Below are 52813 nucleotides of genomic sequence, written 5' to 3'. Positions count from 1 at the left end.
TGCCCTGGCCGTTGGTGACGCTGGCGGTCACCGTCAGGCTGCCGTTGCCCATCGCAGTGAGCGCCGACGACGGTACATTCACACTCCATACCAGACCGGTCTGTACCGTTGTGGTGTACGTATTGCCGCCCATCGTCACGGTGACGGTATTGCCCACTGTTGCCGACGCCGCTGGTGACGCTGGCGGTCACGGTGTAGGTTGCTTCACCCAGTGCGCTGACCGCCGATGCGGGCACGGTGACGCTCCAGTTGCCCAGCGCATCAATGCTCGCGCTGTAATTTTTACCGTTCAGGGTGACGGTGACGCCGGTTCCCGCGGGCTGGTTGCTGGTGCCGGAGATCAGCACATCCGCCCCCTTCTCAACCGCATTAATCAGGTCGTCGCCCGCAATAGTGTTTATGGTAATGACCGGTGCGGTGACGTTCACCACCACATCCCGCGTTTCAGTACCGGTGTTGCCGGAACGGTCAGTCACACTCACGCTGACGGTATACGTCCCGTTGTTCAGGCCGCTCACTACCGACGCAGGCAGCCCCAGACTCCAGTGGCCTGCACTGTCCACCACGGTGGTGTAATCGACGCTGTTGATAGTGACCGTGACCAGCGCCCCGGCCTCCGCGCCGGTGACCGTGCCGTTGATGATCTGCGCCTGGGCGTGTTCCGGGCGGTTAATAACGTCATCACCCGCGATAGCGTTGATGGTCACCACCGGCAGTGACGCATCCACCAGACCGATGCGATCGACGCTGCGGGAGTTGCCTGCCGGATCGCTGACGCTGGCGGTGACCGTGACGTTGCCATCCGCCAGCGCGCCGACGTCATTCGCCGGGACGTTAACGCTCCAGCTGCCGTCTGCCTGCACTGTCGTCTGGTAGGTTTTGCCGTTCAGCGTCACGGTGACCGTCTGGCCCTGCGGTGCGTTCGACGTACCGCTGAGCGTCAGATCCTGCTGCGCTTCCGCCGCGCTGATGATGTTATCAGCGGTCAGGTTTTCAATCGTCAGTGTGGGTGCCTGGGTATCCACGGTGACCACGCGCACGCTGTCGGCGCTGTTGCCATTACCACTGGTCACGCTGGCGCTGATCTGCTCGCGCCCGTCGGCCAGCGTCTCCATGGCACTCGCCGGAACGCTGACGCTCCATGTTCCGTTGTTTTGTACCTGCGCGGTAAAGGTCTGATCGGCAAATTTAATGACGACCGTTCGCCCCGCTTCCACGCCTTGTGTCTGCCCGGAAATGGTCAGCGCCGCGCCTTTTTCGGCGGCATTGAGTATGTCATCGCCGGAGACCGTATTGATGGCGATCGCTACCGCGCTGACTTCAACGGTAACCGGGTGATCCACCGACACCGGGTTGCCAAAGCTGTCTTCTGCGCTGGCGGTGACGGTCACCGATCCCGTCGGCCAGCTTTGTAGTTCACTCGCCTGCAGGCCAATTTGCCAGTTGCCGCTGCTGTTGATGACGGCCTGATAATCCACGTTATTAATCGTGACCGTGACCACCGTCCCCTGCGGCAGATGGGTGCTGGTGCCCGTGATAGTCAAATCCTGGCGCTGTTCGAGCGAGTTAATCACGTCATCGCCAGAAATCGTATTGATACGCAGCCCCGGCAGGCCGGTGTTGATGCTGACATCCAGATCGCCTGAACCGGTATTGCCCCGGCTGTTGGTCACCGTGGCGGTGAAAGTCAACGGCCCGTCGCCAAAAGCGGTCAGATCGCCGGACGGGATAGTGACGTTCCAGGTGAGATCGCTTCCCACGGTGGCGGTATAGCTGTTACCGCCTGCGGTAATAGTGACCGTATCGCCCTCGGCGGCGTTAGTCACCCGCCCGCTGAGGGTCTGATCGATGCCCGCTTCGGCGTTATTGACCAGGTTGTTGCCTGCAAAGGTGTCGATAATCACCTGCGGTAAAAGGGTATCCACCTGCAAAGGCGCCTGCGCTGTGCCAGTGTTGCCCGCCGCATTGGTGCCGCTCGCGGTCACCGTATACGTTGTGCTGACCAGATCGACAACATCCGCCACCGGCACCTGCACCGACCAGACGCCGCTGGCGACGGTCGCCGTATATTGCACGCCGTTCAACGTGACGGTGACGGTGCTGTCATCGGGCAGATTGGTGGTGCCGCTCAGCGTCAGCGGCTGGGTCGCCTCCTGCGCGTTGAGTACATTGTCCTGACTGATGGGATCCAGTGTCACCACGGGCGCGTCCCTGACCAGGACAATGCTGTGGTTGGCAATGCCTGCGTTGCCTGCGGCGTCCGTGACGTTGGCCGTTATGATGTGGCTGCCCTGGCCGAGTGAAGAGAAAACGGTCGCCGGAACGCCCAGACTCCAGTTGCCGTCCGCCTGAACAACGCCTGTGTAAGTATGCGTGCCGACGGTCACTGTGACGACATCTCCCGCCTCCGCACCGCTGGCGTGCCCGGTGATGATCTGCGCAACGCCCTGCTCGTTGCCGTTGAGCACATCGTCCCCGGCAATGGGGTTAATGGTCACCACCGGAACGCTGATATCTACCTGAAAACTCGCCGTAGTGGCACCGTTGTTGCCTGCTTTGTCGTTGACGCTGGCGGTTAAACTGTGATTGCCGTTCGCCAGCGCGTTGACCTCGCTGGCACTGAGCGTCACCTGCCAGGTGCCGTCGCTGGCGACCGTGGCGGTATGAGACTGACCATTCAGGTTCAGCGTGACGGTCTGCCCCGCTTCAGCGGTGGTTTTCCCGCTCACCACCAGTGGCGCGTTGTGCTCGGCGATGTTGATGATATCGTCCTGAGCAATCGGATTAACGGTGATGGTTGGCGGCTGGCTGTCGATTTTCAGCAACTGGCTGCCGGTGACGGTATTACCTGCGGCATCATGCCCGGTGGCGGTGACTGTCCAGTTGCCGTCTGACAACGCGTTCGCGTCGGCAGCAGGCACCCTGGTGCTCCACGCCCCACCCGCGCCCACGCTGGCGGTATAGGTTTTGCCATTCAGGGTGATGCTCAGCGCAGACCCGGCGGCAAGATGCTCACTGACGCCGGAGAGGGTAAATCCCGCGGCCTGNGGTCACCGTTATGTTACCTGCAGGCGTGACCTCGTTGCCGTCGATTTGCACTACTGACCAGGTGTGTTTGCCGTCGGCCTGCGTCGGCAGTTTGACCGTCCAGACACCGTTGCTGCCCACCATCGCGCTGGCGATCGTGTTGCCGCTGCTGTCCCTGACCTGGATCGTCGCGCCCGGCTCCCCGGTGCCGCTGAAGGTGGGTGTGCTGTCATCGGTCACGGCGTTATTGCTCAACACGCCCTGCGAATCGCCCTGTTTGTCGGTGACCAGAAACGTCGGCGTGGCCGTGCCGTCGCCTGGCGACGGGTTACCCGACGAATCCGATCCGCCACCGCCACCGCCGCCACTGTTTGCCAGCACCGCACCTATTGCACCACCGGCCAGCACGCCCACCGCGGCCCATCCCCACGCGGGATCAATGCCTACGCCGCCAGTGTCGCCAACCAGATCGAGAAACGGATCAATGCTGGAAATGGTTTCAAACTGCGGAACCAGCGGCGTCGCCGCCATGGTCGCGGCTTCGCCGGTACCGGTAAACGTGACATGGGTTAATGCGCCCGCGTCATTAAATACCAGCTCAGACTCTTTTATCGCCTCAGTACCCTGAACAAAATAACCTGAGCAACGAACCACGCTGCCATCTTTCATGTAAATAAGAAGATCGTTCCCTTCGCGAGCATAACGTACGACATCCGTTGCAGGAGCATGCACCTGAACCACTGACGGCTCATATAAGACGACCGTAGAATCCCCCTGATTAATTACGCTCTGTTTCACGGAGGTCTTACGGGAAATAATGTCAATAATCATGCTCATAGCTGTTATCCTGTTTAACAAGGTTTTGCATACAGCAGGATATACACCCCAGTGAGGCCACAATGGCGTCGGGCGTTATTCCAGTCGTGTCGTTAAGCACTGATAAAATTAAGGGCGATTATCTATTTTAGATCGGGTAAATCGTTATAGACGCCCTCTTTGATACCCGCTAAGGGAATCAGATTATTTACCGCGGCGGCATAATTCACCGCTGCGTTCCAGCCATCGTAATTCGCATTAATTTCGGCGGACTGCGCCTGAAACACATCCTGTTCAACGGTTAATAGATCACTCAGGCTGCGTTTACCCAGTTTATATTCATCCCGGTACACGTCTCTTGAGCGCTTCGCGCTGGTCGCCTGGGCGCTGCCCGCCAGTTCACGCCCGCGTGCGCCATTCCAGTTAGCAAACGCAACGGAAGCTTTTTGCAGCACATCCAGCTTTGCCTGTTCCACCTGTGACGCCGAGATTTTGTGTTTACCTTCGGCCTGTTCGACCTGCGCCGAGACCGCGCCGCCCTGATACAGCGGCGCATTGACGTTAAGCTGTAATTGGTCATTCCAGTAGTTGCGGTCGCTGGTCTGATAGCGGGTTTTCGCCCCCTGAATACTCAGGGTTGGCAGATATTCGGCTTTGCTTTTTTCCACGCCATATTCAGCCGACTGACGCAAATTTTCCGCCGCCAGCACCTCGGGGATTTTTCCATAATCTATGTTATCGAGAGAGACCGGTTGCTCGGTAAGTCCGTTGGGCGGCGCGGCAAGCGAGAGGGATTTCACGCCGGTCAGCACGGCAAGCTGCGCCAGCGTACTTTGCAGTTGCGCCTGATACTGTTCCAGATTCGAGCGCATACCTTCGATGCGGGTCTGCGCCTGCAGCTCGTCAGACGAAGAATTCAACCCCGCCGAGGCGCGCAGATTCGCAAGTTTATAGACGCTTTCGAGGGAATGAATATTATTTTGCGCGGCTTCGCTTAATGCCTGATAACGCCGGGCTTCCATATAAGTCAGTGCAGTTTTCTCGGCAACCTCCGAGAGTGTGGACATCAGTTTAAAGCGATAGCTGTCGCGGGCTGCGGTTTGCTGTTTCACGTTATTGCTGGTTTTACCGAAGTCATAAACGAGCTGGGTAATCGTGATGCCATACGACGTGGAATTATCCAGACTGCCGCTGGAATCATACTGACGCGACGGGCCGGCATTGCCGTTCAGCCCTATTTGCGGATACCAGGCGCTTTGCGCTTCATCAATTTGTGCCTGACCAATACCAATCTGTGCCGCCTGCTGCGTGACATCCGGATTACGGCTGAAGGCGCGCAAAATACATTCTTTCAATGTCAGCGCATTCACCGTTGTTACCGCAGGTGCGCTTGCCCACTGCGGAAGTGGTGCCGCCTTAACGTCTGAAAAGAAAGCAACAGCAGACACAACAATAAACAGACCGCTGCCGAATCGTCTGGATAAATTTAATATCGCCATGTATCAGTAACTTCCTTTTAGCCCTTTGAAAGGTCGTTATTCAAAAGCCAACGGCGCCCTTTATTCAAATATCCATAATCCTGATATTTGACAGAGCCATTTTCAGCCCGGACACACAGATTTCGCTTTCCGTTTTTACTGATAAAAACAGAAAGGAAGTCATTTTTTAATAGGAGAGATATACGATATAAATTGTAGTCTACGCCCACGCTTTTTTGCCATTTCAGCGCATATCAAATTTCACTCTGGCAATACCAGTAATAATCGTGCGGTTGAAGCACCGTTTATCTGTCAGTGATTTTCCTTTCGCACCGTAATCATCCGGTTGCGAAACAAAAGGATACGACGTAGTTCACAAAATGAATGACATACTGGTAAAGCACTACCCGGTCATGCTCGCGAAGTGATAATTTGTCTGGCGACGCCGATGGTCTTTATGTGTAAGACGCAAAAGGCATACTACGAGTCTGGATGAGAAAAAAGAGGTCATTCAGTGAGGTAAAGGAAAGTGGCGGAGAGAGGGGGATTTGAACCCCCGGTAGAGTTGCCCCTACTCCGGTTTTCGAGACCGGTCCGTTCAGCCGCTCCGGCATCTCTCCGTTTTATGGTTGCCATCATGCCAGGATCTTTGGCATTTTAACAGCCCCGGTACCTCCAATTCTGTTCAAGTGACGAGTTTGCGAGCAAAGCGATGATTAAGTGGCCCTGGAAAACACATGACACGAGCCCCGATCCCCAGATCAAATGGGAGCAGGCGCTTGCCATTCCTGTTTTAGCTAANCTTTGCATTGCTCTTCTGCCTGCCGGTACTGGAACTGGGCCTCGAGTGGCTGGATGGTTTTCACGAAATCCTCATCTACCCCGCACCGTTCGTGGTAGACGATGAGTGGGAAGACGACATTGGGCTGGTGCACAATCAGCGGGTCGTGCAGTCGGGGCAAAGCTGGCAACAGGGGCCGATCGTGCTTAACTGGCTCGATATTCTGGATTCTTTCGACGCCTCCGGTTTCAACCTGATTGTTCATGAAGTGGCGCATAAGCTCGACACCCGCAACGGCGATCGCGCCAGCGGCGTGCCATTGATCCCGTTGCGCGAAGTGGCTGGCTGGGAACATGACCTGCACGCGGCGATGAATAACATTCAGGATGAAATCGACATGGTGGGCGAAAGCGCTGCCAGCATTGACGCCTATGCGGCGAGCGATCCGGCGGAGTGTTTTGCCGTGTTGTCAGAATACTTTTTCAGCGCGCCTGAGTTCTTTGCACCCCGCTTCCCGGCGCTCTGGCAGCGTTTCTGCCAGTTTTATCAACAGGACCCGCTGGCACGCTTACGCGAGAATGGTGCCTGTGTCGACGATAACGCACCGGTAGTTCACTAAAACAACAGCTTGCATTAAATTCATTCAATTGAATCAGCAGGTTAAATTTAGTGTTGACACAAAAATAGCGAGCTATTAGTATTCGCCCCGTTCACACGATTCCTCTGTAGTTCAGTCGGTAGAACGGCGGACTGTTAATCCGTATGTCACTGGTTCGAGTCCAGTCAGAGGAGCCAGATTTCTGAAAAGCCTGCTTTCGAGCAGGCTTTTTGCTTTTCATTACACGGCGCACATTTCTCCTTGTTTTGAAGAAAGCTCATTTTTGAACTCTTTCTCTCGTTTCCTCTGTTATTCTGCCAATATGCCTAATACATGCTTATAAAAGTGTCATTAATGACCCTTTTTCATACGTATGGTCTGTTTCAAACCAGAAATTGTACGATATAAAACAGTAAAGGTTCAAAAATGAACTTTTTTGCCCTATAGTCGAGTTATATCGCCGCAAAGAGGCGCTAAAACATTCGGAGGTGTCAAAAGTGAACCTTGATGAAACGAAATCTTTGATGAAAAATGCCTCTGAGACTGACGGCACACCGAGGCTGAGCGTTTTAGAACTTACATCACTGCCGCAGATCCTGATCAGTGAACTCAAACGGCAGAGCATCACTTATGAAGAGATGGCAATTCAAATTGGCGTTTCTCTCTCAACATTTAAACGATTGGTTGCTAAGCCATCCTCTGCGAAGGCTATCAACCTTCATGCATTGCTTAAAGAACTTGGGATAACCGTATGGCTCGAAAAGTAGCAGTGTGGCTATACGACAAGCCTGCAGGTACGTTGAGTGAAGAAAAAACAGGCTTTGCGTTCTGTTATCTGGCCGATTATACCGGCCGTGCGATATCGCTTAGCATGCCAGTCAGGTCTGAACCTTATTTAAGTGAAGAGCTTCATCCTTTCTTCAAAGGCCTGGCCCCGGAGGGGTGGCTACGTAAGCGATACGCTGAAATTCAAAAAATTGACGATAAAGATTTGTTCGGTTTACTGATGCAAAATGGTAACGACTTGCTCGGCGCAGTCGTACTCAAAGAGATAACGTAATGAATCCAGAACGCTGCCTGATAAATTTAAGCAAGCTCAATGAATCCGGGTTAAAAACGGGTTATTCAACAAAAGGCATTAAACACCTGCTGGGTAGCTTAAATGTGTCCCTTAGCTTGCCTTTCACGCGTAGCCAGTTTATTCAGGAACTCCCCGAGCGCCAGAAAGGGATGAGCATTTCAGGCTATCAACCCAAGCTTTCTCTCCGCCTGGAGAATGGAGAATTGATGGTCGTCAGCAACGACGGAACCTATATCCTGAAACCCTCTCCCGAAGAGTATCCATACCTGGCAGAAAATGAGCATGCCACGATGAGCGTCATGCAACGGCTAAAATTTGAAGTCCCTCCCTTTGGACTTATGCCATTTAAGCATGAAGACCACCGCTCCGACGAACTGGCTTTTATCATCAAGAGATATGACCGCCTGGGTGCAGATAACGCCAGATTACATCAGGAACAACTGGATGGCGCGATGGGACTCGGCGATAAATACGGCAATATTGATAATAAGAAAACCGTCAGTTACGAAAAAGCCGCTAAGTTTCTGAATAATTCAGTGAGCCACCGTTTAACGAGTAAGCGAGACCTCTTTTTACGCATCGTTTATGCCTGGGTACTGGGCAATAACGATTTTCATCTGCGGAATATTGGCATCATACATCCAGAAACGGGATCACCCTCGCTGGCGCCGGTCTATGACTTTATCAGCGTGGTGCCCTATCCGGCAGCGTTTCGGGAATATTTAGCGCTGCCGTTGCTTGAATGCGAAGAAAATGATGCAGCGAACGCGCCGGGAATAGATTCCCCCTACGGCGAATATCTGGGTGCAGACTTTATCCTTCTGGCGCAGGGTATGGATATTAACCCCAGCCTTGCCAAAAAATGGCTTGCAGACGTTGTTAAAAGCCATCCGATCATTATTGATACTTATACGGAAAGTCATCTGCCCGAAGGGCAACGAGAAGCGATTCTTGAATACGTTGCACGACGAATAACGCTACTCACCGTGACCGCGCTGTAACAAAAAGCCTGCTTTCGAGCAGGCTTTTTGCTTTTTAGATCTGATAATCGATAGCCACCTCTTCCGGCTCCATCGCCTGCTGCTTAATTTCCTCCAGCGACAGCCCGGCATTACATAATTCAATAAACCGCCAGACATAGTTACGTTGTAACTGACCACGTTTTAAGCCCAACCAGACGGTATTTGCATCGAAAAGATGACGGGTTTCGAGACGTGTGAGTGTGTCAGATTCCTGATTGTCACCTGACTGCTCCGCCACCAGGCCAATCCCCAGCCCTAACTCAACATACGTTTTGATGACGTCGGAATCCTGGGCGCTGAGCACCACGTCCGGCACCAGCCCGCGGCGGTTAAACGCTTCGTCAATACGCGAACGACCGGTAATGCCCTGGCGGTAGGTAATCAGCGGCCAACGGGCAATCTCATCGAGCGTCAGCGGCGAGACCTGCGTCAGCGGATGATCTTTGGGCACCAGCAGGCTGTGATACCAGCGAAACCACGGAAACGCGGCAAGCGTCGGATCGTTGCTCAATCGCTCGCTGGCAATGCCAATATCCGCCCCGCCGTTATGCAGCAGCGCGTCGATTTCCTGCGGCGTGCCCTGGATCAGCTCCAGCCGTACGTCGCTGTACAATTCGCGGAACGCCTTAATCACTGGCGGCAGACTGTAGCGCGCCTGGGTGTGCGTCGTTGCGATGGTCAACACACCCGACGCGTCATTGGTGAACAGGTCGGCGAGACGACGGACGTTGCTCGCCTCATTCAGAATGCGCTCGGCAATCACCAGCAGCGCTTTGCCCGGCTCCGTCATCCCCAGCAGGCGCTTTCCGCGGCGGATGAAAATCTCGATCCCCAGCTCTTCTTCCAGCTCGCGGATATGGCGGCTCACGCCGGATTGCGACGTGTAGAGCATGTTGGCGACTTCTGTCAGGTTGTAATCCTGCCGCGCTGCCTCACGGATTATTTTAAGTTGCTGGAAATTCACCCTTCCCTCCGGGACCATCAGACATACTGCTATTGTTAGAGTCTGCGCTTCCGGCGAACAAATAATAAAAACCAGCATCTTATTCCAGACTGGAATATAGCTTAGCTAACCAGCTGCAATTCCCGGTTCTCCACACGGTGACGCCCATTCCGCTGGCGATAGCGGCGGTCAGCGTGGTGATAGAATCGATTTCGCCGACGACTTTCGCCGTCAGACGCCGCAGTGAGAAGGCTTCATCCACCCGCGCCCGCACAGCGCTGTAGTCGCGCGGCAAAAAGAGGTTCATCTCCGCCACGACGCTCAGGTCAACGCTNACCACATAGAGTTCTTCTTTCAATAACGGCTGGCTGTTCACCCCCGCAACCGGCGCGCGATCGTACAGCACCGCCATATCGAGCTGGCCGTTCAGCAGTTTGTCGTTAAGAATGCCGCCGCTGTTTTCATGCAGATAGACCAGCACGTCCGGCAACTCGTTGCGTACTGTCTGCAATAACGGCATCGTCACCGCAGACGCCGCCGTGCCCGCTCAGCGTCTGCCCGACGTGAGTCACCGCCATGTGCGCCTGCTCGCACTGCCGCAAAATGGTCCGCGCGTGGGTGTACAAAATTTTCCCGGCTTCCGTCGGCGTGACGCCCCGCTTGGTACGAATTAACAGTTGCTGATCCAGTTCCCCTTCCAGAGTGGCGACCTGTTGACTCAGCGCGGGCTGCGCGATGTGCAACACCTCTGCGGCCTGCGTCAGGCTACCGATGTCGACGATTTTCACAAAGTACTTCAGTCGTCTTAAATTCATATTGCCCCCTGTCCGGAATGCCATGCCCTTTTGGGCGGTCTTGTAGCCGAAGTTGTTGCAATATGCTTGCCAGCTTTTAACAACGGCCCGCCAGCACCGATGAATAAGCGTTTCTGATGTATTTTCCACTTTTTGCGCAACAGCCAGCAGAAGCCGCTATGCCCCATCAGGGGTATTTTTGCACCGTCACAGTGCAGCATTGGTCAATAAAACGGCAACCCGGCTGATTTTGCTGAAATTGTCAGCAGTCAGCGCCTGAGAGGGCATCCTGGCTTTGACAAAGCCGGAGTGCGCCGTTACTATTCCGCCCGTTCACACGATTCCTCTGTAGTTCAGTCGGTAGAACGGCGGACTGTTAATCCGTATGTCACTGGTTCGAGTCCAGTCAGAGGAGCCAGATTTTGAAAAGCCTGCTTTCGAGCGGGCTTTTTGCTTTTCTGCGCCCCACCTCATTCACCACTCCGCAAAAATGCGTACCTGACCGCATTTATCGATACAATATCCTTATTATTTATAGTGGTTTGCTATTTCCTTCTTTATACTTTTCCCGGCTCTATGACTTTTTGTGAGGTTATAGGTTTACCTTCCTGAAAAATAAACTCTTTCCGGCATTTCAGGTGCTGAATGAGGCAAGAGGCTTACATTATGTTCATTACGCTCGCGTATGTTGTTCTGTTTCTGGTCTGCTGTTACGGACTCTTCAGAATCGACCAGAAAAGCTCCTCCCTGTCTAAACCCGTTTTTATCGCCCTCTTCACCGGCGGTCTCATCGGGCTCTCCCTGCATCTCGTAGATAGTGATACCAGCAAACAGATCATCGACTGGTTTGATATGGTCGGTAATGGTTATGTGAATTTGCTCAAGCTGGTGGCGATTCCGCTTATCTTTATTTCCATCCTGTCGGCCATTAATAAGCTGGAAAACAGCGCTGGGATGGGGAAAATGTCGTTAACTATTGTCGGTTGCATGCTGTTTCTGGTGATGACGGCGGGCTTTATTGGCCTGTTAACCGCGAAAACACTGGGGCTGGACGCCAGCGCGTTTAGTCATCTGCAAACGACGCTGACAGACGACGATGTCACCCGCACCGCCGCCGTCTCCTTGCCAAAACTCATCACCTCGCTCATTCCGACCAATCTCTTTCTTGATCTGACCGGCGCACGCAGCGTGTCGGTGATTGGGATCGTGATATTCACGCTGCTGGCGGGCGTGGCGCTGCTGAAAGTGAAAAAAGAAGCGCCTGAAGAGGGTAAAAAATTAAGCGCCGGGATCAACGCAATGCAGATCTGGGTGATGAAGATGGTGCGCATTGTTATTGCGCTGACGCCTTACGGCGTGATGGCGTTAATGGCGAAAGTGTTCTCAACCTATCGCCTCGAACAGTTTGCCAGCCTGCTCGGCTTTATTACCGCCTGCTATCTGGCAGTGCTGATGATGTTTATTGTGCATGGCCTTCTGCTGTTACTGGCGGGTAAAAATCCCGTTCAGTATTACAAAACCGTCTGGCCTGCGCTGACGTTCGCCTTTGTGTCGCGCAGCAGCGCAGCCTCTATTCCGCTGGCAATCACCGCGCAGGAAAAATGTGGCGTACCAAATACTGTCGCTAATATTGCCGCCTCGTTCGGATCCAGCATGGGGCAAAACGGCTGTGCGGGCATTTACCCCGCCATTATGGTGGCGATGATTGCCCCAACCGTGGGCATCGACCCGCTGTCACTTCCGTCCCGCCATCGCGCTCGGGTCGATCGGCGTCGCCGGGGTTGGCGGTGGCGGCACGTTTGCCGCACTTATCGTGCTCTCAACGCTGAATTTCCCTGTCGCGCTGGTCGGTATTTTTATCGCCATTGAGCCTGTGGTCGACATGGCCAGAACCGCACTGAACGTGAATGGCTCCATGATGTCGGGCGTGCTGACTTCCCGCCTGTTGGACCGCGAAGACGCGCAGTCGCAGGAACGGGTCTCCCTCAATTAATTTTTTCTGGCCCCGCGACGGGGCCTTGTTTTTGTTCTGCCTGCATAAATCTTCACCACTCTGTTGATTCAGCCTTTTGCCACCTTTTGTTTCACAATCCTGTGACATACTATCCGTAAATCCAGAATCGCTGAGACAGGGAGTAAATGATGAACACTACAGGTAATGGGCTGACGCCGGAGCAGGCGCTGACGCAGCTTGAAGCACTGTATGAAGAGTCAGTCAGTGCGTTGCGTGGCGCGATTGCTGATTACATCAGTGACAATACGCTACCGGATACCGACGCCCGTGCCAGGGGTCTGTTCGTGTATCCTGAGTTGTCCGTATCATGGAACGGGATTGCGCCGGATGCGCCTAACACCCGCGCCTACGCCCGCTTTACCCACGCCGGTTGCTACACCACCACGATTACGCATCCTGAACTGTTCCGTCACTATCTGCTGGAACAACTGACGCTGCTGTATGAGAACTACGGCGCACATATTTCCGTTGCCCGTTCGCAACATGAAATCCCCTATCCTTATGTGATTGATGGCTCCACGCTGACGCTGGACCGCTCGATGAGCGCCGGGCTGACCCGCCATTTCCCGACCACCGAGCTGTCGCAGATTGGCGATGAAACGGCGGATGGCCTGTTCCACCCAGGCGAGTTTTACCCGCTGTCGCATTTTGACGCCCGCCGTGTTGATTTCTCACTGGCACGCCTGCGCCACTACACCGGCACGCCGGTCGAGCATTTCCAGCCGTTCGTGCTATTCACCAACTACACACGCTATGTCGATGAGTTTGTCCGCTGGGGATGCAGCCAGATCCTCGACCCGGAAAGCCCGTACATTGCCCTCTCCTGCGCAGGCGGGATCTGGATCACTGCCGAGACCGACGCGCCGGAACAGGCGATTTCCGATCTGGCGTGGAAAAAGCATCAGATGCCGGCCTGGCACCTGATCACTAAAGACGGCCAGGGCATTACGTTGATTAACATCGGCGTCGGCCCGGCTAATGCGAAAAATATTTGCGATCATCTGGCAGTGCTGCGCCCGGATGTCTGGCTGATGATTGGTCACTGCGGCGGCCTGCGTGAAAGCCAGGCGATTGGCGACTATGTGCTTGCCCATGCTTACCTGCGTGACGACCACGTGCTGGATGCTGTGCTGCCGCCGGACATTCCTATTCCGAGCATCGCAGAGGTGCAGCGCGCACTGTACGACGCCACCAAGCAGGTCAGCGGTATGCCGGGTGAAGAGGTTAAACAACGCCTGCGCACCGGGACGGTGGTCACTACCGACGACCGTAACTGGGAGCTGCGCTATTCTGCCTCGGCGCTGCGTTTTAATCTCAGCCGCGCGGTCGCCATCGATATGGAAAGCGCCACCATCGCCGCACAGGGTTACCGTTTCCGTGTACCGTACGGCACGTTGCTGTGTGTGTCCGACAAACCGCTGCATGGCGAAATCAAACTGCCCGGGCAGGCTAACCGGTTTTATGAAGGGGCGATTTCCGAACATTTGCAGATTGGCATCCGCGCGATTGATTTGCTGCGTGCCGAGGGCGAACGCCTGCATTCACGCAAACTGCGCACCTTCAACGAACCTCCGTTCCGTTAATTATCAGGTGAACTCATGACAACAACATCGCCTCTCAATGCCCTACGTAACGTGCTGCAGGCACAAGGCCTGGACGGAATATTTGTTCCCCGCGCCGACCCGTTTCAGAGCGAGTACGCCGCGCCTCACGACGACAAACTGGCCTGGCTGACCGGGTTTACCGGCTCGGCCGGGCATGCGCTGGTATTGCACGATCGGGCGATTATTTTCGTCGACGGGCGCTATCAGGTACAGGTGCGCCAGGAAGTGGATTTGAACGAATGGGAAATCCGCCATCTGCATGACGATCCGCTGGCGGAGGTNCCACCAGCCAGTATGAGAGCCTGCAGGCCACCCACTGCAAGATGGTTGCGCTGCCCGACGATCCGTTTACTGCCATCTGGGCCGATCGCCCTGCCGCCCCGCACGGCATGATCCGCGTTATGCCGGACGACGTGAGCGGTGAAAGCAGCAACAGCAAGCGTGAACGTATCGCCGCGCTGTTGGCGGAAAAAGGCGTGGATTACCTGGCAATTTCCCAGCCGGATAACATCGCCTGGCTGCTCAACGTGCGCGGGGCGGATATCGCCATGAGCCCGGTGGTACTGTCGTTTGCCCTGCTGAGTCATACCGGCGAACTGGAGTGGTTTGTCGACAGTGAAAAAACCGCGCAACTGCCGTCTGAATTACTCGACGCGCTTAATCTCTCGCCGATGGACGCTTTTATTCCGCGCTGCCAGCAGATTGCCATTGGCAAACGCGTGATGCTGGACAACGACACCTCACCGGTGGCCGTCCGTTTTGCTGTAGAAAAACACGGCGGCGAAGTGGTCTGGCAACCGGATCCCGTCACCTTTATCAAAGCGAAGAAAAACCCGGTTGAGCTGGAAGGCTACCGCGACAGTCACCGCAAGGACGGCGCGGCATGGGTGAATTTTCTCGCCTGGCTGTCGCATGAAGTTCCGGTGCGTGAAGCGGCAGGCAACCCGCTCACTGAGCTGGAGGCGCAGGCGCAGCAACTGGTGTTTCGTCAGCAGCAGGACGGTTTTATCGAGCAGAGTTTTGGCACCATTTCCGCCTCTGCCAGCAATGCGGCGATGTGCCACTATCACGCCAGCGAAGCGACCAACGCAGCCATCACCAGCGAAAACTTTTACCTCAACGACTCCGGCGGCCAGTACAGCAACGGCACCACTGACGCCACGCGCACGCTGGCGTTTGCGCAACTGGGGCCGCAACAGCGCCTGCATTACACTGCGGTGCTGAAAGGGTTTTTATCGCTGATCACGCTGCAGTTTCCACAGGGCTCGCACGGGCACCAGCTCGACGCTTTCGCCCGCCGCCCGCTGTGGGAACTGGGGCTCGATTTTGACCACGGCACCGGTCACGGCGTGGGGCATCAGTTGATGATCCACGAAGGGCCGCAGCGCATCGCCAAAAAGGTTAACCCGTGGCCGCTGACGGCGGGCAATATCATGACCATCGAACCCGGTTATTATCTGGCAGACCAGTACGGCATTCGCATTGAAAACCAGGTGGAAATTATCGATGCGCAGCCCGGTTTCTGCCGTTTCAACTCTCTGACGCTGATACCGATTGATTTAAGCCAGGTGGACTGGAATCTGTTGAGCGATCAGGACGTTGAATGGATCGACAACTACCATCAGCACGTTCGCGAAACCCTGTCGCCACTGGTGAACAGCGACGCACGCCCGTGGCCCCGCCGAACGCTACGGGTGAATTGTTGTTCCATCATGGTGTTTCCCCACTGGTCGCCCTGCCATTCTTTCGTCAATGTGAAACCGAATGACTCATACAGGTGCCTCGCTGCCGTGAGTTTATTGAACGTCCAGAGCTGAACGGCGGAAAACGCATTTTCATCGCAAAACGTCATCGCTTCAGCCATCAGCTTTCTGCCCACACCGCTGCCACGGCAGCCGTCGTCAAGAATAAACCAGCGCAAATGGGCTTCATTGTTTCCCAGGTCTTCACCGTCAATAGCGACAGAGCCGACGATGCGCCCGCTCTGCACCGCCAGCCAGATCTGATTACACGCCTTATCCAGACGGCCCGCAAAATCCGCCAGCCCCACGGCGACCTTACGTTCAAAAAAACTGCCGAAATGGTGCTCTCTTGCGTAATAGCTGCCATGCATTTCCGTTATGCGACCAATCATGCCCGGCTGATAGCCGGTGACGATGTTGATGCTGCTTTGCGCATTCAGGGAGGCGTTATCACGGCAGGCTTTCAGGGCGCTGGCATAGGCGCGAAGGCCTTGCGAGACGACATGTTGCTGGCTGGGTTCCATTTTTTCTAATGCAGCGATGACCCGCGCATTACTGTAATGGTTTATCTTCCGTACCGTTTCCCTGCCCTGGGCGGTAAGACGAAGCAGCCTGACCCTTGCATCTTCCGCAGAGGGGTTTTCTTCCAGTTCACCGACGGTGACGAGTTTGGCCAGCATGCGGCTGACACTGGACTTCTCAAGCCCCAGGAGCTGTACCAACTGAGCCGCGGTGATCGCCCCTCGCGCTTCCACTTCAAGCAACGTATGCACCATGGACGGGGAATACTCCGTTGCCGCCAGAGTACGATTCATAAAACCGAGTTCGCGCACCATCAGACGTGATGATGCGCGAATGTCTTCAACCAGTGGCGATTCGGCTGTCATTGACTTTTACCTTGTGGAATATGGTTGTATTATACAACCATATTTTTAAAATGGGTGTCAATGGGTGCTAACCCGCTCCACAAGCCACATCGTTATGACTCATCTACTACCGATACGATGATTGCTTTTGGGTTTGGTACTACACCTACTGAAACAGATACCTTAGGATCGTTGCCTTGCCAGCACTCGCCCGCAATGTCACAAGCATCGAGTCGCTTATATCCATTTTCCTGAAGGTAAGTGTTAATTTTGCTGGCATCAGTGGTCCCTGAAAATCGGATGTCATAGATAAGAAGCGCCTGGCCGGAGACGTTGGAATAGCCGAATCGATAGTCGTCGGAGATGCGGGGTATATTCTTAAGAACATCAGGGGTAAAAAATTCGTACTCTCTTTTATCCTGCTCCGTATAGCTGGCACTTTCAGCGAAATCCATTTTGACATATGGCCATACATACACCAGACCAGCAAACACAATAGCAATCGCAGCCAGTGAAACTTTGGTAGAGGTTTTCATATGCTCGGTGCATCCTTTCCCGATTGAATAAAACTTCCATCAGCCAATACTATACTGACGTTCCCGGAATGCCAGTCAGAGCAAGGATAATTTCATTATCATTGCAAGCGCAATGCTTTGCCGTTCTGAATATGAGAGTCCTTCTTATGCACCATTTTATGTATTTACCCATTCGTACAAAACGCCGGCCATCGGCCATTGACTGGGAATAAGTCACGTAGTAGTACGGCACACCTGGTGTTTCTCCACGTTGAAACTGGGTCCACAATTTCTGTACGTCTGAGCCCTGGGCATGGCCAGGATCAATCCAACCTTCTGCAGGATATCATCGACGGTTTTCGTCGTGCCCCTGCGGATTTAAGCACTTCCATTCTCGCCAATCGCCAGGGTAGTCGCTCCTCGCATTATCCCCGCTATGAGGGTTCGCTTTTTCTAAACTAAAGCCTCGGATTATGTTGTTTTACGTGCTATTCATGGAAAAGGTATACCTACAGGAAGTTCCTTTAACAGGCAGGCAAACATGAGCACACATACCCGCATACGCAAATTCAATACGAAAGACACCTACCCGAATCAGTCGCTGGATAACGATCTCTGCCAGGCCGTTCGTGCAGGCAACACCGTTTACGTTCGCGGTCAAATTGGTACTGACTTCGACGGTAATCTGGTAGGCCTGGGCGACCCGGCAGCGCAGGCGGAACAGGCGATGAAAAACGTTAAGCAGTTGCTCGAAGAGGCGGGCAGCGATCTGTCACACATCGTTAAAACGACCACCTATATTATCGATCCCCGCTATCGCGAACCCGTTTATCAGGTTGTTGGCAAATGGCTGAAAGGCGTGTATCCGATCTCAACCGGACTGGTGATTTCCGGGCTTGGTCAGCCGGAATGGCTGATGGAAATTGATGTTATCGCTGTGATCCCGGACGACTGGCAATCGTAAGCAGGAGTATAAAATCATGACGTTATCGATTGTCGGGCGCTGCGCGCAGACCGGCCAGATGGGTATTGCTATCAGTTCTTCCAGTATCGCGGTGGGCGCGCGCTGCCCCTGGCTGCGTAGCAACGTCGGTGCGGTATCGACGCAGAACATCACTTTACCCGCGCTGGGGCCGCGCATTCTTGATCGGTTGCAGCAAGGGGACACCGCCGAGACCGCGCTGAAGAATGGGCTGAGCACGGATGACTATTACATGTACCGGCAGGTCACTGTACTCACGGCCGAGGGAGAGAGCGCGTTCTTCAGCGGGGAAAAGACGCTGGGGGTCAACCACGCACTGTCTGGGGAAAACTGCGTGGCGGCGGGTAATCTGCTGGCGAATCAGGATGTGATTACCGCGATGGTTCANATGGTTCACGCCTTTGAACACCACTCAGGGCATCTTGCTGACAGGCTGATTGCCGCGATGCAGGCGGGTCTGAGGACAGGCGGTGAAGCGGGCCCGGTGCATTCTGCCGCGCTGTCGATTGTCGATTCTCCCGTCTGGCCGATTGTGGATTTGCGCGTCGACTGGACTGACGCCGATCCCGTTGAGGAACTCAACACACTCTGGCAAGCCTATAAACCGCAGATGCAGGACTATTTAACCCGGGCATTCGATCCCCGTAGTGCGCCTGGTTACGGTGTGCCGGGCGACGAGTAACCGCAAGGAGTTCCGATGATGACCAGCCGCAAACTGCTGGAACAGCTGGTGGCCTTCGACACCACCAGCCGCGAATCCAACCTGGCATTGATCGATTTTGTCTGCCGCTACTTAACTGAGCTTGGCGTCAGTTACGAACTGATTCATAACACCGAACGCAGCAAAGCCAATCTGTATGCCCGGCTTGGCCCTGCAGGTCGCGGTGGCGTGATGCTTTCAGGCCACAGCGATGTGGTACCGGTTGACGGGCAGAACTGGAGCGTCCCCCCTTTTGCGCTGACTGAGCGTGAGGGCAAACTCTACGGGCGTGGCACGGCGGACATGAAAGGTTTTATCGCCTGCGTCCTGGCGGCAGTGCCGCATTTTCTTGCACAACCGTTGGCGCAACCGCTGCATCTGGCGATCTCTTATGATGAAGAAGTGGGCTGCCTGGGCGTGCGTACCTTGCTGGACGTGCTGTCCGCTCGCCCGGAAAAGCCCGATATCTGCATCATTGGCGAACCCACCGAATTGCAGCCAGTGCTCGGCCACAAAGGCAAGCTTGGCGTTCGTTGTGAAGTCCAGGGCGCGGCCTGCCATTCGGCCTGGGCGCCGCAGGGTGTTAATGCCATCGAATATGCCGCGAAGCTTATTCATCATCTTACGCTAACAGGCCAGCGACTGGCTGCGCCCCAGTATCAGGATGCACGTTTTGATCCGCCCTTTACTACCGTGCAAACAGGCGTGATCCGGGGCGGCCTGGCGCTGAATATCGTGCCTGCCGACTGTTCGTTTGATTTCGAAGTACGCACCCTGCCGCAGGATGACGCACAGGAAGTGGTTCGGGACCTGGAACGTTACGCGCAACACGAGTTGCTGCCGCAAATGCATGCAGTGAATCGCGACACGACAATCCGCTTTCATCCCCTCAGCAGTTATCCCGGTTTGTATACCGCTGAACAGAGCGCCGCCGCACGGCTGATTGCCCACCTCACCGGTTCTGAAGCCTTCAGCACCGTCGCATTCGGTACAGAAGGTGGATTGTTCAATCAGATTGGCATTCCCAGCGTGGTGTGTGGGCCGGGCAGCATGGCGCAGGGCCATAAACCCGATGAGTACATCACTCTCGAACAACTGAGCGCCTGCGATGCCCTGCTCCGCCGTCTGGCCGCGTGGATGTGCCAGCCAGCGTGAAATTGTCACAAGGTGCCCGGGGCAAGCCCGGGCTGCCCTTCATCTCTGCTTTAACTTTTCCAAACGCCAGCTTCAGGAAGCACTAACCGCGTGAAACGTGCTCAGGCAGTATGCTGGAGACACGCACTTGATAGCCCGTTTCTGGAGATTCCATGGTAAATGCAGAAGTGACCCCATTCCCGCAGCCCAAAACGCTGCATCCCGTCGCGAACCACGCTAACGTTGCCGTCCGGCTCGATGGCGTACTGAAACGCTTTGGCGATGCCATCGCATTACACAAAATCTCCCTGATGATTGAGGAAGGGGAATTTATTACTCTCCTCGGCCCGTCAGGCTGTGGCAAGACCACGCTGCTGAATCTGATAGCGGGTTTCGCCGAAGCGGACGGCGGCGAGATTTTTATTGATGGTGATCTGGTTACGGATATTCCCCCCTGGCAGCGTGAAATCGGCATTGTGTTTCAGAACTATGCGCTGTTTCCCCATATGACCGTCGAAAAGAACGTGGGCTACGGCCTGCGCATGCGCGGTGTGCCAAAAGCCGAGATCGCCGACCGCGTTGCACAAGCGCTGGCGCTGGTGAAGCTTGCCGGTTACGGCCATCGCAAGCCACGTGAACTTTCTGGCGGTCAACAGCAGCGTGTGGCGCTGGCACGTGCCCTGGTGATCCGCCCCAAAGTGTTGCTGCTGGACGAGCCGTTCTCCGCACTGGATAAAAATCTGCGCCTTTCAATGCAGGTTGAGTTGAAAGCGATACAACGCAAACTTGGCGTCACCACCGTGTTTGTGACGCACGATCAGGGTGAAGCCCTGAGCATGAGCGATCGCGTGGTGGTGATGTCGGCAGGACATGTGCGTCAGATTGGCACGCCGGACGAGATCTATCGTCATCCGAAGGATCCGTTTGTTGCGGGTTTTGTGGGTGATGTGAACATTCTGCCGGGGCGCTACGCGGGTCGCGACGGCGCGGCGATACTGGCGTTGGGCGGCAATGTGCTGCGTCTGCCCGCGGAACGGGTACAGGCCACGATTGGCGAACGTCTTCATGTTTACGTCCGTCCGGAAAACGTTCAACTGGCGCCGCTTGGCCCGCACTCGCTGTTCAGCGCCACGGTTATCGCTCATGTATTTCAGGGCGATCACGTCGATGTGCATCTTGATGCGCCCGCACTTGGCAGCGCCTCGCTGTTTGCGCGCCAGTCCGGTCTGGATTCACTGACGCGCTGGCCAGTCGGCAGTCTGGTTGGCGTGAACGTTGATGACGAAGGCGTGTGCGCGTTTAGCGCGGCGACACAGGAATAAGCGCCGATGATACCTGAAACAATGAATGCGGTCATTGCGCGCCAACCGGGCGGCCCCGACGTCTTAGAACAGGTTCAGCGCAGGGTACCCACCCCTGAAGCGGGAGAAGTACTGATTCGCGTCACCTGCGCGGGTGTAAATCGCCCCGATATCCTGCAGCGCANGGCGTGCCGAAAACCCTGCCGCTCGCGCAGGCTGCGGGCGTGCCGGAAGCGGCATTTACCGTGTGGCATAACCTGTTTGAACTGGGGCATTTGCAACCGGGCGAAACCGTGCTGATTCACGGGGCGGCCAGCGGCGTGGGGACATTCGCTATTCAATGCGCACAGGCCTGCGGGGCGCGCGTGANNCCCCACCACCCGCCACAGCGAAGATTTTGTCACGGTTATTCTCGAGGAAACCCAGGGACGCGGTGTGGATGTGGTACTCGATAACGTCGGTGGCGATTACGTGGCGCGCAATCTGAGCGTGCTGGCGCCGGGTGGCCGTCATGTCAGCCTTTCATTTATGCAGGGCGCGAAGATCGAACTCGATCTGCAACTGGTGATGCGTAAAGGCCTGAGCCTGACCTCATCAACGCTGCGCCCGAAAAACGCAATGGAGAAAATGCGGCTCGCGCAGTGCATCAACAAACATCTGCTGCCGCTGATCGCCGCTGGCAAAATCGCCCCTACCCTTTATCAAACGTTACCGTTAGCACAAGCCGCAGAGGCGCATCGTCTCCTTGAAGCCAACGCCAACATCGGCAAAGTCCTGCTGCGGGTGATGTCATGATGCAGCTCTTTTTTGCCAGTACATCTGCATACGTACGTAAAGTGATGGTGTGCGCGACAATACTTGGTCTTGCTGATGAGATAGAACGGCTGGATTCTGCCGCGCATCCGATCGATCGTGACGAACGTATCGCTGCGTTTAATCCGCTGGCAAAAGTGCCAGCGCTGCGTACCCCAGGCGGACTGTGTCTCTACGACAGCCGGGTCATCTGCGAGTATCTCAACGCCCTCGCACAAGGCGATTTATTTCCGGAAACAGGGGATGCGCGCTGGAGAAGTCTGGCACGACAGGCGCTGGGCGATGGGATCATTGATGCAGCCTTGCTGGCGCGCTACGAATTCAGCGCGCGTCCGCCCGGGAAACAATGGCAGGGCTGGGCTGATGCGCAACTGAAAAAAGTCGCCGCCGCGCTGTCAGACATTGAGGGTCAGGTAAGCAGTTTTAGCCGACAACCCGACGATATCGGGCTCATTGCCATCGGTTGTGCGCTCGGTTATCTCGATTTTCGCTTTGCCGAACTTAACTGGCGTGCCCGTTACCCGCTTACCGCCGCCTGGTTCGCCCTCTTTGCGGCGCATCCGGCCATGGCGACCACGCAGCCACACGTTTAGTCAGGAGTGCGCATGTCACAACAGATCTATTTTCTTAATGGGCCAAACGCGAATTTGTATGGGCTGGATAAAAATGGCCTGTACGGCAGCGAAAGTTTTGTCAGTATCGGGGAGCGCTGTCAGCGTCGCGCCGAATCGCACGGTGTGATGTTGCTTTTCCGCCAGAGCAACCACGAAGGCGTACTGGTCGACTGGATCCAGGAAGCGCGTCAGCACGCCGCGGGACTGATTATCAACGCCGCGGGTCTGACCTACAGTTCGGTGCCAATCCTTGATGCGTTACTGATGTTTGATGGCCCGATTATCGAAACGCATATGAGCAACATCTGGAAGCGTGAGCCGTTTCGCCACCACTCCATGGTGTCGAAAGCCGCCACCGGCGTGATTGCCGGACTGGGTGTGGCAGGTTATGAACTGGCGATTGATGCCGTCGTCAACCTGCTGGGAATGCGCGCCGTATGAGCACATTAGTCTTTTACAGCGAATTCGACAGCTTCGAAGAATGGTCGGCTTTACTTGCACCGTATTTGCCCGGCGTAACGATTTGCCGCGCCGAAACGGTGCAAAACGCGGATGAGGTGCACTATGCGCTGGCATGGAAACCACCGCAGGGGTTCTTTGCGCCATACCGCAATCTCAGGCTGCTGGTGAATCTCGGTGCGGGTGTCGATGCCCTCGTCGGGCGCGATGACCTGCCGGATATCCCGATTATTCGTCTGTCCGACCCGGATATGGCGCGCATGATGGCCGGTTATGTGCTTTTTGCCGTGCTGCGCTATGCGCGCGATATTCCGGCATTCGAACGTGCGCAGCGCGAACAGCGCTGGCATTACCTGCATCCACGCTCGCCCTCCGACATCCGTGTCGGTGTGCTGGGGCTGGGAGAGCTAGGGGCGTATACAGCGCAGGAGCTGGCGCGACAGGGTTTCGACGTGCGCGGCTGGTCACGTTCGCAAAAAGAGATCAGGGGGATTCGCTGCAGCAGCGGACTCGATTCGCTGGATCATTTTCTCAGCCAGAGCGACATTCTGGTGACGATGCTGCCACTCACGCCAGACACGACAGGCCTGCTCAGTGCAGCACGACTGGCGCGGCTCCCGCCTGGCGCAGCGTTCATCAATGTCTCGCGCGGTGCGATTGTCGATCAGGCGGCGCTGACTGACGCGTTGCGTTCAGGACAGATTGCGCACGCCACGCTGGATGTGTTTGACCGCGAACCGCTGCCGCCGCACGATCCGTTGTGGCGTATGGACAATGTGCTGATCACGCCGCATCTGGCTTCCGTCGCTATTCCTGCCAGCGCCGCACAGCAGGTTGCTGAAAATATTCACCGCGCCGCACGCGGTGAATCGGTTACCCATCAGGTGTTTCCGGCGCGCGGGTATTAAAGCCTGCGCCATGCATCACGCCACTCGCACCACCTGCGGGTCAAAATAGCTCGGTGCCGCCATGCCAGGAATATACTGGTCGGAAATAAAAATGCGGCAGCGCTCGGCGAAGGCGTTCACCACCATTGAGTGCTGCGTATGGGCGACGGTCGCATAACCGAGGTGCATCGGCCGGTTCACCCCGGCCAGCCGCACGCGAATCAGGCGTTTGCCATCCTGAGACAGATGCGCTTTTGGCCGCACGTTGGCGATACCAAATCCCACGCCGTTTGCCACCATGGCGCGCACCACCTCCATATTGCCGGAGCGCATGACCACATTCGGCGTGACGCCCGCTTCGCTGAAGAGTCCAAGGAAATATTCGCGGCTCCACGGCATATCCAGCAAGACCATCGGCATCGTCGCCAGCTCCTGAATCGTCACCGCCGATTGTGTCGCAAGCGGGTGATGTTCACCTACCATCACATAAGGCGGCAACTGCGCCAGCGAGGTAAATGCGATGTCGTTGGCCGGGACTAAATCGTAGGTCAGGGCAATGTCGATATCGGCTGAACGCAGTTGCTTCAGCAACTGTTCATGGTTGCCCTCCACAAGCGTAATGCGCACGCCCGGGAACGCGCGACCAAAGCCAAAAACCAGCTCTGGCGTCAGCATGGGGGCCAGCGTATCCAGACAGCCCACACGCAGCGGGCCGCGCACATTGTTCATCGATTCTGACGCAATCGTATAAAGGTTCATCATTTGTTCCAGAATGAGCTTCGCCTCTTTCAGAACCTGATGACCGATAGCCGTCAGCGACACGCCCTGCGCGTGATGGCGCACAAACAGCTGCACGCCAAGTTCAGATTCGATATGGGTGATGGCAGCAGAGATCGACGGCGATGAAACGTGGATACGTTCTGATGCGCCAATGATGCTTCCGGCCTCGCCGGACGCGACAAAGTACTCCAGCTGACGCTGGGTGATGCGACTGAGCATGCAGGTTCTCCTGAGATCGCCGGCGCGATCATGTCGCGCCAGTCATTCTAATAGTGCAGATCCTGCTGCATTTATCATGCCAGTTTTCAAATAGCAGCATAATCGCCTGGTCTGATGGCCACGACTCTCCTGCGTCAGAAATCCTGATGCAACGACGAGGAAAAGCCTGTTTTACGGAATCAACTCATCGCGCCATTATCGGTTTCACACCAGGGAACACCGTTTGCACCCTTCTGGCGCGCCGGGTTTCGATTATTACAACAGGCAATTCCAATATGGGGATAAGAATATGTCGCGTAAGATTTGTGCTTTAGCGTTGTTGACTACGACTGTGTTGAACGCAGGAAATGTCATGGCCGCAGACAAGCTGATTGTCAGCACCTGGGGCGGCGGTTTTAAAGATCTGATCGATGAAACCATTGCGAAAGCGTTCACCAAAGAAACCGGCGTAGAAGTGCAGTTTGTTACGGGTGGCACCATCGATCGTCTCAACAAAGCCAAACTGGCTGGCGGAACACCTGAAACTGACGTGACGTTTACCACGTCGCATGTGGGTTATCTGTACGCCAACTCGGGTCTGTTTGAAAAACTCGATATGAGCAAAATCCCGAACGCCGTAAATCTGGTGCAACAGGCGAAAGTCAGCCCGTGGCACCTCGGCGTCTGGGGCTACGTTTACACCATCGGCTACCGTCCGGATCTGGTGCCAAAGGGCGAAACGTTTGAGAGCTGGAACGATCTGTGGAAGCCAGAACTGAAAGGCATGCTGGCTTTGCCTGACTGGGATCCGAGTCATATCATCGCGGTTTCCGCCAGACTCTCCGGCACCGATGCCGCGCACTGGCAGCAAGGCCAGGCGAAGATGAAAGCGCTGATCCCGAATATCAAATCTTTCTATACCGATGATGCCAACAGCCAGCAACTGATCTCCACGGGTGAAACACCGGTGCAGGTGATGCTGTCGATGAACGCCTACAACATGCTTGCTGAAGGGGTAAACATCAAACTGGCGATACCGAAAGAAGGCGCGATTTTGGGCGTCGATACCATTGGTATCAACAAGGGCACCAAACGTGTGGATCTTGCGTATAAATTTATCAATATCGCCCTTAAGCCTGAGATTCAGCAGCAGGTGGCAAAGATTTATCACGGCAGTCCAACCGTCACCAACGCGCATATCGACCCGGAAGTGGCAAAACTGCCGGGCATGCTGACCACACCTGAGCAGTGGAATGCCACCATCAATACCGATCCGCAACTGCGTGCTGAAAAAACGGCGGAGTGGCGTCAATGGTTCTCTGAAAACATCATGTCTCATTGATTTACCGGGCGGCCTGCGGGTCGCCACAGGTCTACCGGCATCCTATTACTCAGGCAACACGTATGACGAGAAAACCGACATTTTTACCCTGGTTTATTATTCCCGCCACGCTGACCGCAACAGGGCTGTTTTTCGCGATGTTCGCGGTGATGCAATTCAGCGTACGCGCCTATATTCCCGGTTCGCTCGACGTGGGCGGGTTTACGCTGGCGAACTTCAACGGTCTGCTCAAAAGCATCTATGCCGATGCTTTTATTAACACCGTCATGCTGAGCGCCAAAACCGCTATTTTTGGCCTGCTGATGAGTTATCCGCTGGCGTATGCCCTGGTACGCACCCGCACGACCTGGATCAAATCCAATATTTTGATTATCGCGATTACACCGCTGTTTCTCGGTGAAGTCGTGCGCACCTATTCATGGATTATCGTACTGGGAAACAGCGGCTTCCTTAATAGCCTGCTGCTGGCGTTGGGCATCATCTCAACCCCGGTTCAGTTTATGTTTACGCAGACGGGCGTGGTGTTGGCGCTGGTCCATGTCACCATGCCGATCATGGTGCTGATGCTCGCGACCGCGTTGTCACACATCAACCCGGATTACGAGAAAGCCGCCATCAGCCTCGGTGCAGGGCCGATCCGCACCTTACTGACCGTGACAATTCCGCTATCTTTCCCCGGCATTATCGCCAGTCTGACCACCGCGTTTGCCTGGACCTTTAGCGCCTTCGCCACCCCGCAACTCATTGGCGGCGGACGCGTCAGCACCGTGGCAACGATGGTTTATCAACTTGGTTTTTCGTCGATGAACTTTCCCTTTGCCGCTGCGCTCAGCATTGCCGGTCTAATTCTGACCATCCTGTTGTTGATGGCGCTGAAACGCATGACACGATTCCTGCACACGATGGGAGATCATTGATATGACCCGTTCGATGAACGATAAACTGACGACGCTGGCGGGTCGCCTGCTGGTCGCCGCGATTCTGATCTTTGTGATGCTGCCGACTGTCGTGGTGTTTATCTCCTCGTTCAGCAGCACCGCCGTGCTGTTCTTCCCGCCGAAAGGCTGGTCGTTACGCTGGTTCGAGCGGGCGGTGAATTACGATGATTTTCGTCACGGCTTCTATTCCGGGCTGATTGTTACCGCATGGGCATCGTCGCTGGCGGTGATCATCGGTACTACGCTGGCGATTGCCATTGAGCGCTATTCATTCCCGTACAAGCAGGTACTGGAAGGGGTCCTGATGTCGCCGCTGTTCATACCACACTTCACAATTGGCCTGGGTCTGCTGATGCTGGTATCGCAACTCAATCTGGGGCGCGGTTATCCGCTGGTGATTTTCTGCCACATCGTTCTGGTCCTGCCGTTTGTGTTGCGCAGTGTTTATGTGTCGCTAAAAAACCTTGAACAGCGCATAGAGCTGGCGGCGGCAAGTCTCGGCGCTTCGCCTCTGCGCGTGGTGTGGACCATCACTGTACCGCTGATTTTGCCGGGCCTTTTTGGCGGCTGGCTGTTTGCGGCGATCCTCTCCTTTAACGAATTTACCGCATCGTTGTTTATTACGACTCAGGCAACACAGACTTTACCGGTAGCGATGTACAACTATGTACGTGAATTTGCAGATCCAACACTGGCCGCCCTGTCGGTAATTTACATTGCCGTCACGGCAGTGATGTTAATTATTGCCAATACGTTTTTAGGTCTGGGGAAAATATTAAACGTTGAAGCCAGACATTAAGAAAAAATGAAATCCTGATCATCATTAATACCACGCCCGATTACGCTTAGCGATAAACATATCGAGGGTCGTTTATATTTAGAGGTTCAACATGTCAGCAGAGAAAATAAATACTGTTATTGTCGGCGCAGGTCAGGCCGGTATTGCTATGAGTGAACATCTGGCGCAAATGGGGGTGCCTCACGTCGTACTGGAGCGCAGCCGCATCGCTGAACGCTGGCGTTCTGAGCGCTGGGATTCGCTGGTGGCGAACGGCCCGGCCTGGCACGATCGCTTTCCGTCGTTGAAATTCGATAATATTTCCCAGGAAGCCTTTCCGCCGAAAGAGCGTATGGCTCAATATTTTGAAGACTATGCGAAGATGCTTAATGCGCCCGTGCGCACCGGCGTTGACGTGCATCAGGTTACGCGTCTGGCAGGACGAAGCGGGTTTAAAGTGGTGACCTCTGCCGGTGAGTTTGAGGCCGACAATGTCGTGGCTGCCACCGGTCCATTCCAGAAACCGTCATTTCCCCGGATCGTGCCGGAAAGCGCCGGGTTGCATCAGATTCACTCTTCCGTCTACAAAAATCCGCAGCAACTGCCCGCTGGCGGTGTGCTGGTGGTGGGTGCGGGGGCGTCCGGGACGCAAATTGCTGAGGAATTGCGTCAATCAGGTCGTGACGTTTATCTGTCAGTTGGCGAGCATTATCGTCCGCCGCGCGCTTACCGCAATCGTGATTACTGCTGGTGGCTCGGTGCGCTCGGCCTGTGGGACGAGGTTAAAATAAAGCCGAAGAAAGAGCATGTGGCGTTTGCGGTGAGCGGTTATGAAGGCGGTAAAACCGTGGATTTCCGTCGCCTGGCGCATATGGGTATTACGCTGGTGGGCATCACCAGAAGCTGGGATAACGGTGTGCTGAGCTTTGCCGACGGTCTGGTTGAAAATATCGCTGAGGGTGACAAAGCCTATTTTGACGTACTGCGCGATGCGGATGCTTATATTGAACGCAACGGTCTGGATTTGCCCCCGGAGCCGCTGGCATGGGAGCTACTGCCAGATCCCGAATGTCTGCTCAATCCGCTGACGCAATTAGATATTGCGGCGGCGGGCATTACCACTATTATCTGGGCGACCGGTTTTAAATTTGATTTTAGCTGGCTGCAGGTTGATGCGTTCGATGAAAACGGCCTGCCGTTTCATAAACGCGGTATTTCCGCAGAACGTGGCATTTATTTTCTCGGCCTGCCGAATCTGGTAAACCGCGCATCATCCTTTATTTATGGCGTATGGCATGACGCTAAATACATTGCCGATCATATTGTTTTGCAGAATGCTTACACCGACTACGAAAAAATATAATTACCCGTGTGAGGCTTGTTATCACCACGCATGGCTAAATAAACGTTTATTTAGCCATCGTGTGCTGGTGAATCTGTTTCTGCAGGTGCCGGCAAGGATTTCTCTGGCACTGGAGATCGATCCTGTGGTGATATGAGTATTCATTCATTAGCAGGGCGAAAACAATGCGTCATCTTCCACCCACTGCCACGCTGCGCACGTTTGAAGTCGCCACGCGCCACGCTACCTTCACCGCCGCCGCCGAAGAGCTGTTTATTACCCAAAGCGCCGTCAGCCATCAACTAAAGAACCTTGAGGCGCTCTGGGGTCTGCAACTTTTTCAGCGCGGTAAATCCCTGAGCCTGACACCCGCCGGAGCAGCGCTTGCGCCGCTGGTACGAGAATTTTTCAGCAAACTTGATACAACCCTTTCGGATCTGCGTGAACAAAATGGCCGGGTACGATTGCGCGTTAACACCACGTACTCTTTTGCGCTCAAGTGGTTGTTACCTCGCCTGCCGGACCTGGCGTGTTTACATCCGGAGATCCTGGTGTCGCTGGACAGCTCGGATAAAATCATCAACTTTGCAGGAACAGAGTCCGATGTGGCAATTCGGTTTGGTCATGGTAACTACCCTGCACTTTTCACCGAGTTTTTATTTCGCGAGCAGATATTTCCGGTAGCCAGCCCGTCGCTTTTGCAGCGTTTTGGCATGCCAGCAGAACCAGCCGAACTGCTGCGCTACCCGTTGCTGACGCGTGATGGTGCCGATCTGGTGCCTAAATGGGATGCCTGGTTTGAGCAAACCGGCGTCAATATCAACGTGCTGCATGAGAGTGTGCGCTTCGCCGATACCAACATGACAATTGAAGCCGCGCTTCTCGGCCAGGGTATCGCGCTGGCGCGCAGCGGGCACGTTGAGAAAGAGCTGGCTGAAGGTACGTTGACGCGTCTTTTTGACATCCGGTGTCCTTCACCGGCCGCGTATTACTTTGTCTGCCCGCAGGGGATAGAAACCCAGCCGCACGTGTTGAAATTCCGGCAGTGGCTGCTGGATGCGTCACAGCAGGCGCAGCAGCGTTACCGTTAAACTATGAGTATTCTTTCATACTCTAATGACAACACTTCATTGTTCATCATCGCGGGGGCTGTTTAGTATCACTGCATGTCCGGAACCCTTATTTCACTGACGTTATTTGCGGCCTTGCTGCATGCCACCTGGAATACGCTACTGCGCGGCGGCAAAGATAAGCTGTGGTCGATGACCATCATGTGTGTGGCGATTGCCTTTACCAGCGTTATTATGGCGCTGTTTTTGCCGATCCCGGCTCGTGCCAGCTGGAAATACGCGCTGCTGTCGGCCCTGTTGCACGTGGGTTATAACCTGTTTTTGATACGCAGCTATCAGAGTGGAGAACTCAGTCAAACCTACCCGGTTGCACGAGGATCTTCGCCGCTCCTGATAACCTGCGCGGCAGCGCTGTTCGCCGGGGAGAAAATCGCCTTTCATACCCTTGGCGGCATCGTGCTGGTTTCGTCGGGGATCCTGATGCTGGCGGTCAGACAGCGTCGCCTGGCGATGCCGGGAGTGAAACATGCCCTGGGAACCGGGGCTTTTATCGCGGCTTACAGCGTGGTCGATGGGATGGGCGTGCGAGTCTCTGGCCATGCGCTCGCTTATACGGTGTGGATGAGCGCCCTCTGGGGGGTGATGATGCCAGCGCTTTATATCATCCTGCGCGACAGCAAAAGTTTACTGTGCTGGCGGCCGGAACTGCTGAGTGCCGCGGCGGGTGGGCTGGTTTCTCTGCTGGCTTACGGCATTATTATTTACGCCATGGCGTCGGCGCCCATGGGTGCCGTTTCAGCGCTACGTGAAACCAGCGTGTTGTTTGTGGCGGTACTCGGTTACTGGTTTTTCGGCGAAGCATTGACGTTCAGAAAAATACTGGCGTGTACGGTGATCGTCACTGGCACACTGCTGATAGGTTAAGTGAATCTGAATCAGGAGAACTTACGATGTCAGACCATCCGACAATTGCATTGATTGGGCCTGGTGCGATTGGTACGACCATCGCCGCGATGCTGCACGAAGTGGGTCGCACGCCGTTACTGTGCGGGCGCTCCGCGCATCCGGAATTACGTTTACGCCACGATGCGGGTGAGATTGTCGTACCCGGCCCGGTATTAACCGATCCGACGGCGATCTCCCGTCCCTGCGATCTGGTTTTCGTCGCGGTGAAAACCACCCAGAACGCCGACAGCGCCGGGTGGTTAAACGCGTTGTGCGATAAGAATACGGTGGTCTGTGCGCTGCAAAACGGCATCGAACAGAAAAGCCAGCTCGCTCCCTGGGTCAATGGCGCGACGGTGCTGCCTTCCGTGGTCTGGTTCCCGGCGCAGCGCGAGCCGGATGCCTCGGTCTGGCTGCGTGCCAGACCGCGTCTGACGTTGCCGGATGTCCCGCAGGCCAAACGTGTAACGGATGCGCTCAGCGGCTCAGGCTGCGCGGTTGAGCTGTCTGCGGATTTTGCCTCCGTCGCATGGCGCAAGCTGCTGCAAAATGCAGTCGCGGGACTGATGGTGCTGGCGAATCGCCGTGCCGGAATGTTCTCCCGCGAGGATATTAGCGAACTGGCTCAGGCCTATCTGCGTGAGTGTCTTACCGTTGCTCGTGCCGAGGGTGCAGTGCTGGACGATGGGGTGGTGCTTGACATCGTCGAAAATTTGCAGCGCGCGCCCGCTGACTTAGGCACGTCGATTCTCGCCGACCGACAGGCCAACCGTCCTTTAGAGTGGGATATTCGAAACGGTGTAATACAGCGCTTAGGCCAGGCGCACGGCATCCCCGTTCCCATCAGCGATGTGCTGGTTCCGCTGCTGGCGGCTGGCAGTGAAGGCCCCGGTTAAAGACGGCGAAGTTGGCCTGTCAGAGGTCGACGCCACATTTATCCGAGGGCATTATGCTGGTCGTCGGATGACTTGCGCTGCCTCAGGACGCTTAACCACGTTGGTGTCGGTTATTCAACCAGGCCAGACTGACCCGGTAAAACAGGAATGACCGCTTTGTACCATAGGCGGACGTTGCAATGTTTGTTCAGTTAACACAAGTTGAGCGTTTCATAATGATATCTCTCTGGGGATCTGACCCAACCTGGAAGATATGTTCACCCACCTCGGTAAACCCAAGCTTACGGTAAAAAGAGATTGCCCTTGGATTATGTTCCCAGACACCTAACCAGACAACATCCGATCCCTTTGCCTCAAATTCAGTAAAGCACTTCCGTATAAGTGCTTGTGCAAATCCTTTGCCATGATAAGGTTCATCGACATACAGACACAGGATTTCCCCGGCGTGAATGCTATTTACACAGGGAGGAAACTCTTCCCACCTCAGTTGAGCGTACCCTATCAGTTTGCTGTCGTATTCGCAGACTAATGTAATCCAGTCTTGTCTGAGGATTTCTTTCATTTGAATTTCCGTTGAATAGCTTGCCTGGCAGTGAAGTTCCATATCCTCCTGAGTATTACCATCCTCAAAAGTTTTTCTGAAGGTTCGTTCGGCTAAAATGGCAAGTTCTTCTGCATCAGAAGGACTGGCTCTACGGATTAACATTTATCATTACTCTCTGAAAAGTAATCTAATTTTTGTCCGGGTTTACGATAAATATCGGGTCGATTGATTTGCCAGACAAAATCTGGCCGGTTCAATGGGTTATACCCCAGCTTCTGGTATAACCAGGGCGCGCTGTCGGTTACCAGCATTATCCGTCGCAGACGTGACATCACTGGATGGGCGTGACAGCATTCAATCAGCCAACGACCAAGACCACTTTTCTGATAATCGTTCAGCACGTAGACGTCGCACAAATAACCAAAAGTGGCATAGTCTGTGACCAGACGGGTGAAGCCGATTTGTCTTGTTCCATCCAAAAGCGCAAAACAAAGGCTGTTCTGGATTGATATTCTTACCGTTTCAGCATCAATACCAGGAGCCCAGGACGATTGCGAGAGGTAATCGTGAATGGCTTCCAGCTGAAAAAACGCGGGATCGGTTGTGACAGTAAATTTGCCTTTGGTAAAACGCAGGTGCTGATTATTCACCGAACTTCTCCTTCTGGGCTACTTGTGATGAGGCACAGGGCTGTCCTCTATACCGGGGAATGCTCAGGATGCTTTTTCATGTACTGTCATGATAAATACCAGCGGGCTCTCCCCCTGGTTTTCATAGAAATGAGGAACGTCCGTTCTGGCTGTTGCCGAACAGCCAGTTTTTACCAGATACACGTGATCCTGTACGCCCAGTGTGAGCGTGCCCAACTGAACATAAAACAGTTCAAGCGTTTCTTCCGTGTGGCCGGGTGAAGCAAACTTTTCCCCAGGCTGCATTTCCCACATCCAGAGCTCGGTCATATCAGGGCCACCCGACCCTGCGAGCAATCTTGCTCTCCCGCCTTTTTCACCTTTCCACAATTCTGGGATCTCATCTTCAGCAATAAGATGCACGGTCGGTTTGGAACTGACATCTACAAAATCAGCCACCGAAACCCCCATCGCGGCAGCCAGGCGGCATAACAGGGCAATGCTGGGATTCGCCCGGCATCCCTCTATCTCAACCAGCGCTCCCTTGCTGACGCCTGCCCGACGGGAGAGTTCATCGAGGGATATTTTCTTTTGCTTACGATACAGTTTAATTCGCTGAGATACGGCTTCATTCACAGTGTTGACGATAGCATTTGCATCGGTCATTAAATTGACTTTTTTGGTCATCGGTCATTATCATGGAATAAATTGGTCATTACAGGATTATCACGTGTTAACAGTATCTCCGTCAATTGCCCCTGAAATTTATCGTATTGCTCCAGGTTTTCGGGCACTCAGTATCTGCGTAAAAGCTGCGCCAGTGCTTAATCCCGACACTGGAGAAACGGCGCTGCGGGAAGCCTGTGAAGCAGTTCTGGCCGGTGAACCTGAATGGGCGGAATCTCATCTGGCCGCATGGGCCGACGTTTTTCAAAAGTTTGGTGCTAAACCGAAACGCACCCCTTGCTCAGCTGATGCGTTACGTAAGCGTCTATTACGTGATGGAACGATGCCAGCGCTCGATCCCATCGTTGATCTTTATAATGCCGTTAGTCTCCGCTACGCCGTTCCGGTTGGTGGAGAGAATATCTCTGCTTATCAGGGGGCGCCGCGTCTGGCTGTGGCAAAAGGAACAGAGCCTTTTGATACCGTCAAAGAGGGTGAAACCGCCGTTGAATATCCTTCACAAGGCGAGGTTATCTGGTGTGATGATATCGGCGTGACCTGCCGTCGCTGGAACTGGCGACAGGGGATCAGAACCCGCTTAGGCGTGGAAGCTCAACAAATGTGGTTTATTCTGGAAAGCCTGCCGCAGATGCCGTTGGAGAGGCTTCATGAAGCCGGGAAGATGCTGACCGATGGCCTGGAAAAAATGATGCCCGGTCTGCGGTTTGAAGTTGCTCTCATCGGAGAACAACACCAGTAATATCATTCAGGAGAAACATTTATGTTTACCGGCTTGTCGGCGTTTCCATTAACCCCAGTCACCGCCAGCGGCGTGGATGAAAAGGGCTTTAGCCATATTCTTTCCCGCCTGACAGAAGCCCGTGTTGATTCTATGGGCATCCTGGGGTCAACCGGAAGCTATGCCTATCTGACCCGGGAGCAGCGCAAGCGCGTAGCAACTCTGGCAAAACAGCATGCCGGAGACATCCCTGTTATGGTGTGTGTGGGAGCGGTCAGTACCGATGCTATTCTGCATCTGGCAGACGATGCGCAGGCAGCTGGCGCGAATGCCCTGTTACTCCCGGCGGTAAGCTACCAGTCACTTCGTGACGAAGAAGTCTTCTCCCTATTCGAGACCGTTACACGGCACGTCTCTGTACCGGTGTGCATCTATGATAATCCGGGCACTACGCATTTTACCTTTACGGATGAACTACACGGTCGTCTCTCATCACTTGAGGGTGTTCGCTCGGTCAAGATCCCTGGCGTCCCGGATAGCCCGGCTGCAGCGACTGAGCGGGTGAATGCGTTACGTCAACATCTGCGCCCTGGCGTAACCATCGGTATCAGTGGCGATGCGTATGCGGGGTTGGGATTAAACGCTGGCTGTGAAGTCTGGTATTCCGTGTGTGGTGGTCTGTTCCCTGAGGTAGCGAAACAAATCACTGAAGCAGCGGCGGCAAACGAGCATGAACGCGTTACTGCCCTGACAACCCGCCTTGAGCCGTTGTGGTCGCTGTTTCGTAAACATGGCGGAAGTCTTCGCGTTATTGCCGCTGCCGCTGGTGTGCTTGGGCTTACCGACATGGATTGCCTGCCTCGACCTCTGCAACCGTTGTCAGCAGGCGATATCGCGGATATTGCCAATGTGATAAGGGCGCTGGAGCTGAAGTAATCTACCCGCAGGACTGGAAGCGTTGGCGTTTTCTGGCGTAATGATGAAACACCTTCCGCTGCGCTAAACCGCTTTTTGTACTTTCTGGCACAGGTTTAGCGCGCGGAGTTATTTAGTAGGTACGGAAATAATATTGAATCAGCTCAGGATTTTTTGTTTGCGTCAGCGCAGTCATCAGCAATATCCGGGCTTTAGCAGGATTCAATGAATCCGCGACCAGGCCAGGTTGGCCTTTATCGACGGGTACAACACCATTCCCTGTACGAGATGAACGTATCACTATAATTCCGGCTTCCTCTGCTTTCCTGATCCCTGCCTCGCTTCTGACAGAAACAGAACCCGCCCCGGTTCCGGCATAAATGATCCCGTCAACATGATGTGAAATTGCTGCATCATACATATATTCCGGATCGTCCTGATAACCATAAATAATCACGACTTCTGGTAATTTTCGCAGGTTTCGCACATCAAATACTGAACGCAGGGTATGCACCTTTTCCACTCGCGTCTCAAATTGCGGTGTACCGTTTACAATAATGCCCAGATACCCCTGCTCGGTCGCTTTGAATGTATCCAGCGTGGTTGCGTTAGTTTTAGTGACGAATCTTGCCGAACCAATACGATCATTTAATACCACCATCACCCCGCGGCCCCTGGCATTGGGATCTGCTGCCACAGTAACGGCTTCCAACAGGTTCATCGCACCATCCGCGCTAATCGCTGTCGCTGGTCTCATTGCGGCAGTGAACACCACGGGCTTGTCGCTCTTGACCGTCAGATTCAGGAAGTACGCTGTTTCATCCAACGTATCTGTACCATGAGTAATCACCACACCATCCACATCATCACGCGCCAGTAGCGTATTCACCTGCTGAGACAGTTTTAAAATAATATCACTGGTCATATTTTCACTGCCAATATTAGCAATTTGTTGACCATCAACACGTGCTATATTTTTCATCTCTGGTACAGCATTAATTAATGTCTGAACACCAATCTCGCCAGATTTATAACCCGATGTTTGTGTTGTATTTGCTGCCGTCCCAGCAATCGTGCCTCCTGTCGCAAGAATCACAATATGAGGTTGTGTAGTAGCGCTAAATATACTTTGACTGATAAAAAGCAAAGCCACAGCAATGAATATTCTTATATTCATTTTCTTTTCCTCTGAATTTAATTGAACAGGGTGAAAACTGTCAGACTTTTAAATAATCAGGCCAGCACCATTTTTCCAATAATTAAGCCAACGGTAACCGAAACAATGACGTTGACTAAGCCTGGTCGCATAAAGCTATGATTAAGTACGAACTTACCAATCCGCGTGGTTCCGGTGTCATCAAAAGCTAATGCTGCAAGACACTGACCCGCCACGGGAATAAAAAAATAGCCATTGACCGCTGGCCATGATCCAATCAGCGCATAGGCGGGCAGCCCTAACGCCAACCCCAGGGGCAATAAAATGAGGGTTGTTGCAGCCTGACTGCTGACCATCGCGGAGACAAAAAACATCATGATAGCAATGAGCCAAGTATGCTGTTGTAAAAGTGTCTGAACTTCCGCTTTGATCAATTCGATATGCCCGTTTACAAAGGTTTCGCTCATCCATGCAAGCCCGAAAGCACAGACAATCGCGAGCGCTCCGGCGCGGAAAACCGTACCGCTAATGATTTGATCCACTTGCGGGCGACACAACAATACAATCAGACAGGCAAAAGAGAGCATAGTAATCTGGATTGCTGCTGACATTGAAAGCGGTTGTAGCCCTTTTGCTGTTTCGACCATTGGACGCAGGGCCGGAATAAGCCCCAACAATACAATCACAACCGCACTCATTAAAAACAGCACAACTGAGAGCCTGGCGCGCGACGTAACTTCTGTTTTTTTGCTTTCCTTCTGAACCGGCTGAATTACCCCTTCAGCCAGTCGGCGCTGGTACTCCGGGTCGTCTTTTAATTCTTTGCCTTTATTGAAGGTTGCGATTGCCCCCAATGCCACACCGATCAATGTTGCAGGGACACAAATCATCATGATGGTGGAAATTGAAATACCTAAAGGTGCCATCAGGCCGATCATCGCTGCCATTGCGGCTGATATCGGGCTGGCGGTGATTGCCTGTTGTGAGGCGATGACAGAAATGGATAGTGGACGTTCAGGGCGGATCCCTGAGTCACGAGCAACTTCAGAGATAACCGGCAACAAGCTGTACACCACATGCCCTGTTCCAGACATAAAGGTAAAAAGATAACAAATAAAAGGAGCCAGCAACGTAATATAACGTGGGTGCCGTCGCAGAATTTTTTCTGCCAGTTTAACCAGTAAATCCAGCCCCCCGGCAGCCTGCAATGATGAGGCGGCTAATACAACAGAAAGAATAATAAGAATAACATCAATAGGCGGTGTTGAAGGTGTCAGGCCGAATACGAATACCATAACGCCCACACCCAACCCACCGACCATCCCTAAAAATACGCCGCCGATTCTGGCGCCAATCATCAAAGCAATAAGAATAAAACACAATTCCGTCCAAAACATACTTCCTCCTGACCTGTGTGGAGTGAATGCTGGGTTAATTTAATGGAACAGCGTTAACAGGCAGAATAAGGTTTGCCAAAACCGAATGCGCCGTAATGTGATAAAACCTGCGCAGCAGATTGCCCTCCCGCTCGCATGGCTGACATCACCATTTCATTATCAGGTTCATCTGTACCGGATCGCATAATGGAGATCATAAAACCGGTTAAAAACGCGTCACCTGCTCCCAGCGTATCGATTGGTTCGATATACTGAGGATGCCACTCAAGATAACCATTTGCAGATAAATAATAAACACCCTCATGTCCACGGGTCGCGATAACATGCCGGCAACCGTAATAATAAATCTTTTCAAGTTTTTCTTTTATTTCATCTGATGATAAACCACTGCAAGAAATAAAACCGTAGCTTATCCATGGGCATACACTTTCGAAATATTCATCAGTACCACGCCCGGAAAAATCAAACGAAATAAGATTATTCTTCTGTTTTATCTTTTCCAACTCTGGCTCCAGAAAACCGTTGATGCTGGAGTGTACTAAATTGAATTGAGAAATATAATGGAGATCGTCTTGTGATAGTGTCAAAGGATGCTCACGTAGCACCCCATTTTTATTGCTGGCAACAAACTCCCGATCACCATTTTTCAGCCGAATACATGCGTATCCATTCTCACCGTCATAATGACGGCAGTGAGTAGTATCTATCTTTAACTCATGCAAGACATCCTGCACATGCCTTGCAGCCTCATCACCGCCAAAGACTCCCATGAAAGCAGCAGGTACGCCAGCGAGTTTTGCATACACGGAAAAATTTAATGCATTCCCCCCCGGATACATCACTCCGGAATGGAGGTATTTATCGACAACATTGTCACCAATACCTATAACGCTGATGCTCATAACTAATCCTTGATTTATATATAGAATAAAAAGCGTCCCTGCTTTTTCAAAATCCCTGGTTATTAATACTCAACTTTCCACATATAGCGACGCGTGGTCAACGGGTGCTGACGAGCCCTTGCAAGTGCGCGATTGTAGACAGGATAAACGTTATTAAAAAGAGAATGATTGAAATAATCTATCACCGTCGTCTTGATAGTAGATAACCCTAATTCTTTCGCATCGACAACTTCAATCCGGCGGCCATACTTTTTCAGGAAGTTTAGAGCGCGCTCATCCACAGGCCGGGCGCTACCCTCAGATAACTGGAAGAAAAACGGTGTGTTCGCATCAGTAATCTCAAAAGGCCCATGGAAAAACTCACCGCTGTGGATACATGCTGAGTGAATCCACTGCATTTCCATAAAGATACAGATACTCTGAAGATATGCCGCGCCGTAACCGGCGCCACTGGCGACGGTATAAATAACCTTGTCATCTTTATATTCCTGCGCAAATGACACAGCCCGCTCTGCGACATGCTCACATGCACGATAGACAATGCGGTTAATTTTACTTACCCCGTCAAGGAAGTCATCGTAATGAATATAGCCTTCAGTCTGCTGCAAGAGTTCGACTGCGCTCAGCAAACCTTTCATCGTCTTTTCTTCAGCAATGTCTTTGTTATCGCCAAAAGTGTAACTTTCCACATAGTCGCAATGGGCGACTAATGGTGAATCCATCACCCATGTTAACCCAATAACTGGCGCGCCATGTTGACGCGCAAGCTCAGCCGCCTTAATGGTCTCCGGGGTATTCCCTTTGTGCGAAGCCACGATAACAACCGCATTCTCTCCCAGTGCCGATGGCAGGTTGTTAATGAATTCTCCGCTGTTGTACAGGCCAACGGTAAGACCTTTCGCCTCTTTCTCTAAAAAAGCTTTCGCCGGATAAAACGCGGCATAAGAGCCACCACAGGCCACGTAATAAACGTATTTTACTCCCCCTTTATCCCCCTGGCTGGCCAAAATGTCGCTAACAATTTCTTTCATACTCATCATACATCCCTCTGGTTCTTACTTTGACCCGGCGAACACCGCCGCCACAAATGACTTGTAATGTGTTGGTGTTTTTATATGACATTTAGATACATTTATTCAAGATGCAAAGCAAAAAAAAACGGGATCCGCGACGCAGATCCCGATTTGGATGAATCAGATTGTTGTTAGCTGAAAGGTGAAAACTACACCGTGAAGCGAATTTTGTCGCCAACAATCAGTTGCCTGGAGACACAGGACAACTCGCCTTTGTTGTCGATCATTTCACTCTTAATGAGGATGAGAGGATGACGCTCTGCCACACCAAGATAATGAGCAACCTCAAAATTCGCATAAACCAGTTCGATCATTTTACGTGAGTGGGTAAACCACAAACCGTATTTCTCACGTAAGCACTCATATAGTGATTGATTATTAAGCTCTTCCTGTAACAGAAAGGCAAAGCGTGGTGGCATCTGGACGGTTTCCAGCGAGACGGGAACGTCATCAGCATAGCGAATACGTTCGATGACAACGGCTTTTTCTTCGGCAGTCATGCCCAGCAAGAATCGTGTTTCATCATCGATAGACTCGAATACTGATTTGATAGTACGTGAACCGGGCCGTCGCCCCTGCGACTGGCATAACTCGGTGAAACTCATTATCCCTGTCATACTACGCTGAAATTTTTCACTGGAAACAAATGTTCCCTTACCCGACACGCGGGTCAGGAGATTTTCACGCGTTAATGCGTCTAGTGCTTTTCGCACGGTCACCCTACTGACCTCCCATTGTGCGCTTAGCTCATTTTCAGTAGGGATCTGCTGTCCAGGTTGATATTCGCCACACAAAATAGCTTCTTTGAGGGAGGCTTCAAGCTGTTTATAGAGTGGCTTCGCGCTTTTGCTGTCAGGCTGCTCCATTATTTGTATCTCTTTGTATTATAAAATACCCGCCATGTATTATAACAATTTACCTGACATTTGCTCGCTGACATAGACCCATAACAGCGAAAAGCGGTGAAAATGAAATTGATTGTGGGGTTGGCGAGAACATTTAGTCTTCCCATCACATCGATAACGAAGTCGCCATGTAGAATATGGGTTCGGTCTCAGAAATGCTGGAGAGTTGAAACTGGAGCGGCGAAGGAAATCGGAAAGTCAAGGTAACCAATTGAAAAATAGTTAATTTTCAATTTATGCGTTATCTTATATCTCCAAAACACGGATGCTTTGAATTCAAGCTGTTTGAACAGTCAGTACAGCACAACCCGTATTAACTATGGCTCTCACTCTTCGTGATTCTAACGGTTATTGACCGACTCCATAAATGACAATGTCAGTCATACAACTATGGGCGAACTTCCGCTCCTCGCTCAAAGCAGACCTGATGAGCACACAGCCTAACCTTTGCAAGTTATAAGCAGACCTTTAAAGGTTATGGTTTGGTCCGCCCAGAAGTCTGGCTAACCTCGCTAAAAAATGGTCGTCTGAATTTCGGTTGTGACGTTCGTACTGAACGCTTAGATTCATTTTCAATCTATTGAGAGGATATGGCTATGAACTTTGCAGAACTCCACAACCAGCATGACCCCCTTCTTATTGCTAACGTTTGGGATGCCACGAGTGCTGTTGCAGCGCAAGAATCAGGTTATCAGGCTCTGGGAACGTCCAGCGCAGCAATAGCGTCCACACTGGGATATGAAGACGGGCAGGGAATGCCGTTTGATGAATTATTTTATATAGTCACCCGTATCCGGGCTGTCAGCAACCTGCCATTGAGTGTTGACATGGAGGCAGGATATGGTGATTCAGCCGAAGAGATAATAACCAATTTCAGACGCCTTGCTCAGTCAGGTGTATCAGGCGTTAACCTTGAAGACAGCAGAGTCATAAACGGAGTTCGTCAACTTGACGATGTATCTGATTTTTCTCGTAGTCTGAGAATAATATGCAATACGCTGAGAAGCGAAAATTATAGCCTGTTTCTGAACATCCGGACTGACACTTACATGCTCAGGCATGAAAGCGCGTTACAGGAGACGATATTACGGGGTCAGCACTATAAAGCTGCCGGTGCTGACGGCCTTTTTGTTCCCTGCCTGACGTCAGAGAAAGAGATAAGCCTCATTGCAGAGGCAACGGGTCTGCCTCTGAATGTTATGTGTATGCCTGATCTTCCGTCGTTCGGTAGGCTGAAACTGGCCGGGGTAAACCGCATTTCAATGGGCAATTTTGTGCATTCAGCCATTCAGTCAAAGCTGACTGATTTAATGCATGGGATCCAATCTCGTCAGACGTTTGAAGGACTTTTTGGTGATGAAAGTAATCGATAAGAGTTTGTGCGATATCTGGTATCAGGCATTACTTGAACGTGCTTCAGAATATACTGGCGTGTTTTTTGTCGGCGTCAAAACCACTGGCGTATTCTGCATTTCGGTATGTCGGGCACGAAAGCCCAAACGTGAAAATGTAGAGTTTTATAAAGATGCCAAATCTGCCCTGGCGGCCGGCTTTCGTCCCTGTAAAGTCTGCAGACCCGCAGAAAATGCGCATAGCGCGCCATCGTTTGTTGAACAGGCGCTTACGCTTGTCCAGCGCGATATTAAATCACGTGTATCTGACGCTGAGCTTCGTCAGCATGGGATCAGCCCTGAACGGGTACGACGCTGGTTTTTGCAGCATCACGGCATCACTTTTCAGGCTTTCCAGCGAATGCAGCGGGTAAACATTGCTTTGCAGGAGTTGAAGAACGGACGAGCGGCAACTGACGTTGCGCTGGACAATGGCTATGAATCCCTGAGCGGGTTTGGTTATACCTACAAGCGACTTACTGGCGCAGCTCCAACTCAGTCAGCCCAGGTGATTGTCATTCACCGGTTTACCACTACGCTGGGGCCAATGTTTGTCTGTGCCACGGAGCGGGGAGTTTGCCTGCTGGAGTTTACCGATCGCCGGATGTTAGAAACGGAATTTCGAGACATCCAGCGTTTACTTAACGCCAGAATTGTCACAGGAGAAAACAGCCATACCCGGCAGACAGTAAAAGAAATCAGCGAATATTTTGCCGGAACTCGCCGGCAGTTTGATCTCTCTATAGATGCCCCGGGTAGTCATTTTCAACACTCCGTCTGGCATGAGTTGAGTACTGTTCCATATGGACAAACCTCACACTACCAGGCTATTTCACTACTAATTAACAAGCCAAATGCTGTACGCGCCGTCGCTGCGGCTAATGGTGCAAACCGGATTGCGATAGTTATCCCCTGTCACAGGATAATTGGAAAAGATGGAGGGATGACAGGTTACGGTGGTGGTATTTCACGTAAAGAATGGCTCATTGAGCATGAGAGAAACAATGTTTAATGGTCTGATACCCCACCCCAATGCAGCAGGAAAATTTAATGCTCTGTATGAGGTCGTAGTACTTGTGACTTTTGAATGTTTGTTGCAACTAAAGGTCCGCTTTTCGCTCAAAGCAGACCACAACCTCTGAGCCTCCTATAATTGTCCGCCTTGTGCCAAAAGCGGAAGTTGCTAACATTGTGATATGTTACTTTCTGAATACGGGGCACGTGATGGTCACCACACATGTTTTTATCGCGGTCAGTCTTGATGGTTATATTGCCCGGCAGGATGGCGATATCGACTGGCTGTTGAAGCGCGATGACCCGACAGAAGATCATGGCTATGCAGCATTCATCGCGGACATAGATTGGATCGTTATGGGTCGAGGCAGCTATGAGAAGGTGCTGACCTTTGACGAATGGCCTTATGATCGGCCCGTGCTGGTGCTCTCCCGACAGCTAACTGATACCCCCGTACCTGAGAAGCTGAAGGGCAAAGTGCAGTTCTCATGTCGTGCGCCAGGAGAGGTGCTTGCTGACCTGACGGAGCAGAACGCGCATCGCGTCTATATCGATGGCGGGCAGGTAATACAGTCGTTCCTGCGCGAAGGTCTGGTCGCCGATATCGTTATTACTACCGTTCCTGTCCTGCTCGGTTCGGGAAAACCGTTGTTCGGAACCCTGACTGAGGATATAGATTTGACTCTGATATCAAGCCGCAGCTTCCCTTCGGGTCTGGTGCAGTCGCACTATCGGCTGACGTCATAAACTGCATATCAACATAACGGCGACCTCCGCTAAAGCGAGAGTTATGCCCTGCTGCCAGCGGTACTTTTTACTTCAACTGGAGTGACCACGCTCCTCGCTGCTGGCTGGCCTTCACCCTAACCCCTTCGAACCAGAAACGGACATCCCGGTCACTATTTCTTCTTATTCAACATCGATTTTAAATCGGCAAAAGGATTATAGGTCGCAGCACCGACATCTTTCTGTGCATCCTCCCCCGCCACCACGCTTGTGCCGTACTGGTCGGCTTCTGTGTATTTCGAATGTTCATGGTCATGACAAAACAGGCACAACAGCTCCCAGTTGCTACCGTCTTCCGGGTTATTGGTATGATCGTGATCGATATGGTGAACCGTTAATTCGCGGAGGTTTGAATAAACAAACTCACGCGAGCAACGCCCGCATACCCAGGGATAGATTTTTAATGCTTTCTCACGATAACCACTTTCCAGTCGCGCGTAGTTTTTTGGGATCAGAGCCATTGCCAGTGCTACCTGTTAAAAAGAGATAAGTGAACACTATATCGCAAAAAGCGGCAGAAGAAGAACCGTACCGCGCGCCGGGTCAGTGAAGGGTTTCCCACAGCAGTTTTATCAGCAGCGTACAGGCCAGCAGCAGGAAAAGTCGGCGTATCCAGTGATTTCCCCCTTTGAGGGCAATCTGCACGCCGATGACAGAACCACTAATTGCCGCGATCCCTAACGGAATGGCCAGTTCATAATGAATAAGACCGTTCGGAACGAGAAAAAATAACGTGGCGAAGTTGGTACCAAAATTGACGACCTTGGCGCAGGCGGTAGCGCGCAAAAAATCAAAATGAAAGAAACGAATAAACAGGAACAGCAGAAAACTTCCCGTTCCCGGGCCAATAAACCCGTCATAAAAGCCAATAGCAAACCCCAGACACATCCCCTTGAGCAGGTCAGCCCGGCCAGGCGGCTGGCTGTTGTCATGGTTCCCGAACTGCGGTTTGAACCAGGTGTAAGCCACCATCATCGCCAGCACAATAATCACCACCGGGCGCATCCATGCGGATGGCATAAAGTCCAGCAGTCTGATCCCCACATACGCGCCGACAACCGCACTTACAGCCGTGGGCAGGATCAGTTTCCAGGGAAGCCGCAACCTTGTCATAAACTGCCTGACGGACATCAGATGTCCCATCACCGAAGAGAGTTTGTCGATGCCCATGATTTGGGCAGGCGTAAAGTGGGGAAGCGTGGTATAGAAGGTCGGAATGGTGATCAATCCACCCCCGCCGACGGCCGCGTTAATGATGCCCGCAATAAATGCCACCGGGATCAGGATATAAAGCTCGTGGCTCATGAATATTCCTTTCTGAATGATACCCGGCGGCTATGGTAGGATTGCGTTAACTGGCAGTCCAATATATAAATAACTATCGATTTATATACCTGGACATATAAGTGGAATTCCGCCATCTCCGCTATTTTCTGACTGTCGCTGAAGAGCTGCACTTCACCCGCGCGGCAGAAAAACTCAATATCGGCCAGCCTCCGTTGTCGCAGCAGATCCAGTCCCTTGAAAGCGAGTTGGGCGTCAAGCTCTTTAACCGAACGAAGCGCAGCGTAGCCCTGACGGAAGCCGGTGAACACCTCGTCATTCAGGCGAAGGAAATATTACGGATGAGCGGCGCTCTGCAGTCTGAATTGCGTGATATTGAGCAGGGGAAAACGGGAGAGCTGCGGATAGGATTTACCACGACCGGTTTGTTTGTGGATGAACTCAGCCACCCGCTTAAAACCTACCGGCGCCGCTATCCTGACGTCAGGATCTCACTCTTTGAGATGTACTCACGGCAACAATTTGACGCCCTTCTCCATCAGGACATCGACATCGGCTACGTGCGTCTTACCCCCGACACCACGCAGGATGGCCTGGACATACACATCCTGAGACACGATCGTCTCTGTGTTGTCCTGCCAGAAGACCATCCTGAAGCGGCAAAAGATTCGCTGACCCTTGCAGATGTGCGCCATGAGCCTTTTATCTTTTACCCTGAAAAATCAGGCGCTGCCGTCCCTGAACGGGTCAGACGGCTCAGTCAGCGGGCCGGATTCACGCCGACGGTGGTTCAGGAAGCGGCGGAGGTATTGACGCATATTGGGCTTGTTGCGGCAGGTGTGGGCATTTCTGTTCTCCCAAAACCGGTTGACAGCCTCAGGCCCGGCGGGGTGAGGTTCATCCCTTTGGCCGATGAGGATGCTGAGCTGTGTATGGCTCTGGTGACCCGAAGCAATGAAAGGAATATGCGGATCCTCAACTACATCAGTCTTGCTGCACCGCACGCGTAACCGGCCAGGTCAGTAGCGTATGCTCAACATGCTGGGCGCTGACCTTATCATTGTCGCGCGGGATAAATCAAAGGCCGAATCTGTCGCATCTGAATTACGGGCCGGGGGCCGTTCCGTGTCGGCCATTAAACTCGATGTGACCCGTGAAGTGGATCGCTCGCCCATCTCTCCGATCCGAACTCACCGGTTTACCCTGTCCGCGCCCTGGGCTACGACACCTCCAAGGCCGCACTAAATGCCTTCACGATTTTGCTCGCAGAAGAATTGTGCGGCACGTCAGTCAAAATTAACGCGGTCCACCCCGGCTGGCTGCGAACGGACATGGGGTGTCAGCGGGCCAGCATGAGCGCCGAAGACGGCGCGCGGACTGTCGTCCGTTATGCCGTTCTTGATAAGGGCGGCCCGACGGGTGGCTTTTTCTTCGACGATCAACGTTTGCCCTGGTAAATAAGGAATCCCCATGAATAAGAATCTTGCCGGAAAAGTCGCGCTCGTCACCGNCCGCTGCCGCGCTGGCCGATCAGGGTGCGGATATCGCCATCAGCTATATCGCGTCTGAAGCGAAGGCGCTGACCGTCGTTGATGGGCTCAAAGCCAGAGGCGTACGCGCCATCGCGGTTAAGGCCGACCAGGGCGATCCGGGAGCTTCTGAGTCGCTGGTACATGAAACTCGGGCGGCTCGACATTCTGGTCAATAACGCCGCTGTGGCCTGGCAGGGCAAGACCATCGACGCGCCGGACATTGACAACGCGGTAATGGATAGGCAATGGGCCATTAACACGATGGGCGTGATCGCTAATATCCGCGCCGCCGTGAAAGTGATGCCCGACGGTGGGCGCATCATTTCGATCGGCTCCGGCCTCGGCACCCGCATCGCGTTTCCCGGCACCGCCGATTACGCCGCCAGCAAAGCCGCCATTGTCGGCTACAGTAAAGGCGCGGCGCGCGACCTGGGCACCCGCGGCATTACCGTTAACGTCGTGCAGGCTGGAATGATGGATACCGACATGGTCGCCGGGTCGAAGGGTAAACTCCCGGCGATCATCATGGAATCACACGCTATCCCGCGCTTCGCCGAACTTGAAGAGGTCGCCGCCGCGATCGTGTTCCTTGCCGGACCGGATGCCGCGTTCATTACTGGCGCGGTGATTGATGTGAATGGAGGGTTTACGGCCTGAGTTGTCATTCAGGCAATGAAATAAAGAAGGGGTAATCGTGAGTTACCCCTTAAACTACATCAGGCAATATTACTGATAACGATCTCCGTGACCTCAGCGATATGCTTTTCCTTATTCAATGATTTGGGATAAACCTCAAAGACCTGCGGTAAACCTAAATCCAGGGCAATCGCTTTTGCTATTTCGAGCGGGTGGATCACGTCACGGGTGGTACCAATCACTTTTAGCGGAATACCTGCGGCTTTCACTGCTCCGGCATCAAAACCGGGCTCGCAGCAGGCAATCCGCCGGAGTAAGTGCAGCGTTTTTTCCACCGGCATGGCAAAGGTATTGAGCAGCGAGTTGGCGTTATCCTGTGACTGAAACAAAATAGTCTGAAATGTCGCCGATTGTTCAAACGCTTTTTTACCTTCATCAGCACCATATAGCGTCAGGTAATCTGCCAGTACGCTATATATGTTCATATTGAGCGGGCTGCGTTTGTCGTGCCACGCCGGGCGAACCAGGGTCAGCGATGTCACCCGCTCCGGATGTACGCTGGCAATGTACGCAACAATGGCGGCCCCCATCGAAATTCCCGCCATCGCGGCTTTTTCAATATTCAGGGTGTCCATTAATGCCAGCAGATCGCTGGCAAAGGTCCTGATGCTCACATCCTCAGGCTCGCCGAGATCCGACTGGCCATGTCCCCGGCAATCGAGCGTGATCAGACGATAGCCAGACGCAACAAATGTGCTGGTTGTCTGACCATGATCGCCGGTCAGTCCGTGCTGAAAAATTAGCAGAGGGCCTTCACCGCCACTGTCGTAATAGCGTAGCGTGAGGTTATGACGTGTGAATGTCTTCAACATAACCGCCCCTTAAAGAATGTTCAGATGATTATCCAGCATCCGTGACACCTCCTGCGCTTCGCTGTCCGCAAGACCGTGCGTGATGATGCAGCCATCAAACCCGGACGCTTTAAGCTGTTTCAAATAGAAGTGATAATCGAGCACTCCCTTCCCCGCGGTGGCAAACGAACCATCAGAGTTGCGGTCTTTCGCATGCGCAATGGCGATATCATCTGCCAGTAAATCAAGTGCCCTTTTCACAATGCGGTGCTGCTCGATGATGGTCGCCACTTCGAACAAATTTGCGGGATCAAAAATGACTTTCAGGAAGTCGCTTTTCATTTCATCAATCAGCTGGCGTGCTTTTTCCGCATTGTTCACGATATTGGCCAGCTCTGGTTCAATACCCAGTGATACGCCATATTTGCTGGCAATCTGTAGCGCGTGGGTCATTGTTTCGCAGATTTTTTGCCAGGCCTGCGGCGTATTGTTATCGGGGTGAAAACGCCATTGATCCTCCGCATCCAGCGTCCCGGTACATAAGGTGACCAGTGGGCAATTCAGACGTGCTGCCGCCTCACAAATGACATTCAGAGACGCCATGCCTTTATCAATCACGGTCTGATCCGGGTGGGTCATATTGAATGTCGCGGAGATCGCTTCAATTTTTACACCATGCTTTCTGGCCGCAGCTGCAATCTCTTCAATTTTCTCATCCGCAATCACCGCGGGCAGCGAAGGCAGACCCGCGCTGGCAAAGTTGAACTGTGTCGCATCGTAGCCAAGCGATTTGAGGGTGCGAAAGTTGTCATCCACATTCGAGGTAGCGAAGGTTTTGGAAAAGATCCCCTTATGCATCATACCGCTCCTCTTGTGCTGGCCACGGTCACAGCACGGCCGGTGCGCACGGACTCACCAATGGCCGCCATCGTTTTCACAATATAGAGACCCTCTTCCACCGTGGTACCGGCGATCGGCGAGTTATTCAGAATCGTGCTGGCAAATGCCTCTACCTGGCGACGATAGAAGTGACCATCGGCCGCCAGCGGGCGGCTCCAGACCGCACCATTTTCATGGAAGATATCGACATCGCTCGATTTGAACAGCCATGGATTGTACGTTTTGCCGAGTATGCTGCCGTTCTCGCCGTAAATCTGGAATCCTTCATGCCAGTCCATGCGAACGCCGACGCTCAGGTCGAGATGGCCGAGTGTGCCGTTGGCAAACGCGACATCCATGAACCAGCAGTGCACACCCCCGCGATGGATAAAGCGTGCTTCCACTTCGGTGATTTCGCCAGCCAGATAGCTGGCGGTGTCCACCAGATGGCTGCCGTGGGCCAGCATGTAATAGCGCTGAAGGTCAGATTTGGGGTCAACCGCGGGTTTGCGTTTTGCTGCGCTGGTGATCATTTTGGGCTGTACCGCGTCCGTCACGGTATAACGATGACTGTTGTCGCAATACCAGCCTTTGTACGCCACCAGGTCGCCCATATCATGGGTAATAAAGTCGTGCGCAGCCTGAATACCGCCATCAAAACGTTTCATATGCGCGACCTGGAAAACACAGCCGGAAGCGTTTACCGCCTGCACCAGTTCTTCGCACTCTTCAACGGTGATGCCGAGCGGTTTCTCGCACAGCACGTGCTTTCCTGCTTTCAGCGCCATTAGCGCCAGTTGCACATGGAATGCGTCCGTGGTGGCAATGATTACCGCGTCCACCTTTTCATCGTCGAGCATGGCCTGATAGTCGGCACAGGCGACTTTCGGTGCCCACATGGCCGCCATGCGTTCACGCAGGTCATCCGCACTATCGCAAATGGCGTAAAGTTCAGCATTACTGGCCTTCGTACAGGATTCAAAATGGGCTGCTTGTGAAATTGGCCCGCAGCCAAGCACCCCGACACGGAGTTTACGTTGCTCAGTAGACATTATTATTTCCTTAGACAGTTAACATGTAAATTCAACAACAGGGATACGAAGACGCGTATCCCGAAGTCATGGGTCATCAATTGACCTGTTGTATTTTCAGCGCCCGAATTTCCTCTTTCAGGCGATCGGATTTCATTCCGAAAACGCTCTGGATATTGGCACCGACCTCAACAATTCCGGCCGCGCCCAGTTTTTTCAGTACGTCTTTATTCACCAGACTCTTATCCAGGACATCAATACGCAGTCGCGACATGCAGGCTTCAATAGCAGTCATATTCGCTAAACCCGCCATAGGCGGCAATAATGCCGGCAACCAGATCGTTAGCCCCGTCGGCGGTCGTTTCCGGGTTTTCTGCTTCATCCTGCTCACGGCCCGGCGTGAGCAGGTTCCAGCGGCGAATGGCAACGCTAAACAGGAAGTAGTAAACCACCGCCATGGCGATCCCCACCGGGAAGACCATCAGCCAGTTGGTCTCTTTAGGCATAATTCCGAAGAAGAGGAAGTCGATAAGGCCGCCCGAGAATGAGAGGCCGATATGCACCTGCAATTGCTGCATCAGCAGGAAAACGATCCCGGCCAGGAAAGCGTGGATGCCGTATAACACCGGCGCCACAAAGAGGAAGGAAAATTCAACCGGCTCAGTAATGCCGCACACAATGGAAGTAATGGCACCGGAAAGCATAATGCCTTTCACCCGTCGTTTATTTTTCTCATCTGCACAGCGGTAGATCGCCAGCGCAATAGCCGGAACGCAGAACAATTTGATCGGGGTTAAGCCTGCCATAAAGGTGCCGGCAGTGATGGGTACCTGATCTTTCAACTGGGCAAAAAAGATCAATTGATCGCCATGAACAACCTGCCCCGCTTTATTCACATATTCACCAAACTGCAGCCAGAAGGTTGGCCACCAGACATGGTTTAAACCAAACGGGATCAGTAAACGTTCAATGAAGCCAAACAAGAAGGCTGAGAATCCCTGTCCCTGACCCAGCATCAGGTTAGAAAGACCATTGATGGCATGCTGCACGGAAGGCCATATCAGCGCCATGATGATGCCGATAAACAGGGCGATAAAGGAAGTGATAATGGGCACAAAGCGCTTACCGGAGAAGAACTCGAGCCACGATGGTAATGAAATGCGATAGTACTTTTTGTACATGGCGGCGGCGAGGATCCCCATGACGATGCCACCAAATACCCCGGTCTGCAAAGAGGGGATGCCCAGCACCAGGGAATAGTCACGGTTCGTGGCGACGGCTTCAGGCGTGATGCCCAGAAACTGACCGATGGTGACGTTCATGATCAGGAAACCCGCAATGGCGGAAAGCCCGGCAATACCCTGATCGTTGGATAATCCAACGGCCACGCCCACGGCAAATAAAAGCGGCAGGTTTGCAAAAATGACCCCACCCGCTTCAGACATCATTTTAAGTGTATGAACAAGCCATGGCGCATCCAGAAAAGGCAGTGATGCGACGATATTGGGATCCTGAAAACTGGTGCCGAACGCTAACAAAATCCCCGCTGCAGGCAGGATAGCAATGGGGATCATGAGTGAGCGACCGATGGCCTGTAACTTTTGTAATATATTGAATTTAGACATAAATAAAATCCTGAAGTTGGATTATTTTTTTATTCAGCCTGGGTGAACAACCGATCCTGCTGATGTAGGGAATACCTGTTTATAACCGGCAGATAGCAAATAAAATCGCTACATTGCATAAACAGAATATGTTTGGATTTGGTTAATAAAAAACAGTCGTTTTTAAGAAAAAAGACTTCCTGTTTTAATGCAAAACGGGAATAATTTTGAGCATCATCACAGACTACCGCGCAAAATCTCTGCTAAAACAGGAACCGCACTGCTTTTAGACGGCCAACACAATGACAATTCTGGAAGGGTATTTCCGCAAACTTCACGCCCGCTACGGGGTTAATCAGTCAGCACATGTACAGATGGCGGAAATATCGGATCTGTTTGGCTGCTCAATTCGTAATACG

The 52813-nt window shown here is 53.2% G+C and carries 45 protein-coding genes, 3 tRNA genes and 8 pseudogenes (1 of these 56 running past the window's edge); 34 read left to right on the top strand and 22 right to left on the bottom strand.

The genetic code is table 11. The annotated features are described in order from the left end of the window. The 3 genes and pseudogenes from GM30_RS28185 to GM30_RS09065 all read right to left on the bottom strand — a co-directional run. Positions 1–3864: pseudogene (locus GM30_RS28185) on the bottom strand (Ig-like domain-containing protein); the annotation flags it as partial. Between the two features lie 122 nt (positions 3865–3986). Next, complete coding sequence (locus GM30_RS09070) at positions 3987–5342, bottom strand: TolC family outer membrane protein (protein WP_080993408.1); 1356 nt, start codon at positions 5340–5342, stop codon at positions 3987–3989. Positions 5343–5851: 509 nt separating this feature from the next. Beyond that, a tRNA-Ser gene (locus tag GM30_RS09065) sits at positions 5852–5941 on the bottom strand. A gap of 92 nt (positions 5942–6033) precedes the next feature. Between GM30_RS09065 and mtfA the strand changes: the two are divergent. From mtfA to GM30_RS09040, 5 genes and pseudogenes are all read left to right on the top strand, one after another. Then, a pseudogene (mtfA, locus tag GM30_RS09060) lies at positions 6034–6721 on the top strand (DgsA anti-repressor MtfA). Between the two features lie 100 nt (positions 6722–6821). Next, positions 6822–6897, top strand: a tRNA-Asn gene (locus GM30_RS09055). 300 nt (positions 6898–7197) lie between these two features. Continuing rightward, entirely contained in the window at positions 7198–7467 is a 270-nt protein-coding gene (locus GM30_RS26080) for an XRE family transcriptional regulator (protein WP_238158678.1), read from the top strand. Further along, the gene (locus tag GM30_RS09045; protein ID WP_049848346.1) at positions 7452–7760 is read left to right on the top strand and encodes a HipA N-terminal domain-containing protein; all 309 of its coding nucleotides are present in this window, start codon (positions 7452–7454) and stop codon (positions 7758–7760) included. The genes GM30_RS26080 and GM30_RS09045 overlap by 16 nt, the downstream gene beginning before the upstream one ends. After that, positions 7760–8782, top strand: coding sequence for a type II toxin-antitoxin system HipA family toxin (locus GM30_RS09040; protein ID WP_049848345.1), 1023 nt, complete (start codon positions 7760–7762; stop codon positions 8780–8782). Before GM30_RS09045 ends, GM30_RS09040 begins: the two co-directional genes overlap by 1 nt. Positions 8783–8816: 34 nt before the next feature. Here GM30_RS09040 and cbl read toward each other — a convergent pair whose 3' ends face one another. After that, on the bottom strand, positions 8817–9767 hold the full coding sequence (gene cbl / locus GM30_RS09035; protein WP_049848344.1) for an HTH-type transcriptional regulator Cbl: 951 nt from the start codon (positions 9765–9767) through the stop codon (positions 8817–8819). Between the two features lie 133 nt (positions 9768–9900). After that, a pseudogene (gene nac, locus GM30_RS09030) lies at positions 9901–10561 on the bottom strand (nitrogen assimilation transcriptional regulator NAC); the annotation flags it as partial. A gap of 321 nt (positions 10562–10882) precedes the next feature. On the opposite strand from nac, the gene GM30_RS09025 reads away from it, so the two are divergent. The 4 genes and pseudogenes from GM30_RS09025 to GM30_RS09010 all read left to right on the top strand — a co-directional run. Then, a tRNA-Asn gene (locus GM30_RS09025) sits at positions 10883–10958 on the top strand. 248 nt (positions 10959–11206) lie between these two features. Further along, positions 11207–12533, top strand: a pseudogene (locus GM30_RS09020) (cation:dicarboxylate symporter family transporter). 149 nt (positions 12534–12682) lie between these two features. Then, positions 12683–14137, top strand: a complete 1455-nt coding sequence (locus GM30_RS09015; RefSeq protein ID WP_049848343.1) for an AMP nucleosidase — start codon at positions 12683–12685, stop codon at positions 14135–14137. A gap of 15 nt (positions 14138–14152) precedes the next feature. Next, positions 14153–15834 (top strand): annotated as a pseudogene (locus tag GM30_RS09010) (M24 family metallopeptidase); the annotation flags it as partial. Here the strand turns inward: GM30_RS09010 and GM30_RS09005 are convergent. Together GM30_RS09005 and GM30_RS09000 are read right to left on the bottom strand one after the other, a co-directional pair. Then, complete coding sequence (locus tag GM30_RS09005; RefSeq protein ID WP_049848342.1) at positions 15780–16787, bottom strand: bifunctional helix-turn-helix transcriptional regulator/GNAT family N-acetyltransferase; 1008 nt, start codon at positions 16785–16787, stop codon at positions 15780–15782. The pseudogene GM30_RS09010 and the gene GM30_RS09005 sit on opposite strands and share 55 nt — an antisense overlap. Positions 16788–16879: 92 nt before the next feature. Beyond that, a complete protein-coding gene (locus tag GM30_RS09000) occupies positions 16880–17302 on the bottom strand; it encodes a hypothetical protein (RefSeq protein ID WP_049848341.1) in 423 nt (140 codons plus the stop codon). A gap of 520 nt (positions 17303–17822) precedes the next feature. Here GM30_RS09000 and GM30_RS08995 point away from each other — a divergent pair. From GM30_RS08995 to GM30_RS08960, 8 genes and pseudogenes are all read left to right on the top strand, one after another. Next, positions 17823–18245 (top strand): RidA family protein, encoded by a 423-nt coding sequence (locus tag GM30_RS08995; RefSeq protein WP_049848340.1) that lies wholly within the window; start codon positions 17823–17825, stop codon positions 18243–18245. A 16-nt stretch (positions 18246–18261) separates the two neighbouring features. Further along, the gene (locus GM30_RS08990; protein WP_049848339.1) at positions 18262–18945 is read left to right on the top strand and encodes a DUF1028 domain-containing protein; all 684 of its coding nucleotides are present in this window, start codon (positions 18262–18264) and stop codon (positions 18943–18945) included. Between the two features lie 15 nt (positions 18946–18960). Then, entirely contained in the window at positions 18961–20118 is a 1158-nt protein-coding gene (gene argE, locus GM30_RS08985; RefSeq protein ID WP_049848338.1) for an acetylornithine deacetylase, read from the top strand. Positions 20119–20270: 152 nt separating this feature from the next. After that, positions 20271–21419, top strand: a complete 1149-nt coding sequence (locus GM30_RS08980) for an ABC transporter ATP-binding protein (protein ID WP_049848337.1) — start codon at positions 20271–20273, stop codon at positions 21417–21419. 378 nt (positions 21420–21797) lie between these two features. Beyond that, a pseudogene (locus tag GM30_RS27135) lies at positions 21798–22193 on the top strand (zinc-binding dehydrogenase); the annotation flags it as partial. Further along, positions 22190–22804 carry a glutathione S-transferase gene (locus GM30_RS08970; RefSeq protein WP_049848336.1) on the top strand — a complete coding sequence of 205 codons (615 nt, stop codon included), beginning with the start codon at positions 22190–22192 and terminating at the stop codon, positions 22802–22804. The pseudogene GM30_RS27135 and the gene GM30_RS08970, both read left to right, overlap by 4 nt. 12 nt (positions 22805–22816) lie before the next feature. Continuing rightward, a complete protein-coding gene (locus GM30_RS08965) occupies positions 22817–23266 on the top strand; it encodes a type II 3-dehydroquinate dehydratase (protein ID WP_049848335.1) in 450 nt (149 codons plus the stop codon). Then, on the top strand, positions 23263–24192 hold the full coding sequence (locus GM30_RS08960; RefSeq protein WP_049848334.1) for a 2-hydroxyacid dehydrogenase: 930 nt from the start codon (positions 23263–23265) through the stop codon (positions 24190–24192). Before GM30_RS08965 ends, GM30_RS08960 begins: the two co-directional genes overlap by 4 nt. Positions 24193–24207: 15 nt before the next feature. Here the strand turns inward: GM30_RS08960 and GM30_RS08955 are convergent, their stop codons facing one another. Next, positions 24208–25170: a LysR family transcriptional regulator gene (locus GM30_RS08955; RefSeq protein ID WP_049848333.1), complete on the bottom strand. Its 963-nt coding sequence runs from the start codon at positions 25168–25170 to the stop codon at positions 24208–24210. Positions 25171–25459: 289 nt separating this feature from the next. Between GM30_RS08955 and GM30_RS08950 the strand changes: the two genes are divergently transcribed. The 7 genes from GM30_RS08950 to GM30_RS08920 all read left to right on the top strand — a co-directional run bounded on the left by GM30_RS08950 (position 25460) and on the right by GM30_RS08920 (position 32460). Further along, positions 25460–26491 carry an ABC transporter substrate-binding protein gene (locus GM30_RS08950; protein WP_049848332.1) on the top strand — a complete coding sequence of 344 codons (1032 nt, stop codon included), beginning with the start codon at positions 25460–25462 and terminating at the stop codon, positions 26489–26491. Positions 26492–26553: 62 nt separating this feature from the next. After that, complete coding sequence (locus GM30_RS08945; protein WP_049848331.1) at positions 26554–27408, top strand: ABC transporter permease; 855 nt, start codon at positions 26554–26556, stop codon at positions 27406–27408. Between the two features lies 1 nt (position 27409). Beyond that, positions 27410–28228, top strand: a complete 819-nt coding sequence (locus GM30_RS08940; protein WP_049848330.1) for an ABC transporter permease — start codon at positions 27410–27412, stop codon at positions 28226–28228. A 91-nt stretch (positions 28229–28319) separates the two neighbouring features. Next, a complete protein-coding gene (locus tag GM30_RS08935; RefSeq protein WP_049848329.1) occupies positions 28320–29570 on the top strand; it encodes a flavin-containing monooxygenase in 1251 nt (416 codons plus the stop codon). Between the two features lie 164 nt (positions 29571–29734). Then, positions 29735–30640 (top strand): transcriptional regulator GcvA, encoded by a 906-nt coding sequence (gcvA, locus tag GM30_RS08930; protein WP_049848328.1) that lies wholly within the window; start codon positions 29735–29737, stop codon positions 30638–30640. Between the two features lie 75 nt (positions 30641–30715). Next, positions 30716–31543, top strand: coding sequence for an EamA family transporter (locus GM30_RS08925; RefSeq protein ID WP_049848327.1), 828 nt, complete (start codon positions 30716–30718; stop codon positions 31541–31543). A gap of 26 nt (positions 31544–31569) precedes the next feature. After that, positions 31570–32460: an oxidoreductase gene (locus GM30_RS08920; RefSeq protein ID WP_049848326.1), complete on the top strand. Its 891-nt coding sequence runs from the start codon at positions 31570–31572 to the stop codon at positions 32458–32460. A gap of 187 nt (positions 32461–32647) precedes the next feature. On the opposite strand, the gene GM30_RS08915 is transcribed toward GM30_RS08920, so the two are convergent. From GM30_RS08915 to GM30_RS08905, 3 genes are all read right to left on the bottom strand, one after another. Further along, on the bottom strand, positions 32648–33166 hold the full coding sequence (locus GM30_RS08915) for a GNAT family N-acetyltransferase (protein ID WP_049848325.1): 519 nt from the start codon (positions 33164–33166) through the stop codon (positions 32648–32650). After that, positions 33160–33654 carry a GNAT family N-acetyltransferase gene (locus tag GM30_RS08910; protein WP_049848324.1) on the bottom strand — a complete coding sequence of 165 codons (495 nt, stop codon included), beginning with the start codon at positions 33652–33654 and terminating at the stop codon, positions 33160–33162. The genes GM30_RS08915 and GM30_RS08910 overlap by 7 nt, the downstream gene beginning before the upstream one ends. 63 nt (positions 33655–33717) lie before the next feature. Continuing rightward, a complete protein-coding gene (locus GM30_RS08905) occupies positions 33718–34320 on the bottom strand; it encodes a helix-turn-helix domain-containing protein (RefSeq protein ID WP_049848323.1) in 603 nt (200 codons plus the stop codon). 43 nt (positions 34321–34363) lie between these two features. On the opposite strand from GM30_RS08905, the gene GM30_RS08900 reads away from it, so the two are divergent. From GM30_RS08900 to GM30_RS27860, 3 genes and pseudogenes are all read left to right on the top strand, one after another. Further along, positions 34364–35059 carry a B3/B4 domain-containing protein gene (locus GM30_RS08900; RefSeq protein ID WP_049848322.1) on the top strand — a complete coding sequence of 232 codons (696 nt, stop codon included), beginning with the start codon at positions 34364–34366 and terminating at the stop codon, positions 35057–35059. A 21-nt stretch (positions 35060–35080) separates the two neighbouring features. Beyond that, positions 35081–35974: a dihydrodipicolinate synthase family protein gene (locus tag GM30_RS08895; protein ID WP_049848321.1), complete on the top strand. Its 894-nt coding sequence runs from the start codon at positions 35081–35083 to the stop codon at positions 35972–35974. A 15-nt stretch (positions 35975–35989) separates the two neighbouring features. Continuing rightward, a pseudogene (locus GM30_RS27860) lies at positions 35990–36073 on the top strand (LysR family transcriptional regulator); the annotation flags it as partial. A gap of 13 nt (positions 36074–36086) precedes the next feature. Here GM30_RS27860 and fraE read toward each other — a convergent pair. The 5 genes from fraE to GM30_RS08870 all read right to left on the bottom strand — a co-directional run bounded on the left by fraE (position 36087) and on the right by GM30_RS08870 (position 41350). Continuing rightward, entirely contained in the window at positions 36087–37130 is a 1044-nt protein-coding gene (gene fraE / locus GM30_RS08890) for a fructose-asparagine asparaginase (RefSeq protein WP_049848320.1), read from the bottom strand. A gap of 56 nt (positions 37131–37186) precedes the next feature. After that, the gene (locus tag GM30_RS08885) at positions 37187–38506 is read right to left on the bottom strand and encodes an anaerobic C4-dicarboxylate transporter family protein (RefSeq protein ID WP_049848319.1); all 1320 of its coding nucleotides are present in this window, start codon (positions 38504–38506) and stop codon (positions 37187–37189) included. A gap of 53 nt (positions 38507–38559) precedes the next feature. After that, on the bottom strand, positions 38560–39408 hold the full coding sequence (locus GM30_RS08880; protein ID WP_049848318.1) for a fructoselysine 6-kinase: 849 nt from the start codon (positions 39406–39408) through the stop codon (positions 38560–38562). 62 nt (positions 39409–39470) lie between these two features. Further along, the gene (gene fraB / locus GM30_RS08875; protein WP_155483953.1) at positions 39471–40448 is read right to left on the bottom strand and encodes a 6-phosphofructose-aspartate deglycase; all 978 of its coding nucleotides are present in this window, start codon (positions 40446–40448) and stop codon (positions 39471–39473) included. A 182-nt stretch (positions 40449–40630) separates the two neighbouring features. Next, positions 40631–41350, bottom strand: coding sequence for a GntR family transcriptional regulator (locus GM30_RS08870; RefSeq protein ID WP_124965917.1), 720 nt, complete (start codon positions 41348–41350; stop codon positions 40631–40633). Positions 41351–41982: 632 nt separating this feature from the next. Here GM30_RS08870 and GM30_RS08865 point away from each other — a divergent pair. From GM30_RS08865 to GM30_RS08855, 3 genes are all read left to right on the top strand, one after another. Further along, entirely contained in the window at positions 41983–42759 is a 777-nt protein-coding gene (locus GM30_RS08865; RefSeq protein WP_049848315.1) for an isocitrate lyase/PEP mutase family protein, read from the top strand. Next, a complete protein-coding gene (locus GM30_RS08860) occupies positions 42743–43789 on the top strand; it encodes a bifunctional transcriptional activator/DNA repair enzyme AdaA (protein WP_049848314.1) in 1047 nt (348 codons plus the stop codon). The genes GM30_RS08865 and GM30_RS08860 overlap by 17 nt, the downstream gene beginning before the upstream one ends. 212 nt (positions 43790–44001) lie before the next feature. Further along, positions 44002–44538 (top strand): dihydrofolate reductase family protein, encoded by a 537-nt coding sequence (locus GM30_RS08855; protein ID WP_049848313.1) that lies wholly within the window; start codon positions 44002–44004, stop codon positions 44536–44538. A gap of 152 nt (positions 44539–44690) precedes the next feature. Here GM30_RS08855 and yajD read toward each other — a convergent pair whose 3' ends face one another. Then, entirely contained in the window at positions 44691–45038 is a 348-nt protein-coding gene (gene yajD, locus GM30_RS08850; protein WP_049848312.1) for an HNH nuclease YajD, read from the bottom strand. Positions 45039–45120: 82 nt separating this feature from the next. After that, on the bottom strand, positions 45121–45882 hold the full coding sequence (locus GM30_RS08845; protein ID WP_049848311.1) for a sulfite exporter TauE/SafE family protein: 762 nt from the start codon (positions 45880–45882) through the stop codon (positions 45121–45123). 101 nt (positions 45883–45983) lie between these two features. Here GM30_RS08845 and GM30_RS08840 point away from each other — a divergent pair, with 101 nt between their 5' ends. From GM30_RS08840 to GM30_RS08830, 3 genes are all read left to right on the top strand, one after another. Continuing rightward, positions 45984–46871, top strand: a complete 888-nt coding sequence (locus GM30_RS08840) for a LysR substrate-binding domain-containing protein (RefSeq protein WP_049848310.1) — start codon at positions 45984–45986, stop codon at positions 46869–46871. Positions 46872–47075: 204 nt separating this feature from the next. Further along, positions 47076–47318 (top strand): SDR family oxidoreductase, encoded by a 243-nt coding sequence (locus GM30_RS27580; RefSeq protein WP_202967006.1) that lies wholly within the window; start codon positions 47076–47078, stop codon positions 47316–47318. Between the two features lie 216 nt (positions 47319–47534). Then, on the top strand, positions 47535–48050 hold the full coding sequence (locus GM30_RS08830) for an SDR family NAD(P)-dependent oxidoreductase (protein ID WP_202967003.1): 516 nt from the start codon (positions 47535–47537) through the stop codon (positions 48048–48050). 59 nt (positions 48051–48109) lie between these two features. On the opposite strand, the gene GM30_RS08825 is transcribed toward GM30_RS08830, so the two are convergent. From GM30_RS08825 to ptsG, 4 genes and pseudogenes are all read right to left on the bottom strand, one after another. Beyond that, the gene (locus tag GM30_RS08825; protein ID WP_049848308.1) at positions 48110–48901 is read right to left on the bottom strand and encodes an alpha/beta fold hydrolase; all 792 of its coding nucleotides are present in this window, start codon (positions 48899–48901) and stop codon (positions 48110–48112) included. A 9-nt stretch (positions 48902–48910) separates the two neighbouring features. After that, complete coding sequence (locus GM30_RS08820; RefSeq protein WP_202967002.1) at positions 48911–49741, bottom strand: sugar phosphate isomerase/epimerase family protein; 831 nt, start codon at positions 49739–49741, stop codon at positions 48911–48913. Next, positions 49738–50811 carry a Gfo/Idh/MocA family protein gene (locus GM30_RS08815; protein WP_155483952.1) on the bottom strand — a complete coding sequence of 358 codons (1074 nt, stop codon included), beginning with the start codon at positions 50809–50811 and terminating at the stop codon, positions 49738–49740. The genes GM30_RS08820 and GM30_RS08815 overlap by 4 nt, the downstream gene beginning before the upstream one ends. A gap of 76 nt (positions 50812–50887) precedes the next feature. Continuing rightward, positions 50888–52415: pseudogene (ptsG, locus tag GM30_RS08810) on the bottom strand (glucose-specific PTS transporter subunit IIBC). Between the two features lie 281 nt (positions 52416–52696). Between ptsG and GM30_RS08805 the strand changes: the two are divergent. Then, positions 52697–52813, top strand: the beginning of a protein-coding gene (locus GM30_RS08805) for an SgrR family transcriptional regulator (protein WP_049848305.1). It continues 1563 nt past the right edge of the window; only the first 117 of its 1680 coding nucleotides appear in the window; the start codon lies at positions 52697–52699; the stop codon falls past the right edge of the window.

Source organism: Trabulsiella odontotermitis, assembly GCF_001188485.1.
GTDB classification, from domain to species: domain Bacteria; phylum Pseudomonadota; class Gammaproteobacteria; order Enterobacterales; family Enterobacteriaceae; genus Trabulsiella; species Trabulsiella odontotermitis_A.
Note: the sequence above shows the minus strand (reverse complement) of the source record. Positions and strands in the feature narration are given on the sequence as shown.

Excerpts from the sequence above, each read along its gene's own strand:
- argE (WP_049848338.1), top strand. The coding sequence starts at position 18,961 with ATGATGACCAGCCGCAAACTGCTGGAACAGCTGGTGGCCTTCGACACC.
- GM30_RS08960 (WP_049848334.1), top strand. The coding sequence starts at position 23,263 with ATGAGCACATTAGTCTTTTACAGCGAATTCGACAGCTTCGAAGAATGG.
- GM30_RS09040 (WP_049848345.1), top strand. The coding sequence starts at position 7,760 with ATGAATCCAGAACGCTGCCTGATAAATTTAAGCAAGCTCAATGAATCC.
- GM30_RS08865 (WP_049848315.1), top strand. The coding sequence starts at position 41,983 with ATGAACTTTGCAGAACTCCACAACCAGCATGACCCCCTTCTTATTGCT.
- GM30_RS09045 (WP_049848346.1), top strand. The coding sequence starts at position 7,452 with ATGGCTCGAAAAGTAGCAGTGTGGCTATACGACAAGCCTGCAGGTACG.
- GM30_RS08825 (WP_049848308.1), bottom strand. The coding sequence starts at position 48,901 with ATGTTGAAGACATTCACACGTCATAACCTCACGCTACGCTATTACGAC.
- GM30_RS08830 (WP_202967003.1), top strand. The coding sequence starts at position 47,535 with ATGAAACTCGGGCGGCTCGACATTCTGGTCAATAACGCCGCTGTGGCC.
- gcvA (WP_049848328.1), top strand. The coding sequence starts at position 29,735 with ATGCGTCATCTTCCACCCACTGCCACGCTGCGCACGTTTGAAGTCGCC.
- GM30_RS08815 (WP_155483952.1), bottom strand. The coding sequence starts at position 50,811 with ATGTCTACTGAGCAACGTAAACTCCGTGTCGGGGTGCTTGGCTGCGGG.
- GM30_RS08885 (WP_049848319.1), bottom strand. The coding sequence starts at position 38,506 with ATGTTTTGGACGGAATTGTGTTTTATTCTTATTGCTTTGATGATTGGC.
- GM30_RS08820 (WP_202967002.1), bottom strand. The coding sequence starts at position 49,741 with ATGATGCATAAGGGGATCTTTTCCAAAACCTTCGCTACCTCGAATGTG.
- GM30_RS09015 (WP_049848343.1), top strand. The coding sequence starts at position 12,683 with ATGAACACTACAGGTAATGGGCTGACGCCGGAGCAGGCGCTGACGCAG.
- GM30_RS08925 (WP_049848327.1), top strand. The coding sequence starts at position 30,716 with ATGTCCGGAACCCTTATTTCACTGACGTTATTTGCGGCCTTGCTGCAT.
- GM30_RS08995 (WP_049848340.1), top strand. The coding sequence starts at position 17,823 with ATGAGCACACATACCCGCATACGCAAATTCAATACGAAAGACACCTAC.
- yajD (WP_049848312.1), bottom strand. The coding sequence starts at position 45,038 with ATGGCTCTGATCCCAAAAAACTACGCGCGACTGGAAAGTGGTTATCGT.
- fraB (WP_155483953.1), bottom strand. The coding sequence starts at position 40,448 with ATGATGAGTATGAAAGAAATTGTTAGCGACATTTTGGCCAGCCAGGGG.
- GM30_RS08905 (WP_049848323.1), bottom strand. The coding sequence starts at position 34,320 with ATGACCAAAAAAGTCAATTTAATGACCGATGCAAATGCTATCGTCAAC.
- GM30_RS08880 (WP_049848318.1), bottom strand. The coding sequence starts at position 39,408 with ATGAGCATCAGCGTTATAGGTATTGGTGACAATGTTGTCGATAAATAC.
- GM30_RS08920 (WP_049848326.1), top strand. The coding sequence starts at position 31,570 with ATGTCAGACCATCCGACAATTGCATTGATTGGGCCTGGTGCGATTGGT.
- GM30_RS08945 (WP_049848331.1), top strand. The coding sequence starts at position 26,554 with ATGACGAGAAAACCGACATTTTTACCCTGGTTTATTATTCCCGCCACG.
- GM30_RS08980 (WP_049848337.1), top strand. The coding sequence starts at position 20,271 with ATGGTAAATGCAGAAGTGACCCCATTCCCGCAGCCCAAAACGCTGCAT.
- GM30_RS08855 (WP_049848313.1), top strand. The coding sequence starts at position 44,002 with ATGGTCACCACACATGTTTTTATCGCGGTCAGTCTTGATGGTTATATT.
- GM30_RS08950 (WP_049848332.1), top strand. The coding sequence starts at position 25,460 with ATGTCGCGTAAGATTTGTGCTTTAGCGTTGTTGACTACGACTGTGTTG.
- GM30_RS08965 (WP_049848335.1), top strand. The coding sequence starts at position 22,817 with ATGTCACAACAGATCTATTTTCTTAATGGGCCAAACGCGAATTTGTAT.
- GM30_RS08970 (WP_049848336.1), top strand. The coding sequence starts at position 22,190 with ATGATGCAGCTCTTTTTTGCCAGTACATCTGCATACGTACGTAAAGTG.
- GM30_RS08935 (WP_049848329.1), top strand. The coding sequence starts at position 28,320 with ATGTCAGCAGAGAAAATAAATACTGTTATTGTCGGCGCAGGTCAGGCC.
- GM30_RS08845 (WP_049848311.1), bottom strand. The coding sequence starts at position 45,882 with ATGAGCCACGAGCTTTATATCCTGATCCCGGTGGCATTTATTGCGGGC.
- fraE (WP_049848320.1), bottom strand. The coding sequence starts at position 37,130 with ATGAATATAAGAATATTCATTGCTGTGGCTTTGCTTTTTATCAGTCAA.
- GM30_RS08895 (WP_049848321.1), top strand. The coding sequence starts at position 35,081 with ATGTTTACCGGCTTGTCGGCGTTTCCATTAACCCCAGTCACCGCCAGC.
- GM30_RS09000 (WP_049848341.1), bottom strand. The coding sequence starts at position 17,302 with ATGAAAACCTCTACCAAAGTTTCACTGGCTGCGATTGCTATTGTGTTT.
- GM30_RS09070 (WP_080993408.1), bottom strand. The coding sequence starts at position 5,342 with ATGGCGATATTAAATTTATCCAGACGATTCGGCAGCGGTCTGTTTATT.
- GM30_RS08860 (WP_049848314.1), top strand. The coding sequence starts at position 42,743 with ATGAAAGTAATCGATAAGAGTTTGTGCGATATCTGGTATCAGGCATTA.
- GM30_RS08955 (WP_049848333.1), bottom strand. The coding sequence starts at position 25,170 with ATGCTCAGTCGCATCACCCAGCGTCAGCTGGAGTACTTTGTCGCGTCC.
- GM30_RS08940 (WP_049848330.1), top strand. The coding sequence starts at position 27,410 with ATGACCCGTTCGATGAACGATAAACTGACGACGCTGGCGGGTCGCCTG.
- GM30_RS09005 (WP_049848342.1), bottom strand. The coding sequence starts at position 16,787 with ATGACAGCCGAATCGCCACTGGTTGAAGACATTCGCGCATCATCACGT.
- GM30_RS08915 (WP_049848325.1), bottom strand. The coding sequence starts at position 33,166 with ATGTTAATCCGTAGAGCCAGTCCTTCTGATGCAGAAGAACTTGCCATT.